Raw genomic sequence first — 57,671 nt, forward strand, 5'->3', positions numbered from 1 at the left:
CCACCATGGTGGCGGAAGCGGAAACACCCCTGTCCATCGCCACAGGGACTGAAATAGTAGCGTCTATCGCGAAGCGCGTTGGTTCCGCTCTGGCCATCATAGAGACTGCGAGTCATGGCCATGTGCCTGGTCTGCCGCAGTCCTTCGGCAACCTGCTCAGCCGCCAGGTGAAGCTCCACGGAAGAATTATCCACCAGCCGCGGCACAGCAATCGCCCCCAACATGCCAAGGATCAGCATTACCAGCAGAACCTCCAGCAGGCTAAAACCATGCCAGCGGTTGCGGCGCTTCCTGGGGGAAGCGGCATCCTCCTCCTGAGCCTGCTGAAGTTTGCGTCGCATGCGATGACCAGTGATCAGCATAATAATAATGGCCACAAAAATCAGCAGCACCGGAACCAGGGACTCTATCGCCTGCTGCGGCGTGAACGACCCCTCCACCGCATCCCGGTCTGCCTGCTGCTCCTGCTGCTGCATCTGATGCCTGAACATCAGAATGGCACCGGCATCATCCAGCACATCGTTCTCCCGGGTCGTCCCTTCACCTTCTGATAGTTTTCCCATAACGCTCCCGACCCCGATCAGAAATACGTCATTTCTTCTGTTTCTGCCGACGAAAGCGGGTCGCCCAGCCCTCAACGACTTTCTGTTCGTTGCGGCTGATCACAAGGCTTTCCGCCGGCACATCCCGCGTCACCGTTGTGCCAGCTGCCACCATGGCATTGCGCCCGACCCGAACCGGTGCCACCAGCTGCGTATCACTGCCCACAAAGACGCCATCCTCAAGAACCGTCACGTGCTTGTCAAAACCATCGTAATTACAGGTAATGGTTCCGCAGCCAATATTCACATCACAGCCAACGGTTGCGTCTCCGATATAGGTAAGGTGCGAGGCCTTTGACCTGGCTCCCACAGTAGCCTTCTTGATCTCAACAAAATTCCCGATCTTCACCTCTTCGGCCAGAACCGACTGGGGACGCAGGTGAGCATAGGGACCGAGCGATGAGTGAGCGCCCACCGAAGCCTCTTCCAGGTAGCAGCCATCTTTCAGGGTGCAGCCATCCCCAAGGGAAGAGGCAATCAGGGTGCACCCCTGACGAATCAGACAATTCCTGCCAACACGTGTGCCCTTTTCCAGGTAGACATTGGGGTAAATAACCGTATCGACACCCACCTGCACATCGGTTTCAATATAGGTACTGCGCGGATCGAGAATACTGACTCCCTCGTCCATGAGGCGACGGCAGGTGCGTTCATACAGCAACTGTCCCGCCTGGGCCAGCTCTGCGCGAGAGTTGACCCCCAGGGTTTTGGTGAAATCTCCGGTCACCAGCGCTTCCACCGGAAGCCCACGGGCCACCGCGATGGAAACGATATCGGGCAGATAGTACTCTCCCTGGGCATTATCACTGCCCACAGCAGGCAAGGCCTCCGCCAGGAAAGAGCGCTGAACCGCGTAAATACCACTGTTGACCTCATTGATGGCCCTTTGCCCGACAGTGGCATCCCTGGCCTCGACAATGGCGATTACGCGCCCCTGGCCATCGCGCACAATGCGCCCGTAACTGCCGGGCTGATCTATCTGTGACGAAAGGATGGAAACCACGCTGCCCTGCTGGCGATGCTGCTCAAAAAACTCCCGCAACAACTCCTGATCCACCAGCGGAGTATCGCCGCACAGGATAAGGACATCACGGCACTCCCCACGCAAAGCGGGCAGTGCCGCTTCCACCGCCTTGGCGGTTCCGTTGAGCACCTCCTGCCGCGCAAAGGTAAGGTCAGTACCATCCGCCCCCAGGCGCTCTGGCAGCAGCTCACCGCCATGGCCATACACCACGACAATCTGCGCGGCTCCGGCACCCCTGGCCGCGTCGATGACATGGGCCACCATGGCCTTTCCTGCAACCGGATGCAACACCTTGGGAAGCTCGGATTTCATACGTGTGCCCTTGCCGGCAGCCAGGATAATGGCAGACAACACATGGTCCTCCTGAAAAGAAAATTCATACCGATTTCGCCTGTCCAGACCGCCGCGCACCTTGTGAAAAAAATCGCGGAAACAGTGGACATTTGCAGGTACTTATATATAATTTGAGGCCTCATTGCAATGAACAGCATCGGCAATGGGAGAGACTTTCACCACAGAAGGGAAGCGCATGAAAATTGCGGTCATTGGAAGCGGTTACGTCGGCCTGGTGGCAGCCACCTGCTTTGCCGAAACCGGAAATCACGTCATCTGCGTTGATATTGACGAACAGAAGATTGAAAACCTGAAAAAAGGCATCATCCCCATATACGAGCCGGGCCTTGAGCCCATGATCCAGAAAAATGTCGAAGACAGGCGTCTGTTCTTCACCACCAACCTCCCCGAAGCGGTTGCCGAATCCCTGGTACTCTTTATCGCCGTGGGAACTCCCTCAGGCGAAGACGGCAGCGCCGACCTGCAGTATGTCCTGGCTGTCGCCCGCTCCATCGGCCTGTGCATGGACAGCTATAAAATCATCGTGGACAAATCCACGGTTCCCGTTGGCACCGCAGAAAAAGTTCAGGCCGCCATAGCCCAGGCCCTGCAGGAACGCGGAGTCGATATTGAATTTGATGTCGTCTCCAACCCCGAATTCCTCAAGGAAGGGGCCGCCATCGACGATTTCATGAAACCAGACCGGGTCGTCATCGGCGCGGAGAACGTGCGCACCCTGGAGATCATGAAGGAACTCTACTCCCCTTTCATGATGCGCCAGTCCCGCATCATCACCATGGACGTGCGCTCGGCGGAGATGACCAAGTACGCCGCCAACGCCATGCTGGCCACCCGCATCTCCTTTATGAATGAAATCGCCAACCTGTGTGACCTGGTAGGTGCCGACGTGTCGTCGGTACGCGAAGGCATCGGCTCCGACAGCCGCATCGGGCACAGCTTTCTCTATCCGGGCGTCGGATACGGCGGCAGCTGCTTTCCCAAGGACGTCAAGGCCATCATGCGCACCGCCCGCGAACACGGCATGAAACTGCAGGTGCTCGACGCCGTGGAAGAGGTGAACAAGAGACAAAAGGAAGTGCTGGTGGATAAAGTCCTGAACCACTACAACACCAGCGCGGTGGCCGGAGCACTGAAGGGCAGGCACTTTGCCGTATGGGGCCTCTCCTTCAAGGCCAATACCGATGATATGCGTGAATCCAGCAGCATCGTTATCATCCGCGAACTGCTGCGCCTTGGTGCAACCATCTGCGCCTATGATCCGGAAGCCATGGACGAGGCCCGTAAAATCTTCGGCGATGCCATTCACTACGCCGCAGGCCAGTATGAAACTCTGGAAAATGCTGACGGACTGCTGATCATCACCGAGTGGAACGAGTTCCGCCGTCCCGACTTTGAACGCATAAAGCAATCCCTTAAAGAACCCTTTATCGCCGACGGACGCAACCTGTATTCGCCGGAAAAGATGCAGCAGATGGGCTTCACCTATCGCTGCATTGGCCGCGATCGCACGCCGTCCGGAAAGTAACACTTTCCATTGACAAACAATCGCGAAAGCATGAAGCTGAATTTGAAACAGAAAACATCAAACCGTCTGGCGAGGTCATATGCAGATTGAATTCATTAATGTCAAAGCACAGTATCAGGCGTATCAACAGGAGATTGACGCCGCCATGGCAGCCGTCACCTCCTCAGGCCAGTTCATCTTCGGCCCGGTGATCAGTCAACTGGAAAAGGACATGGCCACCTATACCGGCGCCCGCCACTGCGCCACCTGCGCCAGCGGCACCGATGCCATACTGCTGGCCCTGATGGCCATTGGCGTTGGCCCCGGCGATGAGGTAATCACGACCCCCTTCACGTTTGTGGCCACCGTGGAAACCGTAGCATTCCTTGGCGCCAGGCCCATCTTTGTCGATATCGACTCCGTCACCTACAACATTGACCCGGCAGCCATCGAAGCGAAGATAACTCCTCGCACCAAGGCGATCCTCCCGGTCAGCCTCTACGGGCAGCCTGCAGACATGGACGAAATCAACGCCATCGCCGAAAAGCACGGTCTGCAGGTCATTGAAGATGCCGCCCAGAGCTTCGGCGCCAGCTATAAGGGGAAAAAGAGTGGGCACCTCAGCCATATCGGCGTCACCAGCTTTTTCCCCTCCAAACCCCTGGGATGCTTCGGCGACGGGGGAGCTCTGTTCTGCGACGACGACGAACTGCAGGAGAAGCTCCTCTCCCTGCGCAACCACGGACAGGGGGAGCGCTACGCTTATAAATACATCGGCATCAACAGTCGCCTGGATGCCCTGCAAGCAGCGGTACTCAGCGTGAAGCTGCGTTACCTTGACCAGGAAATGCAGCGCCGCGAAACCCTGCGCCAACGCTATGACAACGGCCTCTCAGGACTCAATGACATCGTGGTGCCCCAGGTGAAGACCGATCGCACAACTGCCTGCGCGCAGTACTCCATCCGCTGCGACAATCGCCAGAAGCTCATCGACCATCTGACGAGCCGCAAAATCCCCACCGCCGTGCACTACCCCATCCCCCTGCATTTGCAGGAAGCCTACGCCTACCTGGGCTATCGCCAGGGAGATTTCCCGGTCAGCGAAGCCACCGGACAGCAGATCATGAGCCTGCCCTTCAGCGCCTTCCTGCAGGAGGACGAACAGGACTACATTATCGAAGCGGTGAGACATTATGCCAAACAGTAAGAAACTGCGCGTTGCCATCATCGGACTCGGTGTCATGGGGAAAAACCACCTGCGCGTGCTGAGTGACCTGCCCCAGGTGGAAGTATGCGGACTGTGTGACACGGCCCTGCAGGAGCACGAAGGTCAACCCGTCCATAAGGACCTCGACCAGATGCTGGCCAATGTCGAACTGGACGCCGCCATCATCGCCGTTCCCACCTACCTGCACCATGAAGTGGCCCTCAAGTGCATTGACAGGGGGCTGCACCTGTTCATCGAAAAACCGGTGGCCTCCACCGTCGAAGATGCCCGCGCCCTGGAGAAAGCCATCCCGCCCCATATCAAGGCCGTCGTCGGCCATGTGGAGCGTTCCAACCCCGTCGTCAAAGCGCTGAAGAAAGAGCTGGAGGGCAAGGAAATCTACAGTATCGCCATCACCCGCGTTGGTCCCTTTCCACCGCGCATCGCCGATGTGGGCATCCTCACCGACCTGGCCGTTCACGATGTTGACCTCATTCGCTTTATTACGCAGCGGGAGATCCGCAAGCGACATATCTTCTCCTCCAAGAAAATCCACGACCACCACGAGGACAACGCCATACTCTCCTTCGAGCTGGAGGGCGACATGGTTGCCAGCATCATCACCAACTGGCTGACCCCCTACAAAAAGCGCAAAATTGAAGTCGCCACCTCCGAAGGCTACTTTGAAGCTGACCTTATCCACCAGCAGATGAAGGAATTTTCCTCCTATCGCACCAACCACTCCTATCTGGTGCGCGACTGCATCGTCTTCAAGGGTGAACCCCTGCGCCATGAGCTGCAGGACTTCTGCGACTACTGCCTCCACGACCGCTGGTCGCCACACCTGGCAACAGTCAGCGACAGCATCAGGACCCTGGAGCTGGTCGCCCGCTAAAAACCAGAAAAATACACCTCTCGAGTCCTTTCGGGTGAGATCCTGCATCTCACCCGTTTCTTTTTGCCCTTGGTAAACAATCAACAGAAAGCGGTTGAAAAAAGCCCCAAAACATGCCAGATTGTTTCGTCTCGATTGTCGACAATCCAGTCCAGCATTGTAGGCTTTGACGGTAGAGAGAGAAAGGTAACAGCATGGAACGCATTTATCTGGACAACAACGCAACCACCATAGTCGATCCGAAAGTCTTTCAGGTAATGGAACCCTACTTTGTGCAGATGTATGGCAACCCGAACTCCCTGCACTCCTTTGGCTCGGAAGTAAAACCTGCTCTGGCCCAGGCAATGGAACAGCTGTATGCCGGCATCAATGCCTCTGACGAAGACGACATTATCGTCAACAGCTGCGCCACCGAAGGCAACAACACCGTCATCATGAGCGCGTACTACGACCTCATTCGCAATGGCGACAAAAACCATATCATCACCTCATCGGTGGAACACCCCGCCGTGGGTGAAACCTGCCGCTTTCTGGAGAGCCTCGGCGTGGAGGTCACCTACCTGCCGGTCAATCAGGAGGGAATCGTCAGCGTTGAAGACGTCAAGGCCGCTATCACTCCGCGCACTGCTCTGGCATCCATCATGTGGGCCAATAACGAAACGGGAATGATCTTCCCCATCAAGGAGATCGCCTACGCCTGCAGAAACCGCGGCGTGCTCTTTCACACCGACGCGGTTCAGGCCATCGGCAAGCTGCAGGTCAATGTACAGGACGTCCCCGTCGACTACCTGACCTTCAGCGCCCACAAGTTCCACGGCCCCAAAGGGGTAGGTGGCCTCTACATCCGTGAAGGCGCACCCATGGTTCCTCTGCTCCATGGCGGTGAGCACATGGGCGGCCTGCGCTCAGGAACCGTCAATGTGGCAGGCATGGTCGGCATGGGCATGGCCATGGAACTGGCCGTGGAAAACCTCGGATACGAAATCCGCGAAGTCCGCCGCCTGCGGGACAAACTGGAAGACGCCCTGCTGGCCCTGCCCGATATCATCGTCGTGGGCAGTCGCTCTCAGCGCACCCCCAACACCATCCTGGCCAGTATACGCGGAGTAGAAGGTGAAGCCCTGATCTGGGATCTCAACCGCCACGGCATCGCGGTTTCCACGGGCAGCGCCTGTGCTTCAGAGTCCCTGGAAGCCAATCCCATCATCTCCGCCATTGGCGCCGACAAGGATCTGGCTCACACGGGTGTCCGCTTCAGCCTCAGCCGCTTTACCACGGAGCAGGAGATAGACAAGGTCATCGCCCTCCTGCCCAAGGTCATCGGACGCCTGCGCGACATCTCGTCAACCTACGCAACCCCCGGCCCGGCCTGCCAGATGCCGGAGCCGCAATAGCAAAAAGACTTCCTACAGAATAAAAGGTGGAACAGACATGGCCAAAAAAGACTTACTCGGTGGATCTCTGTGGAGTGAATACTCCCAGGAAGTCAACCGCCGCATGGCAGATCCAAAGCATCGTGGCGATATCACAGAGGTTCAGGCACTGAAAATGGGCGGCAAGCTCATCGTCGCCGACTATGGCGCGGAATCCTGTGGTGATGCCGTACGCCTCTACTGGGTCATTGACCCGGCCACACACCGCATCCTCGACTGCCGTTTTAAAAGCTTTGGCTGCGGAACGGCCATCGCCTCCAGTGATGTCATGGCGGAACTGTGTATCGGCAAGACCGTTGACGAAGCCATTAAAATTACCAACATTGATGTGGAAATGGCCCTGCGCGACGACCCTGAAATTCCGGCAGTTCCTCCCCAGAAAATGCACTGCAGCGTCATGGCCTACGACGTCATCAAGCGCGCAGCCGCTATCTACAAACAGGTGGATGAAGCCAGCCTGGAAGAAGAGGTTATCGTGTGCGAGTGCGCCCGCGTCTCCCTGGGCACCATTGAAGAAGTCATCCGCATCAATAACCTCAAAACCGTAGAGGCGATCACCGACTACACCAAAGCCGGAGCCTTCTGCAAATCCTGCATCCAGCCGGGTGGTCATGAGAAGCGCGAGCACTACCTGGTGGATATACTCAAGCGGGTACGCGCGGAAATGGACGCCGAGCAGATCAAGGAGCAGGCCTCAGCCACTGACTTCAAGGCCATGTCGCTGGTCGGCAAAATCAAGGCCATCGACGAAGCACTGACCGCCCATGTCAAGCCTATGCTGGCACGGGATGGCGGCAGCGTCGAACTGGTGGACATCAAGGAAGGTGATAACGAGATCCTCGTTTTCATTCAGTATTCAGGTGCCTGCGCTGGCTGTGCCAGCAGCAACACCGGTACCTTGCAGGCAATTCTGGGGATACTGCGTGAAAAACTGGATGAGCGCATCATGGTAGTTCCCGTTTAGGCAAAAAGGACACAGACCAACGTACAGAGCACGAGGATAGAATCAATATGGGACTGATCAGAGCATTGCGGCATATGAAAGAGGATATCGACTCGGTTTTCAGTCGGGACCCTGCTGCCCGCAACAGCATTGAGGTCATTCTGTGCTACCCCGGGCTGCATGCCATCTGGATGCACCGGGTTTCGCACTGGTTCTGGCAGCGCCGGCTCTTCCTGACCGCCCGCCTGCACTCCCACCTGGCACGCTTTCTCACCGGCATTGAAATTCACCCCGGTGCCCGCATCGGGCGCCGGTTCTTTATCGACCACGGTATGGGAGTGGTCATTGGCGAAACAGCGGAAATCGGCGATGACGTCACTCTCTATCATCAGGTCACCCTGGGGGGCACCAGCTGGGCGAAAGAAAAGCGCCACCCGACCCTGGAGGATGGGGTGGTTATCGGTTCTGGCGCAAAAATCCTGGGACCTTTCACCGTGGGAGCGGGAGCAAAAATCGGCTCAAACAGCGTTGTGGTCCGCGCGGTCAGCCCGGGTAGCACCGTCGTGGGCATTCCCGGCAAGGAAATCCCCGGCCAGAAAGCAAAAGATGAGCCACGCGGCGATTCGAGCCGCGACAGCGAAACCTTCCAGAAGCAGGTGCGAATATCCCTGCAGCATGACGATATGCCAGATCCCGTCGCCAAGGTCTTCAACTGCCTGATTGACCGCATCAACACCCTGGAAGCGGAAATCAAAGAACTGCGCAAGACCACCCGCAAGCAGGAAGATAAAGACTATACTGCCGGCTGATTCGCCTATGGGAGCGCGTCTGTGATCATTCCCGTCTTTCTTCCCATGCAGGGATGTTCCAGCAGCTGCGTCTTCTGTGATCAGCATGCGATAACCGCGACACCAGCTCCGAGCCCCATCGACGTGGAAACACTGGTGAAAAGCCGCAACCCTGACGGCCAACCGGCCCAGCTCGCCTTCTACGGCGGCTCTTTTACCGCCCTGCCCCGGACGCGCCTCAAGGAGTATGTCGATACTGCCAGGCGCCTGCGCTCTGAAGGGCTTATCACGGGATTTCGCTGCTCCACCCGCCCCGACGCCATACATCACGAAGTGCTGGATATCCTGCAGCAGGGCGGCTGTGAAGCCATTGAGCTGGGAGTACAGTCAACGGATATCCGGGTACAGCAGCAGTCCGGCCGTATCCCCACCGACATGGATCAGCTGCACAGAGTTGTTGCAGCACTCCACCAGCGCAGCTGGCAGAGCGTCATTCAGCTTATGCCCGGCTTGCCGGGGGAGGATCAGGCCAGCTTTCTGCGGACCATCACTGACACCATCGCACTCTCCCCCCATGGGGTACGCCTCTATCCCACCCTGGTGCTTCGCGGCACCACCCTGCACACGATGTATGAAAGTGGCCACTACACGCCCCTTGACCTGGAACAGGCCATCCAGATGTGCTCCCGGGCCGTGTCCCGCTTCCGGGAACGCGGTATTCATATCGTGCGCATGGGGCTGCAGGACGGAGACTCCCTGCGCGAGACCATTGTGGCGGGGCCCTGGCACCCGGCCTTTGGAGAGCTGGTGGAATCGCGGCTCTGCCTGCAGGCGCTCCTTCCCTACAGGGAATCAGCGGTCGCGCTGCGCGCGCACCCGCGCCTGCGCAGCAAAATTGCCGGGCACAAGCGGCAGAACCTCACTGCACTGCAGTGGCAGGCACTCCCATTTGAGATGGATGAACAGCTTGGGATAAAAGAAGTAAGCTTACTCCTCGACAGCGGACAGTGGATCAGCCTGCCCCTGAACTGGTGAGAGCTGGCCTGGCAGTCTTATCTCAAAACAGGCGCCATCGCCTTCATTGAAGGCCCGTATGCTGCCGTGCATCTTCTCCACGATCAGTCGACTCATCCACAGGCCGATTCCGGAGCCCTTCTCACCTTTGGAAGAGATAAATGCTTCAAAAAGCTTCTCCGGCAAAAGCTCTTCAGGAATTCCTCCTCCATTATCACATACGGCAACCGCGACCCGAGGTCCGTCCAGTGAAACCCTCACCAGAATCTCCGGCTGCGCCACATGACGCTCATCAAAGGCGTCGCAGGCATTGTTAATCAGATTGAGCACCACCTGCTTGAACTCACCTGGGTAACCTATGGCCAACTGTGAAGCGCTGTTCTCCACGCGCACAGTGATATTCTGATTCATCAGACGCAGCTTGAGCAGATTCTGGACCTGGACAACCGAAGCCACCACATCAAAAGCGACAGCCTGGCGCGAAGGGATGAAAAACGTGCGGAAATCCTCGATGGTCTGCCCCATGAAGGCAATCTGCTGCAATATGGTTGCGATGGAGTCGCTGAGCTCTCCGTGACTGAGCTCATCGTGTTCGTACATGTCCACAACACCCTGGGCTATAACCGATATCGTGCTGAGAGGCTGATTCCACTGGTGAGCGATGGCGCCAATCATGCTTCCCAGCTCCGCCATCTTGGCCTGCTGTATGACAATGGCACACTGCTGCTCGCGCTCCTGCTGCAGGCGGTAGACCTCCGTCATGTCCCGCCAGACCACCAGCAGCTCACGGCACTCACCCCTGGTGATCGGCGTCAGAACAACCTCCAGAATAACTTCTGCGCCCAGTTTGTGCAGGTGCACCCATTCAAAACGCGTCATCTCCTGGCAGAAAGCCTGCTGCAGAATCCCGAACATCTTCTGCCCACTGGACTCACTCAGCAAAGGCTGCTGATCTGGCGAGATCTCAGCCGGCGAACGGCCGATAATTTCCTCCGGTGTATAGCCAAGGATATGCGCCCCCATGGGATTGCATTCCACAAAGATCCCCTGCTCGCTGAGAATAAGAATACCCTCAGGGCTCTTCTCAAAGAGCACCTGAAAGTTCGTCTCGCTTTGCGTGCGGCTGCGCACTTCCGCTTCGACACGCTTACTCAGCTGCTGATTAAACTCCAGCAGAATTTTCTCCGCTTCTTTGCGCGCCGAGACATCCGTGATAAAACCCTCAAGGGCGACGAGATTCCCCTGGGAATCGTAGACACCACGCCCCTGCTCCCAGACCCACCTTTCCTGCTTATCGGCAGTGGTGATGCGGTATTCGTGACGGAAAACTCCACGTTCCTTCAGGACATCACTCCACTTGCGACTGATGGCATCACGCTCCCCGGGGTGAATTATATCGTTAAAGGAAATCACCCTGTTCAGCACCAGGTCGCCTGCGGCATACCCCGTCAGCTCCTGGCACCCTTCACTGACAAACTCCATGGTCCAGTGCTCATCGTTACGACAGCGATAGGCGATCCCCGGCAGGTTCGACATCAGCGAGCTGAGCTGTCGACGACTTTCGGCCAGCGCCTCTTCTGCCCTTTTGCGTTCGCAGATAACACTATTGAACTGGTCGTTGAGAATAGCAAACTCATCGTCGCCGGTGATAATGCGGCGGGGCACAAAGGCGTCGCAGGTAGCCTCCTGGAAGTAGCGCGCCAGGTTGCTGGTTCTGCGGGAAAGGGCGCGCAAAAAGCGCAGCAGCACAATAAGTGACAGCACAAGCACCAGCAGCCCGACGGCAATGCCCGCGTTACGCAGCGGGTAAATTGGCTCGTAGAAGCTGTGGTGGGGCGTAAAGAGCACCAGCCGCCAGCCTGTTTCCGGAATATCCATGGAAGAGAGGAAGACCACCGTCCCACCGGGAGCCGTCAGGTAATCATTCTGCGCAAAAGGGAGATGCTCGGCCCACAGGTGTTCATACCGGGGCACCGGAGTGGAAGCCGTAATGGCTTGCTGGTGGCGATCAAAAAGCACCAGCTCTGCCCCTGCCGGCAATTCAACATTCTTCAGGATACGCTGCAGCTGCCCCAGGGAAACGTCTATGGCCATAACCCCAAGGTGGCTGCTGTTCTCAAGGTCACTGACCGCGATCACTGCCGATATCTGTGGAGTGCTGGTGATAATCTCCTGATACAGATCTGTCCATCCCACCTCGCCGGGGTCTTCCATGGCCTTTTTGTACCAGGGACGCTCATACATGTTAAAGTCGCGAGGTAACGGCGTATCGTCGGGCAGGAAGGTCACCTCACCAGTGGCACTATTACCAAAGTAGACAAAGAACACATCGTCGGTAAAATCAAGCAGGGCCTGCCAGCGATTCAGGAGCTCCGGGGGAAAGTTTCCGCTGTGTATCGCGCCATGAAGTGCGCTATCATTGGAAAGGGTATCCAGATAGTGCAGGCGCGTGGCAACCCAGGGAGTGATGGACGAGGAAACCACCGTTGACAGGATATCCTGGGTCGCATTCAACTGCTGCCGCAGCATATGCTCCTTCATAAAGGAGTGGGAAAACAGTGCCAGCCCGACCGTCGTCAGAAACACCAGCAAGATCAGCAGCAGCAGTGTGCGTATACGGGAAAAAGGCGAACTGTATCTGATTACCGACAGATCCGAAGCCATCAACGTTCCCTCCACCCGAAGATACGGTCACAATTAAAAATATGCACCTGAAATGTACACTCACGCCACACTCTTGACAAGACAAACTGAAAACCACTCACGCACCCTGGCCACCTTACTGTGTACAGCTGCACAATCCGCAACGAGGACATATGCGAAGCTACCTGGATCTGATACGAAAACACCCTGGACTCCTGGCGTTTGGTTTCTTTGGCACCTTTTTTTCCGGATTCGGTCAGACCTATTTTATTTCACTTTTCAACACCGATATCCGCGATGCTTTCTCCCTGAGCCACGGTGAATTCAGCATGATATATTCACTGGCAACCCTGGCCAGCGGCGTCAGTTTGATCTGGCTTGGCCAACTTGTCGACCGCATCAGACTGCAAACCTTTGTCATCGCCGTCTGCCTCGGTCTGGCTTTCGCGTGCGCTCTGCTGGCAAGCGCCTCCACGTGGATCATTCTGCTTCTGTCCATATTTCTGCTGCGCCTCCACGGCCAGGGGTTGATCTCCCACGCCGCCATCACTACCATGGCTCGCTGCTTTCACACTGCTCGCGGCAAAGCCCTGAGTATTGCCGCCATGGGATTTGCTGCAGCAGAAGGTATTTTCCCTGCCGTGGCAGTAATGGTCGTCGCCATTACCGGCTGGCGCACCGGCTGGGGCATTTTCGCCGCGATCCTCGTCTTCGTCGCTTTGCCCTGGCTGCTCTGGCTCCTTCGCGGTTCCTCCTGCGCACTCATCCAGGAAGCACTTCCTGACGGCACAAGCCGTGACGGCACCCCTTCCTGGAGCACCCGCCAAGTGATACGCGACCCCCTTTTCTTCCTGATAATCCCGGCCGCAACCGCGACTCCAGCCATTGTCACCGGCATCTTCTTTCATCAGCTATTTATCGCCGAGCAGAAAGCATGGTCCCTGAGTCTTATCGCCAGCGGCTTCAGCCTGTTTGCCATAATCCACATTCTCAGCATTTTTTTCATGGGACCTCTTGTGGACCGCCTTGGCGCCCGTACCCTTCTGCCTTGTATTCTTCTCCCCATGGCGCTGGGGGTCACCTTGCTGGCGTTCCTCTGCCACCCCTTTATTCTCTTCTTCTATATGGCCCTGGTTGCCATCACTCTGGGCAGCGCCCATCCGGTCATCAATTCACTGTGGGCTGAAGCTTACGGGACACGTTTTCTCGGCTCCATCCGGGCACTGAACCAGGGCATCATGGTTGTCTCCACCGCCATAGCCCCTGTACTCATGGGGCTTGCCATCGACGCGAACATATCACTGCAAACCATCGCCCTGGCCATTACTCTTTATATTCTGGTGTGCACAGGGCTGGCCACCACCGGGGCCATACACCTCAAGCGAAGGGAGGATAACCGTGAAAAGCTGTACTGAGTACCAGCAATCCCTGCCGACCCCTCTGGGAACCCTGTATATCAGAGCGACCACAGACGCCATTTTCAGCGTCAGCTTTGATGACAACACCTCAGCACAGGAAGGTACAAGTAACCACCTGACCCGCGCCTGCAGCATCCAGCTGCAGGAGTACTTCGACAGCCAGCGCAGGTTTTTTGATCTTCCCCTCGCCCCCCATGGCAGCGCATACAGCCGTACAGTATGGCAACTCCTGCGGGCAGAGATCCTCTGGGGCCAGCAGATTACCTATGGGGAACTGGCCCGGCGGGCAGGCCGCCCCGGCAGTGCCAGAGCAACAGGACGGGTTGTGGGAGCAAACCCCATTGGCATTATCATTCCCTGCCATCGGGTGGTTGCGGCACATGGAGGACTGGGTGGCTTCGGCTGGGGTATCGAGCGAAAAGTGTGGCTGCTGAACCACGAAAAAAAGCAGGGGCTCTAACCCCTGCTTTCCGATGAGCGGACAAGTTGCGTGATGGGCTTATTGGCATGGGCACCAACGATCTGCGCGATTTCCATATGATTATGGGGGCTGCTGACCAGATCCAGGTAGGTGGAACCAATCAGTTCCGTCTTATACAGTCTGAAGAGTTCGCCGTCATCCTTGACAACCACATTCCAGGTGCGCGAATCGGCAAAAACCACCACGTACTGGCCCACTGGCTCAGAACGCTTCATGGGAGCCAGAAACGCCAGCGCCACCAGTGCCACCGTGACAACCATCGGGATGACGATTTTCTTTCTCATTGGTAACCTCCTCCTGCATTCGCAGGAAAAAAAGGTCCGGGATTGTGCAGATCCCGGACGATGAGTGAGGAGTAAAAACCACCTGAAATGGCGATAAAATCAGGTAAGAGTATTATGGAAAAATGGGCCGGGAAAATCAACCCAAAAATCCCGCAACACCTTATTTTGAACCATATTGACACATTTATTTTACCCGGCGAGACCCTTCCCTCCATGGCAGTTTTGTAACTTTCTTGACCGGTCATGATAATGGTTTTACTATGTATCTGAAACCGCCACGCCATTCACTCAACACCCACAACTCCCTGGAGTGGTTTCCATGCAAGCCGTTTCCAACGACAAATCCGCTATCTTTGAAACCCGCAACCTGGTGAAAACCTACCCCATGGGCGAGGTCACCATCCACGCTCTGCGGGGAGTGGACTTACAGCTCTATGCCGGCGAGCTGGTGGTTCTGCTGGGTGCTTCGGGGTCGGGCAAATCCACCCTGCTCAATATCCTTGGCGGGCTGGACAGCGCCAGCGACGGCGAAGTGCGCTACCGTGACCAACTGCTCAGCAGTGCCAGCGACCAGGTGCTGACCCGCTTTCGCCGGGAGCATGTCGGTTTTGTCTTTCAGTTTTACAACCTTATTCCCAGCCTCACCGCCCGTGAAAATGTCGCCATCGCCACGGAGATCAGTCCCAGCCCCATGACTCCCGAAGAGGCCCTGCAGCTGGTGGAACTGGGGGATCGCATGGATCACTTCCCCGCCCAGCTCTCGGGAGGGGAGCAGCAGCGGGTGGCCATTGCCCGGGCCATTGCCAAGAGGCCTGCCGTTCTGCTGTGCGACGAGCCAACCGGTGCCCTGGATTCCCGCACCGGCGTGCTGGTGCTGGAAGCCATAGAGCATATCAACCGCGAACTGGGCACCACCACCGTCATCATCACCCACAACGAAGTCATCGGCCACATGGCTGATCGCGTCATTCGCCTCAGTGACGGACAGATTGCCGATACCCAGGAAAACACGCACCGCCTTCCTCCCCGGGAGCTGCACTGGTGAGCGCCCTGCACCGCAAGCTGCTGCGCGATCTGCTGACCATGAAAGGTCAGGTTGCCGCCATCGCCGTGGTGATTGCCGCCGGCGTCATGGTGCTCATCCTCTCGGTGATGACCCTTGACGCCATCACCCTTTCCCGTGACCGCTTTTATCAGGAGCAGCATTTTGCCCACATATTCAGCGAGGTCAAGCGCGCGCCAGAGGGTGTGGCCGAGCGACTGCGCCTGATCCCCGGGGTCAGTCAGGTGCAGACCCGTGTGCTGGCACCGGTACGTCTGGAAGTGGATGGCTTTTCCGATCCGGTGCGCGGATTGATCCTCGCATTGCCCGATGGCCATCAGCCGGATCTCAACCGCGTCTATCTCCGGGAAGGGAGCCTCCCCCAGCCAGGCTATGCCGACCAGGTGCTGATCACCGAAACCTTTTCCCAGGCCCATCAGCTCCACACGGGAGACCAGATCAGGGCCATCATCAATGGGCGTCTGGAAACCCTGACCATCAGCGGCGTGGGCCTCTCGCCAGAGTTTATCTATCTCCTGGGGCCCAATGACCTCATGCCCGACTACCACCGCTATGGCGTGCTGTGGATGAATCGTCGCGCTCTGGCCAACGCCCTCGACATGGATGGCGCCTTCAACAGCGTCCTGCTCAGCCTGCAGTCCGGCGCTGATATGGACACGGTGATCGACGCCGTCGACCTCATCCTGGCGCCCTACGGCAGCATTGGCGCCTATGGCCGCCATGATCAGATTTCCCACCGTTTTCTGCATGAAGAGCTGAACCAGCTGCGAGGCATGGCCATGGTACTGCCGGCCATCTTCCTGGGCGTGGCAGCCTTCCTGCTGCACGTGCTCATGGGCCGCATTGTCCACACCCAGCGCCAGCAGATTGCCGTCCTCAAGGCATTTGGCTACCGCAACCGGGAGATCGCTCTGCACTACATTCTGCTCACCAGCCTGATCGCCGTGCTGGGCAGCCTGCTGGGCATCGCCCTCGGAATATGGGCGGGCCAGGGTATGGCGGGTATCTACGCCGAATACTACCGCTTCCCCGTCATGAGCTTTCGACTGCAGCCTTCCACCCTGGCACTGGGATTGGCTGTTGCCTGCGGAGCAGCGATCCTGGGAGCTTCGCGGGCGGTGCAGAGCGCCGTCTCCCAAGCACCGGCCGAAGCCATGCGCCCGCCTGCGCCGGAACGCTTCCAGCGAGGCTGGCTTGAACAGCTGGCGCTGGGACGTTTTCTGGGGCAGACCAGCCGCATCATCGTGCGCACCCTCTCACGCCATCGGGTCAAAGCCTTTCTCACCGTGACCGGCATCAGTTTTTCCGGTGCGCTCCTGCTCATGGGCAGCTACCAATTCGGCTCCGTCAGTTTTCTGCTCGACCTGCAGTACCGCAAGGTTCTTCATATGGATCTGAACCTGGGATTCTCGGAACAGATGCCCCAGAGAGCAGCCGCGGAGCTGCGCGCTCTGCCGGGCGTCTCTTTTGTGGAAACCTATCGCAATGTGCCCGTGCGCCTGATTCATGGACGCAAGGACTATCGCACCGCCATCCAGGGCATGGAGGCGCAGCCCCAGATGCATCGCCTGCTGGACGCGCGCTACCAGCCCATAACCCTCCCCCCTGAAGGCCTGCTGCTCAGCAGCTATATTGCCGGCTATCTGGACGTGCGCGAAGGTGACATGGTGGAACTGGAAATCATGGAAGGCCACCGGCGAACCATCAGCGTCGCCCTGGCGGGCACCGTGGACGACCTGATCGGCGTGGGGGCCTATATGGAACGGCGCGCCCTCAACCGCCTGCTGCGGGAGGGGCCTGTGATCTCCGGTGCCTGGCTCATGACAGACCGCAGCCTCGAAGAGGAGCTTTTCCCACGCCTGTGGCAAATCCCCGCCGTAGCCAGCATCGGGCAGATATCCAATGCTGAGCGCATTATCCGCACCTACATGGAGGACACCATGCTGGTCTTCATGGGTATTCTGCTGGTCATGGCTGGTTCCATTGCCTTTGCTGTTGTGTATAATAATGCCCGCATCGCCTTTGCCGAGCGGTACCGGGAGCTGGCAACCCTGCGGGTGCTGGGCTTTACCCAGGCAGAAGTCGCCTGGGTTCTGATCGGCGAAGCAGCGCTGCTGACGTTTCTGGCCATTCCACTGGGCTGGCTGATCGGCACCGGCTTCGCCCTCATGGTCAACGAGGCCTTCAGCAGTGAACTGTTCCGACTGCCCCTGGTGGTCAGCCACCAGGTCTATGCCTTTGCCGCCCTCGGCGTCCTGCTGGCGTCGTCCTTATCCATCCTGCTGATCCTGCGTCGCCTGAAGGATCTGGACATGGCTGCCGCCCTGAAAACCGAATAAGGAAACCACCATGAGTCGAAAAAAGAAAATAACCACTGCCATCTTTCTCCTGGCCCTCGGTGGGCTGCTCTTCCTGGCCCTCATGCCTTCGCCGGTTTCAGTCTCGACCAGTGCCGCCCGCCACGGCTATTTTGCGGAATATGTGGAAGATGAGGGCTATACCCGTCTGCGCGACACCTATACCATTTCCGCGCCCATCAGCGGCCTGCTGCGCCGCTTAGAGCTGGAACCGGGCGACCAGGTCACCGCCGGTGACGCCGTGTTCACCATTGAGCCCGCCCCGGCACCGGCGCTGGATGTGCGCACCCGCGATCAGGCCCGCGAAAACCTTCTGGCCGCCCGTGCCCGCCTGGAAATGGCCCGGGCCGAACACCACAGCCGTGATGTGGAAGCCCGTTTTGCCGAAAGTGAGTACCTGCGGCAGCAGCAGCTATTCCAGCGCGACATCATCGCCGATAATGTTCTGGAGAAAGCCCTCAGCGACCGGCAGCGCAGCCGCGCTGCTGAACAGGCAGCAGCCGCCGCCGTTGAGGTGGCCCGTTATGAAATGGAGAATGCCCGCGCCGTGCTGGAGGTCACCGAAGGCACCCGGGTCAGCGCAGAAGATACCCTTCTGAGCATCCAGGCGCCGGTCAGTGGCGTTGTGCTGCGCCGCGACCGCTGCTGCGAAGGAGTGATTCAGGCCGGTGAGCCGGTGCTGGAAATCGGCAACCTGGACCAGCTGGAAGTTCAGGTGGATGTACTCTCCATGGATGCGGTGCGCATTGCGAAGGGTATGCGGGTTCTCCTGGAGCGCTGGGGAGGCGGCGAAGACCTGGAGGGGCGGGTGCGCCGTGTTGAACCGGCGGGATTCAAGCGCGTTTCAGCCCTGGGAGTAGACGAACAGCGCGTGCCGGTGCAGGTGGAAATCATCTCACCCCGCCTCCAGTGGCAGAATCTTGGAGATGGCTTCCGCATTGAAGCGCGCTTTGTGTTGTGGGAAGAGGAGGAAGTCCTTCAGATTCCCACCAGCGCCCTCTTTCGTCAGGCCGATGGCTGGAAGGTCTTTACGGTGGAAAACAGGCGGGCGCGACTGCGCGCAGTGGATATCGGCCGTCGCAGCGGCCTGAGCACGCAGATACTCTCCGGTCTGGCTGCCGGCGAGCTGGTTATCACGCACCCTGGCGACCAGGTAGCCGACGGGGTGCGGGTAAATGCCCAGAATTAGCCGCCAACAAAAACACCCCTGAGAGCTTACGGAAATACCTCAAAACCCGCAGGCAATTGAAAATGTTCAGATGCAAGGCGCTCGCGAAGCGGGGAATGCAGCGTACTCCCTGTACGTCGCAGTGACGAGCGATGCCCGGCAACGCAGCAGATGGTTTTTTTCAGAAGCCTGCTCAGGGCAGTGACATGCCACCCAGCAGATACTTGATGTACTCGTCGGTGAAGGTAAAGGCGACGCCCACAAAAGGACTCTTGCGGTGGTCGTTCAGGGGATCATCATAGCCGGCAGTGAAGAAGAAGTTCTCTGACAGGTAGAGATCGCCGTAAAACTTCAGGTGTGTCTCCATGTCGTCCTGGCGGGGCGAAAAGTCAAACGCTTCAGCCGAAACCCGCAGGCGACGATCAAACCAGGGGGGCACATAGGAAACACCAGCGCCAAAAGTAGTCTCCATCAGGCCCAGGCGGAACTCCAGGTTCTCCCGGGGCACAAAGCCGAACATCGCATTGAACTCGAAGGAGTAGTCGTTCTTGTCCTCCAGCGTGGTGGTATCGCTGGTCACGGTTCCCGTGGTATTGTCGGTCACGACCGTGCGTTTGATGGTGCGGGAATCGCGCCCGAAGGGCGTAGCCACCAGGCCGATATCGTAGAAGCGGTTCGTGCCCTCGGGGGTCAACCGCACGTTGAAGATGCCGCGATTTTCCGACTGCTCGGTCAGGAACTCCGAACGCACGGTGATATCAGTACGCAGGCCGCCGATCATCCCCGTCAACTCCTCTATGCCACGGCTGGCTGCCAGCAGGCTTTCGTGGAGCTCATCGGTATTCACCAGCTTTCCAAGGGTTCCATCGCCAGAGTTGATCTTTTCCGTAATTTCACTGAGGTGGCGCGACGTGGTGCTCAGGTCGCCGCTGAGCTGCCCGAAATTGTGAGTGGTGGTGCGGATATCGGCGCGATTTTCCGCCAGGATACCGTGCAGTTCGCCAAAGGCCCCATCGGCACTGTCAAAGGCACTGCGGGCACTGCTCATCACTTCAGGTGTCTGCTGACGCAGGCTGCGGGTCAGCACTTCCATGTTCTCGATCAGCGCGTTGATATTGTGCTCGTTGCGGGTGGTGATCTCCCGCAGGGTTTCGGAGATATGGGCCACATTGTCCAGGGTGCGGTTCAGGTTCTCCTGATTGGCCGCCACAATCTGGCTCAGGTTGAAGCTCAGCTCACGCAGGTAGAAGATCATCTCGTTGATGTTTTCATTGGTCTGAGGACTGCCGATGGAGGTTCGCAGGTTTTCGGTGATCTGCGAGACATCAGCCGCCACCTTGCCCAGGGTGGCCATGAGATCCTCGGTGCCCTCGCGACTGTTGAAGTGCTGGCTGCGCTGCCCATCGCCCAGAAAGGCTCTGGCACCGGGCACATGGTCAATACTCAGGTACTTTTCCCCCAGAACCCCCTCGGTGAGAATACGGGCTGGCGCGTTCTCGGCCACCGGATACTTTCGCTCCACGGAAGCGCTGACGATCACCTTTCCATTTTCCAGCAGGATGCTGTCCACGGAACCGATGGAGACCCCCGACATCTTGACCCGGGCTCCGCGATTCAGGCCTGCCACATCCTCAAAGGCAAACTCAACGGCGTAGTAGTTGTCGCCGTCAAGGCGCAGATCTCCAAGCTGTACGCTGGCGTATGTCAGCAGGGCAAAGGCCACGATGACCAGCAGCCCCACCTTGGCTTCGGCAGTAATATTCATAGCTCTCCCTTGACATCATAGGCAATGAAGGACTGTATCGTCTCGTTGTCAGATTCCAGAATCTCCTGGGGAGTTCCTGCGGCCAGGATATCGCCATAGTGAAGCATGATGATCCGGTCAGCCATTTTCAGAGCGCCCTTGATATCATGGGAGATGACAATGGACGTCGTCCCCAGTTTGGCATTGGTATCCAGAATCAGGCGATTGATAGAACGGGTCATAATGGGGTCAAGGCCCGTCGTGGGCTCATCGTAGAGGATGTACTGGGGATCAATGGCAATGGCGCGGGCCAGGCCCACCCGTTTGCGCATCCCTCCCGAAAGCTCGGAAGGCAGGCGATCCTCAACCTCCCCCAGGCCGACCATGTCCAGTTTCTCCCGCACACGGGCGCGGATTTCCGCCTTGCTCCAGCGGGTGTGCTCGCGCATGGGAAAGGCGATGTTCTCCTCCACGGTCATGGAGTCAAAGAGGGCCGACTCCTGAAAGAGCATGCCGAACTGCCGCCGGAAGTTCAGCAACTCACGGCTGTTCATGCGACCAAGTACCTGACCGTCAAACTCAATGGTGCCGCTGTCGGGTTCCATGAGCTTGATCAGGTGTTTCAGCAGCACCGACTTGCCGGAACCGGAACCGCCGATGATGACCGTGATCCTGCCCTTTTCGATGTCAAGATTCAGGCCACGCAGAACATGGTTCTTGCCAAAACTTTTATGGAGATCGCGGATACGTATCACCTGAGCTGCAACTCCTGTCTTTCTCCTGTTGACCCAGTATAGCACAGCGCTTTGCGGGCGCGAGACTTTTTCAGCATCCCGTCAGAACATCAGCGCCGTCAGAATATAGTCCACGGCCAGAATCAGCGTGGAAGTCAGCACCACAGAAGTGGTGGTGGCCTGGCCCACCCCGGCAGCGCCCTTGCTGGCGTTCATGCCGATACCACAGCACACAGAGCCCATGACCAGGCCAAAGGCCGCCGACTTGATCAGGCCGTTGACGATGTCGCCCATATCCACAAAGATAATGATCTGATCCACAAAGACCACCGGGTTGATCCCCAGCAGTTTTACCCCCACGAAGTAGCAGCCGCCGATAGCGACGGCGTTGGCCACCATGGTCAGCACCGGCAGCATGACAAAGCTCGCCAGAATACGGGGTGTGGCCAGATACTGGTGCGGATCCACCGCCATCGTGCGCAGGGCATCGATCTGTTCCGTCACCTTCATGGTGCCAAGCTCTGCCGCCATGGCACTGCCCGCGCGGGCCGTCACCATCAGGGCCGTCAGCACTGGCCCCAGCTCACGGAAAATCGCCAGGGCGGAGACCGCTCCCACCAGATATTCAGCGTGAAACTGACTGAAGCCGATATAGAGCTGCAGGGCCAGAACCATGCCGGTAAAGGTTCCCGTCAGCAGCACCACGAAAATGGAGTTGACACCGATGGATTCAAACTGTTTGAAGATAACGCGCAGACGCAGGGGAGGGCGGAAGAGCCACAGTGCCGAATGCAGGAAGGTGAAGAAGATCATCCCCGAAACCTGCATAGCATGGTACATTCCCTGTCCCAGGGAGTTGAGAATACGCGTCATGACCTAGGCTCCCGTATAAATCCGCTTCACCCTCGGAGAAATCCCGCAGAAAACCTCATAGTCGATGGTTCCCATGAGTTCGGCCAGCTCGGAGGCGTATATGCACTGCCCACGCTGTTCACCGAAGAGCACCACCTCATCCCCGCGGGCGGGCTGAATGTGGGTCACATCCACCATACTCATATCCATGCACACCCGCCCCACCTGGGGGGCATACTGTCCATTTACCAGGACGCGGGCCTTGTTGCTGAGCAGGCGGGAATAGCCATCAGCATACCCGGCAGCCACTGTCGCCACAAGCATTTCCCGGTCGGCGACAAAACTGTGGCCGTAGGAGATGCCCTCACCGGGGAAAACCCGCTTCACCTGGAGGATCTTCGTTTTGAAGGTCATGGCTGGCCGCAAGTCAACCGTCTTGTCGGCAAAGGGGTTTCCCCCGTAGAGCATAATGCCCGGACGAGCCAGGGAACCGAGATTATCCAGGGTGAAAATCCCCGCGCTGTTGGAAAGGTGTCCCAGCATTCCCTCCTGAAAATATGGTTCCAGACTGCGGTAGAAGAGATTCTCCTGGGCGCCGATGGTGGGGGAACCCGGTTCATCGGCACAGGCCATGTGGGTCATGATGCCGCGCACGGCAAAACCCGCCTCGGTCAGGGTGCGATAGACCCAGGGCAGCCGATCGGGACGAAAGCCCAGGCGATTCATGCCGGTATCTATTTTGATGTGCACGGGAACGCTGATGCCCTCGCGCACCATCTCTTCAATGTTCTCTTCACAGTACACCACCGTGGTCAGATTGAACTCGCGCAGGGCCGCAAACTCGTTGGGGAATGAGCCGCTCATGATCAGGATATCCCCATGGATACCCGCCTTGCGCAGCTTTATGCCCTCGTGGACCCTCGCCACCGCGAAATGGGTACAGCCCTCGCTTTGCAGGCACAGTGCCACGGGAACATCGCCGTGGCCATAGGCGTCGGCTTTGACCACTCCGACAATTCGGGTATGTCCAGCCCGCTGCTGCAGCAGGCGGAAATTATGACGGATATGGGGCAGATGAATTTCACAGGATATGGTTTTCACAGTCTCTTCCGTTCGGAGAAATGAATGGCAAATGGGCAGATTAGCAGCATGGACAATATTTTTCAAAAGGATTTTACGCGTTGCCCCTGCTGGCAGTTCCCGGAGTTTTCCGCACGCTGTCCGTGCATCGGAGCGAGAATTCTGATATTCTTTCCTGAAATACGTCGTCGCAATCCTGCCGTTCCCCCTGAACCACTGGAGGAAACATCCATGAACCTCAGACGTCGCGATTTCATGAAAACCCTGGCGGCCACTGCCCTGGCCACCATTGCCCACCCCCCTGCCCTGGCGCTGGCCAACCGCACCTCCGTCAGCCTGAGCGCCCCCGACCGTGCCCTCCGGGGCTCTGCCATCACCATCACGCTGCACGTCACCCACCGGGGCAACAACTTTACCCACTTCACCAACTGGGTGCTCCTGAAAGCCGATGACCAGGAAATAGCCCGCTGGGAATTCTCGGCCTTCAACCGGCCTCCCAGTGAAAACTTCACCCTGGAAACAACCCTGGAAGTGCAGCAGACCGTACAGCTCGTGGCAGAAGGCAACTGCAACCTCCACGGCAGCGACGGCAAAGCCTTTCACACCATCACCGTTACCGACTCCTGAACGACTCTTCCTGAGGAGATCTGCATGACCATAGCCGGTATTTCCATTATTCTGCTGCTGGGAATTCTCATCTTGGCGCTGCTGGCCTTTCAACTGCTCAGTGGAACGCGCCGCATCAAGGTTCCCTTCGGACTTCACCGCCAGGTTGGCTTCGTTATCATGGCGCTGGCAATGATCCACGGTTTCCTGGCAATCATGGCGAACCTGTAACCAGCTGCGCAAACGCACCCCTGGTGACGCTGCCCCGCGCCTGCGCATCCATTTCCCCTGGGCGCAGCATCAAAAACTGCGCTTGTGCTTGAGGCGTAGCACAACTTGCCCTATAATGCCCCGTTTTCAATTCTACCCATTTCCTGCGGGGAAAGAGGCACAACACCATGGAACCTTTCGATTTTATCGTCCTTGGCGGCGGTGGCGCCGGCCTGACTGCGGCCCTGACCCTGGCCGAGGAAGGCTGCCGGGTACTGGTTCTCAATAAATCATTCCACAAAGAGACAAATACCAACTACGCCCAGGGTGGCGTCGCCGTAGTGCTGGACCCCAGCGACAGTTTCAAACTTCACCTGGAGGACACCCTCAACGCAGGAGCCCACCTCAACAACCGCTCAGCCGTTGAGTACCTGGTACGCTCCGGACCTGGCCTCATCCAGAAACTCATCGACTGGGGCGCCTGCTTTGATCGCGACGAAGCCACCGGGGGCCTGCTGCTGACCCGCGAGGCGGCCCACAGCCTGAACCGCATCATCCATGCCAACGGTGACGCCACCGGCCATGAAATCCAGCGCGCCATGACCGCCCGCGCGGCCGCCATGGATGAAATAACCCTCTGGGAAAACGCCCGTGCCATGGAGCTGCTGCACCACGACAATCACGTCTACGGGGTGCGATTCATCAAGGATGGCAAAGGCTATCAGGCCACGGCCAAGGGCGTCATCCTGGCCACAGGTGGACTGGGCAGAATTTACGGACTGACCACCAATCCTGACGTGGCAGCGGGCGACGGCATCATCCTGGCCCTGCAGGCCGGTGCCCATGTGGCCGATATGGAGTTCGTGCAGTTCCACCCCACCGCCCTCAATATCGACGGCTGCCCACCCTTCCTGCTCTCGGAATCCATGCGTGGCGAAGGTGGCATCCTGCTCAACCACGCGGGAGAACGCTTCATGGAACGCTACAACCCCATGCTGGAGCTGGCACCCCGCGATGTGGTAAGCCGCTCCATCCATTTCGAAATGGAAAAGACCGGGCAGAAAGTCTCCCTCCAGGTGAGCCACCTGGGTGAGGAATTTGTCCAGAAACGCTTTCCCACCATATACGAAACCTGCCTGCAGTATGGCGTGGACATCTCCCGCGAGCCCGTCCCCGTCTCCCCTGCCGCCCACTACGCCATGGGAGGGGTGCTGACCGACATCACCGCCCGCACCCACGTTTCCGGCCTCTACGCCGCAGGCGAAGTTGCCTGCGCTGGCGTTCACGGCGCCAACCGCCTGGCCTCCAACTCCATCCTCGAAGGGCTCGTCTTCGGTCAGCGCGCCGCCATCAGCGCCCTTGAGGACAGCTACAGCCTCCAAAACCCCCTCCGGGATTTCCAGGAAGACCACAGCCCCATCAGCGACACCTTTGGCAGCATCCCCGCAGACCTGCAGAAGACCATGTGGAAGAAAGCAGGCATCATCCGCTCCCGTGAACTGCTGGAAGAGGGCATGCGAACCATCGCCGCCATGGACACCCCCTATGCAATGCTCGGCGCAGCCATCATGAATGGGGCCCTGCGCCGGCGCAAGAACATCGGCGCCCACTATCGCATTGACTCCCTGGAGAGCGCCTCCGACAGCATGCAGTATCAGGCGGACCTGAAGACGCTGAAACGCTTTATGGATCGTTATCGCTGAAAACCTGCACCGGATTTGGCACCGCGGGAAAAATAGTGTTGACACCTGTTTTAATTCTGGTATAACACCATCCGTTCGAGCGGGAATAGCTCAGCTGGTAGAGCACGACCTTGCCAAGGTCGGGGTCGCGGGTTCGAGTCCCGTTTCCCGCTCCATTTTTATTTTGGCGGCATGGCCAAGTGGTAAGGCAGAGGACTGCAAATCCTTTACCCCCAGTTCGAATCTGGGTGCCGCCTCCACTCTTTTTCCGTTTCACACCCACGTAATACTCCATGCACCTGCCCGGGTGGCGAAACTGGTAGACGCACAAGACTTAAAATCTTGGGAACTTTATGTTCGTGCCGGTTCGATTCCGGCCCTGGGCACCAGATATAACGCATAGCAACCCTGCAAGCCCCTTGCAGGGTTTTTTACATGGAACGGACACCATCAGCCCGAAACCCCGCACACGATTTTCCCCCTTGTATTTTCAGCCCCGAATCCGTATAACTCTTTGATTGGCCGCTGGGAGCAGGCTTTTTTCCGGCGCGCAGGTGAACCATTTAAGTAACGGAGGAATAGATTATGGCAATGACGGTGTACTACGACAAAGACTGTGACCTGAATATCATCAAGGGCAAGCAGGTAGCCATCATAGGTTTTGGCTCCCAGGGCCACGCTCACGCGGAAAACCTGCGCGACTCCGGTGTCAGCGTAACCATCGGCCTGGGCCGCAAGGGCCCCTCCTGGAAGAAAGCCGAAGCCAAGGGTTTTGAAGTGGCGCTGGTTGCCGATGCCACCAAGAAGGCTGACCTGGTGATGGTGCTTATCCCCGACGAGCTGCAGGCTGGTGTCTTCGCCAATGAAATCGCCCCGAACCTCAAGCCCGGCTCTGCCCTGGCTTTTGCCCACGGCTTCAACGTGCACTTCGGCCAGATCGACGCCCCTGAAGGCGTGGACGTGATCATGATCGCCCCCAAAGGCCCCGGCCACACCGTGCGCAGCGAATTTGCTGCTGGCGGCGGCGTGCCCTGCCTGATCGCCATCGACCGCGATGCCACCGGCAAGGCCAAGGAGCTTTCCCTTTCCTACGCCAGCGCTGTTGGCGGTGGCCGCAGTGGTATTATTGAAACCACCTTCAAAGACGAAACAGAAACAGACCTCTTCGGCGAGCAGGCGGTTCTGTGCGGCGGCACAGTGGCCCTGGTTCAGGCTGGTTTCGAGACGCTGGTGGAAGCCGGTTACCCCGAAGAGATGGCCTACTTCGAGTGTCTGCACGAGCTGAAGCTCATCGTCGACCTGCTCTATCAGGGTGGCATCGCCGATATGCGCTACTCCGTTTCCAACACCGCTGAGTACGGCGACATGGTTACCGGCAGACGCATCATCACCGACGAAACCAAAAAAGCCATGAAGGAAGTCCTCAAGGACATTCAGGAAGGTCGCTTTGCCAAGGACTTCATCCTGGAGCGTCAGGCTGGCTACCCCCGCATGCACGCCGAGCGTCGCATTCTGGCTGATTCCCAGATCGAGGAGACCGGAACCCGTCTGCGTTCCATGATGCCCTGGATTCAGAAGAATAAGATCATCGACAAGGACAAGAACTAGTCCTTTGCAGGCTGCTGAAACGTCAAAGCCCCCGCAGATATCTTCTGCGGGGGCTTTTTTGCTGTGAGTTACAGTTTTTTTGCATCCAGCGTCTTGGGCAGCCGTGGCTCTTCGTCCATGGGCTCGATATAGAGCTGCCAGCCGTTGGCCAGGGTGAAGGTTCCACCGAAACCACCTTCGGGGGCGATATCCACCACGCTTTCTTCCAGATCCTTTTTGGGAACGTAGACGGAGTAGGTGTCGTTGGATTTGCTGAGGATAATTTTCATGTCACATTCCTTTACCGGTTACTTTACGTGTGTTGGAAATTACTTTCGGCAGCCGAAGAATTCCTGCCACCCGCTTCGCTTGACGAAACAGCCGACGAAAAAGGCAGTCAGAGAAAAGACAATATCTCTCGCCCGTTCGCTGCGCTCACTTAAGACGCTAAGAGCGCCAAGGAAATACAAAAGAATGGATTTAGCTACCCATCATCTCTGCGTTCTCTGCGGCTGGGCAAGAGGAAATTGCCTTTCATGCATTCAAAAACCCTGAATGATTCAAGGCAGACAAACTCCAGAAACTTGCCACAGAGACCGCAGAGAGCAGCTGTTTTCCTTCGTGTACTTCGTGGCTTCGTGTGAGGCTCTGCCTTTCGTCTGGTGTTCCTGTCCTGCCTTTGTCTGTGGCAAAAAAATCTTCAGTACCCACGCCCTGAGAGAAATTTTCTCTCCGTGGCAGCTCTTTGTGTCTTGGAGGCCTTTGTGTGAGATGTTGCCTTTCTTTGCGTGCTATCCTTTCCTGTTGCAACAAAGCCCGCGCCTTTGGGGGTGCGGGCTTTGTGCGTTGGAAAGCAGGGGTCGGGGTCAGCGTACCAGGTCGAAACTGGGGGTATCGATGGTGGCCCGGTCCGTTTCGTCCAGGATGGTGTTGACGATCCAGGTGAGAAGGTTGATTCCCCCCTGATAACCAAGAATACTGTATCGGTGGAGGTGGTGCCGGTCAAACAGGGGGAAACCAACTCGTATTAATGGGGTTTTGGTGTCGCGCCACAGGAACTTGCCGTAGGAGCTGCCGATGAGGTAATCCACGGGCTCGGTGAACATCAGGGAGCGCAGGTGCCACATGTCCTTTTTCGGGTAGATGGTACAGGCTTCGCCCTGGGGGAACTCTTTGAAGAGGGCTTCGCTGTCCTTCTCCCACTTCTTGACCGAGTTGGTGACGAGCACGTGCTTGGCTTCGCCGCCCAGCTCCAGCACGAAGCGAGTCAGGCCATAGGCCAGGTCGGGGTCGGCATTGATGGCGAAGGTTTTGCCAAAGATCCAGTAGTAGGAGTCGGCAATGGCGTCGATGAAGCGCCCACGCTCCAGGCTCAGCTCTTCGGGTATTTCTTTGCCGGTCAGTTCGGCAATGGCCATGATCAGTTCGTCGGAGCCCTTGATGCCGATGGGGTTGACCACCCGCACTTCCTGCTCCCACTCACCCTTGATGAGCTGGGTGGTTTTTGGCAGGGCGTACTTCTGCAGAATAAGGGTACCACGGGCATTGGGAGCGTTTTTCAGGTCCTCTATGCTGGTGCCGCCGCGGTACATGTGGTACTCGCCATCGGTGGGAGAATCCAGCACTTCGGTGGGATCGCTGAGGATCACGCACTCGGCTCCGAAGAGCTTGAAGATGCGCTTGATTTCGCTGTAATTGCCCAGGTAGGTGTCAAAGCCCAGGATCACGTTGATGGCTTCGCTCTTGGTCTCACGCTTCTCACCCATGGAGGAGAGAATGGCCAGCATCATGGCGTCGTAGCCAGTGATGTGGGAACCCACAAAGGATGGCGTGTGGGCAGCAGGTACGGGCAGCTCCTGGGGAATGTCGCCCTGGTCTTTGGCGTTTTTGGTGAAAGAGCTGAGGTCGTCACCAATGACTTCGGCCATGCAGGTGGTGCACAGGGCGACCATCTCCGGCTTGTAGAGGGCATAGGCGTTTTTCAGGCCCTGGTACATGTTGTTGTGACCGCCAAATACCGCCGCGTCTTCCGTCATGGAGTCGGATACCGCTGGAAAGGGCTCCTTGAAGTGACGGGAGAAGTGGGAGCGGAAGTAAGCGGCACAGCCCTGGGATCCGTGCACATAGGGCAGGGTATTGGCAAAGCCGATCCCGGCGTAGAGCGCACCCAGCGGCTGGCAGGCCTTGAGGGGGTTGATGGCGAGGGCTTCGCGGGCGAAGTTCTTTTCCTGGTATTCCTTGGTCTTGGTGTATTCCAGTACCCGGTTCACTTCTTCAGGCGAATGAGCGTTTTCATAGGCCTTCTTGCGGGCGAACATGTCCTGGTACTGCTCGCTCTGGAACAGGTCCACATGGTCCATGCAGGCGGATTTCTGGGGGCTCATGGTGTTATCCTTTCAGGGGGTTCGTTGTCATGGTGAAACTGCGGCACTCATCTGGCAGAATCAGCTCTTCCAGGGTGCCTTGATATGCTTCCACACCTGCCCATTGATGGCCATGTCCATGTCGCGGGCGAAGATGGCAAAGCCCTCGATGCCATGGTAGGGGCCGGAATAATCCCAGGAGTGCATCTGGCGGAAGGGAACTCCGGCCTTCTGGCACTGGTATTTTTCCTTGACCCCGGAGCCGAAGAGGTCGGGCTTGAGTTTGGAGAGGAATTTTTCCATCTCGAACTCACTCATGTCGTCCACCACGATGGTCGTGTCATCCAGATACTCCATGGTGCGCTGGTAGTCGTCGCCATGGCCGAATTCATAGCCAGTCAGCATCACTTCCACTCCCAGATCCTTGAAGCAGGGGATGGTGTGGCGGGGGCGCAGGCCACCCACATAGAGCATCACTTTTTTGCCTTCCAGGCGGGACTTGTACTTGTCCACCACGCTCTGCAGCAGGGGCTTGTACTTGTTTTCGATCAGCTCTTCGGTGCGCTTCTGGATGCTCTCGTCAAAGTAGGACGCGATCTTGCGCATGCTCTTGAAAATCTGGGTGGGACCGAAGAAGTTGAACTCGGTCCAGGGCACACTGTGCTTCTCTTCCAGATAACGGGCGATGTAGTTCATGGAGCGGTAGCAGTGCAGCAGCACCAGCTTGGCCTTGGCCGTGTTGGCCAGTTCCGCCACCGTGCTGTCGCCGGTGCTCTGGGAGATCACGTTCAGGCCCATCTCCTCCAGAATGCGGCGAGAGCTCCAGGCATCACCACCGATGTTGTAATCCGCCATCAGGGCCACATCGTAGGGTCCGGCCTCCTGCACACTGGCGGGAACATCTTTTTCGTAGATCCAGTCGCGCAGAGCATCGTTGGCAATGTGGTGGCCAAGGGACTGACTCACGCCACGGAAACCTTCGCAGCGTACGGGAACAACGGGCTTGCCGATTTCCTCAGCCTTTTTGCGAGAGACCGCCTCAATGTCATCACCGATCAGGCCAATGGGGCACTCGGACTGAATGCTGATGCCACGGCTGAGGGGGAACATCTCTTCCAGCTCATCCACGAGCTTCTCCAGCTTCTTGTCACCGCCGAAGACGATATCGCGCTCCTGGAAATCCGAGGTGATCTGCATGGCACCGAAGGAGTCAACGCCCGTGATGCCGGTATAGTAGTTGCGGCGGGTGGCCCAGGAGTACTGACCACAACCCACCGGGCCGTGACTGATGGTCAGCATGTCCTTCACCGGCCCCCACACCACGCCCTTGGAGCCAGCGTAGGCGCAGCCGCGAATGGTCATGACACCGGGAATACTCTTACGGTTGGAGCTGACGCCGCACTTTTCATCTGCGCCCGGCTCCACCACCGTCATATGCTTCTTGCGACTTTTCAGGGCCTTTTCCGGATATTCCTGCAGAATCTCCTCGATCAGCGCCTGGGATTGTTCTTTATCTACAACTGACATTTCGTCCTCCTCAGGCAGTAGCTGTTTTCGCTTTTCCCACAACTTGCACATCGTCAGGTTGCATGATGCCGAATTCCATCAGCAGCTCTTCCAGCTCTTCCATGCTGACGGGAGTGGGGATGACGAAGTTCGTGTTGTCAACAATCTTTTTGGCCAGGGTACGGTACTCGTCGGCCTGCTTGCAGGCAGGATCGTATTCCACAACGGTCATGCGGCGCAGTTCCGCGTGCTGGACCACGTTGTCGCGGGGTACGAAGTGAATCATCGTCGTGGACAGACGCTGGGCGAGAGCACTCAGCAACTCAGCTTCGCGGTCAGTCTTGCGCTCGTTACAGATCAGACCCGCCAGGCGAACCCCGCCGGAGTTGGCGTACTTCAGAATACCGCGGGAGATGTTGTTGGCCGCGTACATGGCCATCATCTCGCCGGAAGCGACAATGTAGATTTCCTGAGCTTTGCCTTCGCGGATGGGCATGGCGAAACCACCACACACTACGTCACCCAGAACGTCGTAGGAAACGAAATCCAGGTCCTCTTCGTAGGCGCCTTCCTCTTCCAGGAAGTTGATGGCCGTGATAACACCGCGACCAGCACAGCCAACACCAGGCTCAGGACCACCCGCCTCAACACAGCGGATGCCAAGATAGCCCGTCTTGAGCACATCATCCAGTTCCAGATCCTCAACCGAGCCAGCCTCCGCAGCCATTTCCATAACGGTTGACTGAGCCTTGGCATGCAGAATCAGACGGGTGGAGTCGGCCTTAGGGTCACAGCCAACAATCATTACCTTCTGCCCCATCTCCGCCATGGCCGCGATGGTGTTCTGAGAAGTCGTAGATTTGCCAATGCCACCTTTACCGTAAAATGCGATTTGTCGTAAGCGAGCCATAACAGCCTCCTCTTTACTGGGTATTTGTTGCGGTGGCTTTGCATCGGGGAAAGTCACCTGCAGCCCTCTAAAGCAAAGGCGATGCCAACACTGCAAACTCTTATGCAAAAATAGATAACGCAAAAGCGCAAAGCTGACATGTCACAAACCTAACACGACAGATTGTCAGGTTGTGTGCTGCGTACCCCCTAAAGGGGATACTTGACATTTATCCCCTATTAAGGATAGATTGTATTTATCCCTCAAGCGGGATAGGAGGAGTTATGTCACCGTATTTTGCCCCAACGCCCGAATACCTGGGCAAAACGCTTCAGGCCCTGCGCAAAGCCAAAGGGCTTACCCAGGCGGAGCTTGCCAAACTGGCAGGCGTCAAGCAAACCACTGTTTCCAATGCGGAGAACAATACTCGCGGCATGCGCATCGAAACCCTTTATAGCCTGCTGGCTGCTCTCGATCTTTACCTGAACCTGCAGTCACGAAACGCTGTGGAGCCCACAAAGGAAGAGTGGTAATGGGACGGCGCAAGCTCACGGCAACCATGGCCATCTTTATGAACGGGGAGCGGGTAGGTTCCTTGCACCGACTCTCATCGGGAAAGCTGGAAATGCTGTATGACGAGCAATGGTGCCAACGCACACAGAATCGCTCCATTTCTCTTTCCCTGCCTGCCGTAAACAGAAGGCACTCCGGCGCAGCAGTAGAGCACTATTTCGACAACCTGCTGCCAGACAGACTGCCCATCCGCACCCGCATTCAGGTGCAGTTTGGCCTTGGTCGCAACGATTGCTTCGAACTGTTGTGGCATATTGGCCGGGATTGCATAGGAGCTGTCCAGCTTTTGCCGGAAGACGCGCTTCCCCCGGATGTACGGAAAATCGAAGCTGTACCCATTGCCGATGAAGACATTCGCTCTTTGCTGCAAAACTATCAGAGCCAACCACTGGGAATGAGCAGTGACGGGGATTTCCGGATATCCATTGCCGGTGCCCAGGAAAAGACCGCCCTGTTGTGGTATCAGGGACGCTGGCACCGGCCTTATGGGGCCACACCCACCACCCACATCATTAAGCTGCCAATCGGAAAGCTTGAGCATCACGGGATCGACCTCTCCAAAAGTGTGGAAAATGAATGGCTGTGCCATTTGCTGCTGAAAGCCTTCGGTTTGCCTGTAGCCAATATGCAGATGAATGATTTTGGTGGAACCAGCGTATTGGTGGTAGAGCGCTTTGATCGCCGATGGTCTCAGGATGGGAAAAACTGGATCATACGCCTTCCCCAGGAAGACATGTGCCAGGCGCTTGGTGTGTCGGCGGCATTGAAATATGAAAGTCACGGCGGCCCTGGCATAGAGCCGATCATGCATCTTCTCACCGGTTCTGCCAACAGCAAGGAAGATCGCAGCACCTTCATGAAAGCGCTCTTTGTTTTTTGGCTTTTGGGAGCCATAGATGGGCATGCCAAGAACTTCAGCCTCTTTTTGCGACCAGGTGGCACCTACCGCCTGACGCCACTGTATGACGTCATTTCCGCCTACCCTCTGATGGCAAGCCGCCAACTCCCAGAGCAAAAAGTGAAGATGGCTATGGCCGTCAGAGGCCGCTCACGCCACTATGAATGGAACAGGATTCAGCTGCGCCACTGGCTGAACACTGCCCGTCACTGCCAATTCAGCGAGGAAACCATGGCCGAGATTATGGCAGAAACCCTGGCCAGAATTGACGGTGCAATCAGTGAGGTAGAAAGACAGCTTCCCTCTGATTTCCCAGCGGACATCGCACCACCGATTTTCGAAATGCTGGCGAAGATGCAGCAGAAGCACAGAGTCGATCAGCTGTAGGCATGGCAGGAACACCTGATAAGAAAGGCGATGTCTCACAGCCTGTCCCGCACGGTCTTTCTGGATTTGGCTGTATCTGCGTAAATCAGCGTAATCAGCGGATAGGTTTCTCAAGGCACAAACCACCCCGTCAGTTCGTGCCACCCCTCCAAAAGAGGGAAAATATCCCTCACACGAAGGCACGAAATTCACGAAGAAAGACAGGGTCAAGCCAACAGGCCCCGCATCCCAACTCCGCACTGGCCACTCGCTACTCGCTACACTCTACTGACTACTGGCTACTGACTAATCGCTCCTCACTCCCATTCTCCACCCCCCATCCCCCATTCTCTAACCCCATCCCCCAGAAAACAAATCACTGTCCCGCGCGGACCAAACGCACCCGGTAGTCATTGTTCTTACCGTAGTAGTAGACGTAGCCACTGCCGAAGAACACATACCACGCGTAATCGGCATATTCGGCACTGGGCGAGAACGACCAGAAAGAGTTTGAAGGCGTGTTGGGAAAGTGCTCCACATCAATGGCGGGATTGAAGCGGCCATAATGGATGATGGAGCGCAGTTCAGCCAGGCTGGGCAAGCGCCATTCATCGTAGCCGCACAGGCCCTGCGCGTTGACAGCCTGGGCAAAGGACTGGGTGTTGCACGCAGCGATGGTGCCGTTGCAGCCGCTGCCGCCTTCGATTCCGGCATTGCCACCATTGGTAGCGCTGTCCGTATTATACCAGGTATAAGTGTGATCCATGTGGCGCAGGTGGCTACTATCGTTGACCTTGACCTCCCAGATCAGGCCGGTGACGTTGTCGCGGGTGCAGGCCCAGTCATCAGGACCGCTGCCAAGCACCGCATCGGCGGGAAGCTCGTGGCCGCTGTTGGACATCTTGGTGTAATCGAATCCGGCGGCTCCGGCACCAACTTTGGTGAGGGCTCCAGTGCGGGCGGCAGCATCACGGCCATAGTCGGCATCCTGGCCAGGATAGTCAGTCGGCGGCGCTTCCAGAATGTTGGTGCTGCCATCGACCCACCAATCAATGCCGGTGTCATTCAGGCGAGTGGTGGTGCACTGCACAGTAATGTCGGTAATGTTCTGGCCATCGATGGTGCCATCGGAATGGCCACTTAACTGGCAGAGCTGATTGACGGGATGGGCAGCAATAGTTACCTGGTAGGCATCGCCATCCAGCAGAAGCTGATCAAAGGTCACAAAGTTCCCGGTTGCGGTGGAATCCAGCTCCAAATCATGTTCACCATTAAGCTGCAGGCGCAGGATGGTGTTTTCGGCAATGCCGGCTGGTTCGATACCTACAGAGTACCCCAGGACATAGAGGGCTATAAAATTCGTATTGGTGGTAATTGCACTCAGGCTCGACGGCTCCCAACCAACAAAAATATGGCCGCTTCGTGCAGGTTCAGCTGGTGGTACAGCAGCACTACCGTGTTCCACCTGCTCTACTTTCAACTCAGTTTCATCGTGGTCAACGAAGGTGACGGTCCAGGTGTTGATGGCGTACTGGGCAGTGATGGTCGTATCAGAAGTGATACTACTAAAGTCAGACGGGCTCCAACCGGTAAAGGTGTAGCCATCGCGCTCTGGATCTGATGGTGCAGCTGCAGCGCTGCCGTGTTCCACCTGCTCTACTTTCAACTCAGTTTCATCGTGGTCAACGAAGGTGACGGTCCAGGTGTTGATGGCGTACTGGGCAGTGATGGTGGTGTCAGCGGTGATTTCACTGAAGTCAGACGGGCTCCAACCGGTAAAAGTGTAGCCATCGCGCTCTGGATCTGATGGTGCAGCTGCAGCGCTGCCGTGTTCCACCTGCTCGCTTTTCAGCTCAGTGCCATCGTGGTCAACGAAGGTGACGGTGTGAATAATCGGCTGGGTGTCACCACCGCCGCCATTATTCCCTGAACTTCCACCACACCCTAAAACCATGAGTATGGCGAGAGTAACCGCAGTGACAAGTATTCCTCTTTTCAGCATTGTTCCTCCTGTACTGGTTTCTGAAAACGATACAACCCACCGCAGGCAAAGGTAAACCTCCATTGCGGTGGGCCAGATAAAGATATCTGTGTAAACGTTGTTATATTGACATAAATATTGCGGTGGGGTGGGGTGGGTGGGCAACAATGAGCACAGGTGACTCCATGGGTACTCTGGCAATAACGAAGAGCGGGGAAAAGTGTTGCCCCATAGCAATGCATGGTTAATGCATGCCTGCGGTAATTTTCCTTTTCCAAAGGGGCTCCGCTATTAACGTATTTAAATTTGCCAGACTAGTAACAGATGATGAATATGTCAACAAAAAGTAACAGCACTGCAAAATAACACGCTCCTGCATACTCCAGGTCAACACGAACAGTGAAAGGAGGGGGTTGGGAATGATGGTACTGTGCAACCTGTCCCGCACGGTCTTTCTGGATTTGGCTGTATCTGCGAAAATCAGCGTAATCCCGGACAGGTTTCTCAAGGCACAAACCACCCCGTCAGTTCGTGCCACCCCTCCAAAAGAGGGAAATTATCCCTCACACGAAGACACGAAATTCACGAAGAAAGACAGCTGCTCTCAGTGGCCTCTGTGGCAAGTTTCCCGGAGTTTGTCTGCCTCGAATCATTCAGGGTTTTTGACTGCATAAAAGGCAATTTCCTCTCGCCAAGCTGCAGAGAACGCAGAGACGATGGCTGGCCAAATCAATTCCCTTGTATTTCCTTGGCGCTCCCGGCGTCCCCGGTGAGCGCAGCGAACGGGCGAGAGATATCGCCTCACAAATCGCATCATAAATACATTTGAATTTCAAATAAACCATTGACATAAAACACGTAAAGAACCATAAATCTTCTCAAGAATCTTCTCAACGAGGTCAACATGCCTACCCGGAATCAACAGGCAAGGGAGCGACTGAATCACGTACTGTCCAGGGAGGCAGGTATCAGCGCCGCTGAGCTTGCCAGCACGCTGAACATCAGCCTGGCCACTCTCCATCGCCTCCTCAATGAACGGCTATCATCCATCCTGATAACCGGCAAGGCCAGGCGTACGCGCTACGCCCTGCGTCGTCCCCTGCGGGGAACCCTGACCGATATCCCCGTGTATCAGATTGACGAACAGGGCCGGATAAGCCCTTTGTCTACGCTGATTCCTGTTTATCCAGGCGGTTGCTGGATGCCCATGGAGGGCAGTCACTGGCCAGTGGACGATGAACAGCGCCAAGGCTGGTGGGATGGCCTCCCCTATCCGCTCTATCACCTCCAGCCCCAGGGATTCATGGGGCGCAGCTTTGCCCGCGCCGTTCACCAGGCTCTGGAAGTACCGGACAACCCACTCCTGTGGACCGATGATCAGCTCTTGCATGTGCTGATGCAAAAGGGCAGTGACCTCAGCGGCAACCTCATCGTGGGTGATCCCGCCTGCGAACGCTGGCAGCAGGGCAAGCTGAATCCGGTTTCGCCCATCAAGCCAGCAGAGCTGGAAGAGCAGTACGTCAGCCTGGCTGAGCTAGCCCTCAGTTCTGGCGATGCTGGCTCCAGCGCCGCCGGTGAATTCCCAAAATTCACCGCCATGCGCGAACTGACGGGCAGCGCCACTCCCCATGTTATCGTGAAGTTTTCCGGTGCCGAGAATTCGGCAGCCGTTACGCGCTGGCGCGACCTGCTGGTATGCGAGCATCTGGCCCTGCAGCATATCCAGGAATTACCCGATCAGATCGCCGCCCCAAGTCGCATCCTGCGCCATAACAATCGGACGTTTCTTGAAGTGGAACGCTTCGACCGCCATGGACCGTTTGGCCGCAGCCCCCTGATCAGCCTGGAAATTGTCAATGCTGCCCTGCTTGGCAAAGCTCCCGCCGACTGGACACAGCAGGCCGACGAGCTGTGCCGGTCCGGGCTGATAAGCAACGCACAGAGGGATTCCATCCACCTCCAGTGGTGGTATGGCAAGCTGATTGCCAACAGCGACATGCACCTGGGCAACCTGAGCTTCCGCCCACAACAGGGAACGCTGCAGCTGGCCCCAAGCTACGACATGCTCCCCATGCTCTACGCACCCCTGGCAGGCGGCGAAGTGCCTCCGCGCCAGTTTGAACCCCCACTGCCACTGCCACGCCAGCAGCAAACCTGGCTGACCGCCTGCCATGCCGCCATAGGGTTCTGGCTGGAGGCAGCGGAGGACTCACGCATAACCGACGACTTCCGCCAGACAGCCAGGGCGAACGGCCACCGGTTGATGGAATTGAGAGAGAAAATCTGACTCGCAACTTGTTTTTCGGAGCATTGCAATGATACGAACCTGCATCCACAAGGACATGGACGCCGTACTGGATATCTGGCTTGCGGCCTCCATCAAGGCCCACAATTTCGTTGACCCTGCATTCTGGCAATCCCAGGTGGAAAACATGCGCCACACCTACCTGCCCGCCTCGGAAGTGGCCGTCTATGAGCGAAACTCCCAGGTGGTCGGATTCTACGCCTTGCATGGCAACACCCTGGCCGCCATCTTTGTGAAACCGGAGCTGCAGGGCCAGGGAATCGGCAAAGCACTATTGGCCCACGCCAAAAGCCAGCGAACAGAGCTGGTACTGAACGTCTACAAGGAGAATGAAGCCAGCTGCCGATTCTATCTGGCCCAAGGCTTCCAGGTGATCAGCGAGCAAAAGGATGAACATACCGGCCACCCGGAATACACCATGCGCTACACTTCGCAGCAGGTGGCCCAGTGCTGAACAATCGCTGAAGAGACAGACAACAACCCCCAAAGGAGGCCCGTGATGACCACGACCCAGCAGAAAATAGTCCCCCACCTGTGGTTCGACAAGGAAGCCAAAGAGGCAGCGGAATTTTACTGCTCCATCTTTCCCGATGCCAGCATCATCAGTTCCACCACCTTGCACGGCACTCCATCGGGCGATGTGGAAACGGTCTCCTTCGAGATTTCCGGCTACGCCTTCGCCGCCATCAGTGCCGGACCCCACTTCCGCTTCAACCCGTCCATCTCCTTCCTCCTGAACTTCGACCCATCGCAGAATCCCCAGGCGAGCCAGCAGCTGGACACCCTGTGGAACGCCCTCTCGGATGGGGGAACCGCGCTCATGCCCCTCGGCTCGTACCCCTTCAGTCAGCGCTACGGCTGGATACAGGACAGATACGGCCTCTCCTGGCAGCTGATGCTGACCGACCCGGAAGGCGAAGAGCGCCCCTTCATCACTCCCATGCTGCTCTTTACCGGCGATATGTGCGGCAAAGCCGAAGAAGCCAGCGACTTCTACCTCTCCATCTTTCACCACACCAGGCGGGGAATCGTTGCCCGCCACCCCGCAGGCGCGGAACCCGACCAGGCAGGCACCATCATGTTTACCGACTTCATGCTGGAGAACCAGTGGTTCTGCGCCATGGACAGCGCACACGAACACGCCTTTACCTTCAACGAAGCCATATCGCTTCTGGTGTACTGCGACACCCAGCAGGAGATCGACGCCCACTGGGAAAAACTCTCCGCCGTACCCGAAGCCGAACAGTGCGGCTGGCTCAAAGACCGCTACGGCCTGTCATGGCAGATCGTACCCCGCGCGCTGGATGTCATGCTGCAAAACCCCGCAAAGCGGGATCAGATTACCCAGGCATTCCTTGCCATGAAAAAATTGGATGTGGATGAATTAAGAAGGGTGTATGGGGAGGGGGCGACATGATGGCAACTTTCGAACCATTGAAAATGCCAGAAAAGGATTTTGACATTTTTAAACCAAGTAAACCACACGACTTAAATGCATGCCTTAATTTCATGCACGATATGAGCTACGGCTATATTGAAGGCTACAGATATGCTGCCGAAGTGTTATTCGAGCAAGTGCAGAATTGCGGTGAGCTTGATACTCTGATATATCCGATAATGTTTCTAATCAGGCAACATTTTGAATTACGATTAAAGCAAATACTCAAAACTCTTTATATTATAGGCGAACGTAAATCTGAGCCTGAATTTACTCATAATTTAAGCAGACTTTGGCGGCAATGCGAACCAAATTTAACAAAATACACTTCGCGCGAAGATAGAGCTTGGTTTAAACAAATTAACATACTTATGGAGCAAATAACCTCCGTTGACCCGGGTGCGGATGCCTTTAGATTTATGACATCAAAAAGTGGTGAAAAAAATTTAAGCGGAATCAGCCACATTAATCTTGTTCACTTGTTTAGTGTAGTCACTCCTGTAATGGATTGGCTGGAAGGTATCGATTCTTTTCTTGCTGAAATAAAATCTTTGAACTCTGAGCTAATGTAAAACCTGCAATTTGATGGGATTTTTCTTTCGAATGTACCGGCATATTTGTCTACAAAATCAAATAGTTCGTATTCCTCCCCCGTTGCCACTCCCCATAGATACTCCGCAAAACATGCGGAGATTAGCGACTCTATTCTCCGCACGGTATAATGACGTGTAGTGTACGCTTGCGAGCAACACCGCAGATGAAGGCCTTTCCCCAGCCGTCTACAGTTCCTCGGTCCTGAATTCACTATAGCCTTCATAGAAATAGCTCACATCAATGCCCTTCATAAACAGGGTGCGGTCATCAATCTGATCGGTCAGCGCTTGTTGCAGCAAAACCTTGATTTCCACATCTTTTACCGGGCTGCGCTGCATGGCACAGAGGTAGTCGTCCTTATCGACCCGGTTCCAATCCACCACTTGCCGGATGGCTTTTTTCAGCATCAGGTCTAGCCAGATGCGGGTGGCGCGGCCATTACCTTCGCGGAAAGGGTGGGCAATGTTCATCTCCACGTATTTCTCGATGATCTGGTCAAAAGTGCCCTGTGGCATAGCGTCAATGTTTTTCAGCGCGGCCTCCAGGTACATCAGCGGTACAAAGCGGAAATCGCCTTTGGCGATGTTCACCTCGCGGATTTTCCCGGCAAAGTGGTAAATATCGCCAAACAGATAGACATGAAGAGAGGCCAACCCGGCAAAGGTGCCGACTTCCACCTTGTTGATATCGCCCGAATCGAACAGTTGCCTGGCCTTTTGCTTGCTGATTTTCTCTTCCGCCTTGGCCAGCTCAATTTGATCGGTGATGCTGAGTTTAATATCCAGAGTCATATTTTGCCTGCCTTTGTTGAAAGGGAACTCTTTACGGATCATGATACAGGAATCAGGTTGAAATATTATAACTGAAGTTTCGCACCCCCGAAACGGCAGGTTGTCGGCGCCGACCCACATGCCATGCTGAAATGGAGGAAATGGTTCTGCACAGACTGCGTCGCTTGACATTGTCCTCACCCTGTTTATGAGTTTCTTTTGCCACTTTTGGGTCGCCAAAAGTGGCTGGGAAGCGACCCCCAGTGCTGTCCTTTTCAGCCGTCCGCTCGCCTGGAACTGGGGACCGCAAACAACCGCCCTCCGTGGCTTTTGGTTTGCGGTTGCCGCCCTCGTGGCGTCAACCCTGCGGGTCCATAGCGTTATGCAGGCAATTGAAAAGCTCTCAGGTGCAAGGCGCACGCAAGGTGAGAAGTGAGGCGTACTTCCTGTACGTCGCAATGACGAGCACTGGTGAGCAACGCCGCAGATGAGGGCTTTTCAGCAGCCTGACAGTCAGCGCGTCCTGGCTGGGCCAGCACACGGGGGAGAGACAGAAGCAAGCCGTTCCCCCCTGAGCCCGTCCGGTGAGTGCGACGCCTGGCTGGCAAGACCTGAACAGGACACTCACAGGAAGTGAGTGGTCCGGCAGCACTGCAGGGAGGCAGTGTCTGCCGGATCTCCAGAACAGGCGAGCAACGAGCCGGAAAAACGGGCGTTCGGGGGGCGCGTTTTTGCGTCCTTTTTGCGCGGTCAAAAAGGACAATATCCGGAAACAAAAAGTGGAATACAAGATAAGTCAAGCATTCAAAATCAATACAGTTTCAGCGCGATAAATGTCAGAATAATAACACCTTAACCTAAGACAACAAGATGCGAAACTTGAGTTATAACCCATTTGGCGAGTTAAAAGCTGCACAGGTAGCTCGTACTCCGCCCTCCGCTACCACTCTTCCGCAATAGCCCCTTGTCCATTAAATCAAGAATATCCCGATGCGCCGTATCCTGAGAACATTTTGCCATTTTTGCCCACTTGCTGGTGGTGAGTTTGCCTTCAAATCCGGGTTCAAGCAGCCGCTGCAGCATGGCTTGCTGGCGTTGATTGAGGGGGATGTGGGCGTTATTGGCCCAGAATTTCTGGCGCTGCAGGATATGTTGCAGGGTGTGCTCTGCGGCGATGATGGCAGCTTCCAGGCAATCCAGAAACCAGCGAATCCAGGGGGTAATGTCCATGGAGCCTTTCTGGGTAGCTTCCAGGATGTCATAGTACTCCTTGCGCTGAATGAGTATCTGGCTGGAAAGGCTGTAAAAGCGCTGAGGTGTGTTTTCGCAGTGGGCGAGGGCCATGTCGCCTATGGCGCGGGCAATGCGGCCATTGCCATCGGCGTAGGGGTGGATGGTCACAAACCACAGGTGGGCGATGGCCGCCCGTATAAGGGGTTCCTGGTCACCATGGGAGGCGTGCCACGCCAGGAATCGCTCCATTTCACCGGGAACCACCGAAGCCGGTGGCGCTTCGTAATGAACCCTCTCTCGCCCATAGTATCCCGAAACCACCTGCATGGGGCCATTTTCATCGGTGCGCCAGGCACCTGTCGGAATGGTTACAAGCCCGCTGCGGCCAGTGGGGAAAAGAGCCCCATGCCACGCGTGAAGTCGCTCATTTGTCAGGGGCAGATGGTAATTTTGGGTGGCATCCAGCATCATTTCCACCACGCCATCCACGTGGTGGCTGGAGGGGACGAGTCCTCCATGGTCGATTCCCAGCCGCCTGGCAACGGAGGAGCGAACCTGTTGAGGGTTGAGGATTTCCCCTTCAATTTCGCTGGTATGGACTACGTCCTGGGTAAGCGTTTCCATCCAGGCGCTTTCCCGCAGGTCAAACCCGATATGCGCCATTTTCCCCAGCAGAATCCCCTGCTGGTAGCGCACCCGCGAAAGGGTTTCTGTCAGCGTATCCAGATGGTAGTGCCACGTGGGCCAGTCTTCCCTTTGCCAGATATACATGGTTCACCGTAATGTGGTGGAGATGAGCGGCATTGCATCCATTGCCTGATTTGTGGCTTTTTCAACAGATCATCGACCATATTCTCCGCAAAAAATGCGGAGAATGCAAGCCTATTCTCCGCACTGCACAGGCTGCTCCTGAAAATACTTCATTATAACGCTGAACATGCTACCCTCTGACAAAATCCCCTGTCTGGAGTTTTGCATTGCACACTCTGCAGCAGCCGGTTACCTGCGAGCTGAATATCAAGAACTCCCGTTTCCTGGGTCGGGTCGAGCCGGTGCTGAGCCTGGAGGACGGGCTGCAGCGTCTGGCCGCGCTTCGGCAACAGCATCCGGGGGCGGCCCATGTGTGCCACTGCCTGCTGGTTGGTGGCCAGGTGCGCATGTCCGATGATGGTGAGCCGGGGGGAACGGCGGCCAGCCCCATGCTGAATGTGCTGCAGCACAAGGAGCTGGACTCTGTGCTGGCAACGGTGGTGCGCTATTTCGGCGGGGTCAAGCTGGGCGCTGGCGGGCTGGTGCGTGCGTACACCCAGGCGGTAAGCGATGCTCTGAAGGGTGCGGTGCTGGAGCGGGTAAGGGTTCTGGCGTCTGCTACCATTGAGCTGGATTTTGCCCACGAGTCCCTGACGCGGCGCATGGGGGAGGCCCAGGGCATTCAAATGCAGTTTTCCTATGGCCAGAGGGTGGCAGTGCGCCTTGAGGGGGAGCAGCAGGAGCTGGAGCATTTTCTGGCGGCGCTGCAGGAACACACCTGCGGGGCGGTTACGGTCAAATAGGATGGCCTGCCTCCGCTGGCGGCTCGCGTGCCGGGTCCGCATGAGCATTTCCAGCACACCCGGCTTACGGTTTTTGCGCTGAATCAGCACTCCCGCCCCAGTCAATGGGCTGCTGCCCCTGTTGCTGCAGAATCGCGTTGATGCGGCTGAAGTGGCCACATCCCAGAAAGCCGCGATAGGCCGAGAGGGGCGATGGATGAGGCGCTGTGAGTATGTGATGCCTGTCCTGGTCGATGCTGGCCTGAAGCTGCTGGGCTGGCTGTCCCCACAGCACAAAGATCACTCCCTGCTTCTGCGTGCTCAGGGCGCGCAGCACGCCTTCACTAAAACGCTCCCAACCTTTATTGCGATGGGAGTTGGCCTTGCCGGCTTCCACGGTCAGAACCCGGTTCAGCAGCAGCACCCCCTGCCGCGCCCACCACTGCAGATCGCCGTCAACGGGGGGTTCGGACCCGGTATCGGCCTGAATTTCCTTGTAGATATTGCGCAGGGATGGCGGCAGCGCCACACCGGAACTGACGGAGAAGGCGAGTCCATTTGCCTGACCGGGACCATGGTACGGATCCTGGCCGACGATGACGACTTTCACCTGATCCCAGGGAGTCAGCCTGAAGGCGCGGAAGATGTCTTCCCGTGGGGGATACATGGGAATATTCTGCTGACAGCGCCGGGCCAGATACTGGGACAATCGCTGGCATTGCGGTTCCTGAAGCAAAGGGGCGAGATGCGCCTTCCAGCTGTCAGGGAGGGTGAAATCAAAGGACATGGGCACTCCATTTTCGCGGAAAAGCCCCTTCGCCACTGCAGGGAGAAGGGGCTTGTGGGAAGTGGGTCGATCAGGCGCGCAGGAACTCCACCAGCGCCCGGTTGAACTCATCGGGATGCTCCATATTCACCATATGCCCTCCGGGCAGCCTGGCTTCACTGGCGTTTGGCAATTTGGCCAGCATGGTTGCGGCAGCTTCCGCTGGCATGGCCTTATCCTTTTCAGCCCACATAACCAGGCTTGGCACCGTAATTTTTGACAGCGACTTCACGCGGTCGGCACGCTCGGCCATGGCAGCCAGGGCATTGGCAGCGCCTTCCACCGAGGCTCCACACATCATGGCGTAGACATCATCGCGCAGCTTTCGGCTTCCGTCCCCCATGACCTTTTCAATGAAGACGTCAGCCACTGCGGCAATGCCTTCTTCACGGGCCTTGTCAGCAAGGTCGTAACGACCCTTACGCCCTTCCTCACTGTCGCCTTCAGCGCGGGTGACGATCAGGGCCAGCCTGGAGGCGCACTGGGGATACCGTTCCGCCAGAGAGAGAGCCACATAGCCCCCCATGGACATTCCGCCAACGCACAAGGGTTCAATACCCATGGTCTGGGTCAGTGAGTAGATTTCATCGGCCATCTGATCAATGGAAAGGGCTCGTTGGTAACGGGAGAGGCCAAAACCGGGAAGATCGGGAATCAGCACAGAAAAGCCTGCCTTGATCAGGGGTTGAATCTGGGGTTTCCACATGGCACTCTGCAGGGGAAAACCGTGGATCAGGACAATGGTCTGGGAGCTCTCACCGTGAAAGTCATAGTGCATGGTGCCAAGGGAGCTGACGAATTCCATTCTTACCTCCTGGGTTCAGGTTCGGTGTCACAGGGAGCGACATGGCAGCATATCGCGAGGAAGTATTTCGGTCAGGGAGCGACCTGCTCCAGCATCTGGGAAAACTTGTCATCGGGGATTCTGCCCATGTACTGGGCTTTGACAACGCCATCCCCGCCGATCAGGTAGGTGAAGGGAACAATGCGCACATCCTCATAGAGCATGGCTATGGAAGGATTGGCAAGGCCAACGGGGAAAAATATCCCCTTGTCCTTGATATATGCCTTCACATCCTCCTCCCAGCGATCCATGGCAATGCCGATGACCTGGATTCCGCTCTGTTCAAAGGCATAGCGATTGTCCACGATGCGCTGCATCTCCCGCTGGCAGGGTTGACAGAGGGTATAGAAGAACACCAGATAAACCGGCGTGCCTCGGTACTTCCCCAGGCTGATCTCCTCTGCGCTGATAAGGTCGCGAGTCCGTATTTCATAGGCTTCCTGACCAACCAGCGCCATGGCTGGCGTTGCCAGAAAGAAAAACAGTATACATATCAGCACAAGTCGAGCCATAGGTTCCCCCGTATAATTTGCATTCCGCTGAAAGAGCAGGTCATTGAAACACCCCGGTGCAAGAGAGGGAAAATCCGCTCCCCGGGCTTGGGCGTGACAAGCAACGCACAGATGTGGGTGTTCCGTCACCTCTCAGAATACCCCGCATCATACCCGTCATATCTTTCCGATGCAACCGACCTGTTTGAGTTGCCCTGTGGCAGATTTTCCATTATGATTGCGCAATTTTGCTCCAAGACATGAATACAAGGAGACATACCGTCAATGACTTCACAACCGACCCAATCCAAGACCATGCTGCTTTCCGGCAATGAAGCCATTGCCCTGGCAGCCCGTGATGCCGGTGTTGCGCTGGCCGCTGGCTACCCGGGTACTCCAAGTACCGAAATCATCGAAAATATCGCCAAAAATGGCGGCCTCTACTGCGAATGGGCCCCCAACGAAAAGGTCGCCCTGGAAGTGTGCATCGGCGCCTCCTTCGCCGGAGCCCGCACCCTGTGTACCACCAAGCACGTGGGCCTGAACGTGGCCGCCGACCCCCTCTTCACCGCCGCCTACACCGGCGTGCGCGGTGGACTGGTGATCATCTGCGCCGACGACCCCGGCATGCACTCCAGCCAGAACGAACAGGACAGCCGCCACTACGCCCGTGCGGCCAAGATCCTCATGCTGGAGCCCTCCGATCCCAACGAAGCCTACCACTACACCCGCGCGGCCTTTGAGCTGAGTGAACAGTTCGACATTCCCGTGCTGGTACGCACCACCACCCGCATCAACCACGGCAAGGGCGTGGTGAAGCTCAGCTCCCCCGCCGATCTGGGTGAACGCACCTACTCCACAGAATACAATCCCCTGAAATATGTCATGATCCCCGCCTACGCCCGCATGCGCCACGAAGTGCTGGAAGCCTCCCTGCTGCGCATGGCCGAGCACGGCAACACCAGCGAGCTGAACCAGTGGAAGCGGGGCGAAAAAAAAATCGGCATCATCACCTCCGGCGTCAGCCACTCCTACGTACAGGAAGTGGTACCCGCCGAGTGGAGCATCCTGAAGCTGGGCATGACCCACCCACTGCCCGAAAAACTCATCGAGGACTTCTGCCGCAGTGTAGACGAAGTCATCGTGGTCGAAGAACTGGAACCCTACCTGGAGCACACCGTCAAGCGCCTGGGCTTCGCCTGCAAGGGCAAGGAACTCTTCGGCATTACCGGAGAACTGAACCCCGACCGCGTCGCCCGTGGACTCGGACTGGCCACTGGCACCTCCGACGTCCCCGCCCATAAACTGCCACCCCGCCCCCCCGTACTCTGCCCCGGCTGCCCCCACCGTGGCAGCTTCACCGTCATGAAGCGCCTGGGCCTCTTTGTCAGTGGCGACATCGGCTGCTACACCCTGGGCGTGAACAAACCCCTGGACTCCATCCACACCTGCGTCTGCATGGGAGCCAGCATCGGCGTAGCCCACGGCATGGACCGCGTGCTGCCAGAGGAAGAGCGACGCAAAGTCGTTGCCGTCATTGGCGACTCCACCTTCCTGCACACCGGCATCAACGGCCTGATCAACATGGTCTACAACCGCTCCACATCCACCGTCTTTATCCTGGATAACCGCATCACCGCCATGACCGGCCAGCAGGGCAACCCCGGCTACGGCAACACCCTCATGGGCGAACCCACCAGCAACGTGGACATGGAAGGCCTCTGTCGTGCCATCGGCATCAAACACGTCTACAAAGCCGACGCCTTCGACACCCCCGCCCTCTTCACCCTGGCCAACCGCGAAGTCAACCGCGACGAGCTCAGCGTCATCATCGTGGAGCGCGAGTGCGTCCTGGCCTTCAAGGACATCATCAAGCCCGCCCTGCATGTGGATATAAAAGAGTGCATCGGCTGCGGCGCCTGCCTGAACGTAGGCTGCCCTGCCCTGGTATGGAACGCCAGCCTGAAAGTCGTCACCATCGACACCACCATGTGCACCGGCTGTGAAATCTGCATGTACGAATGCCCGACCGACGCCATCAAAAAACCCGAAAACAAGTGAGGAACCCATGTCAGAAAAAGTCGTAAATATACTGCTGGCCGGTGTGGGCGGACAAGGCATCCTGCTCACCAGTGAGATTCTCAGCGAAGTGGCCCTGCGCAAGGGACTGGACGTCAAAAAAAGCGAAGTCCACGGCATGGCCCAGCGCGGCGGCTCCGTAGTCAGCCACGTGCGCATCGGCAAGGAAGTGCACTCTCCTTTGATCCGCGAAGGCGAAGCCGACTTCCTGCTCTCCTTCGAGAAGATGGAAACCCTGCGCTGGCAGAGCCTGGTATCGAAGAAGACCGTCTGCGTCGTCAACGACACCGAAATCTTCCCCACCAACGTCAACGTGGGCCTGGACAAATACCCCCAGGGGCTGGACGCTTTTCTGGATGAAAACTTCAACGCCTGCTTCCGCCTGGACGCCTCAGGACTGGCCGTGAAAGCCGGAACCGCCAAAGCCGCTAATATCGTGCTGGTGGGAGCCCTGGCACGCATGCTGCCCGACTACGACAAATCCCTGTGGATTGAAGTCATCAAGGAAAAAGTACCCAAGGCAACCATCGGCATCAACACCGAAGCCTTCGAACTTGGCTATCAGGCCATGGTGCTGTAACAGACACAAAGCCGGGGTGCAGATTGCACCCCGGCTTTTTTTTTTTATACTTTTCATATCAGTTAGCGTCAAAATCATGCCATGATTCAAATTACGCACTTTTTGACCGCGCAAAAAGGTCGCAAAAACGCGCCCCCCGAACGCCCGTTTATCCGGCTCATTGCTTGCCTGTTCTGGAGATCCGGCAGCAGGCTGCTCAAAGAGGCCAATCTGCTGCGTTGCAGGGCATCGCTCGTCACTGCGACGTACAGGAAGTACGCCTCCTTTCTCGCTTTGCCCGCGCCTTGCACCTGTGCCTCTTTGCGTTGCCTGACCCCTGCCTCCCTGCAGTGCTGCCGGACCACTCACTTCCTGTGAGTGTCCCGTTCGGGTCTTGCCAGCCAGGCGTCGCACTCACCGGACGGGCTCAAGGGGGAACGGCCTGCTTCTGTCTCTCCCCCGTGTGCTGGCCCAGCCAGGATGCGCTGACTGTCAGGCTGCTGAAAAACCTCACCTGCGGCGTTGCTCGCCTTGCACCTGAGAACTTTTCAATTGCCTGTGTGTTTTGAGGTACTGAAAGACACTTTCTTTAAAATTATCTTTTCAGAAAAGACAATCTCCTCTCGCAAAGCCGCTGAGAACGCAAAGAAGATGGGCAGCCAAATCAGTTAAACTTGTATTTTTCTCTGCGTCTTCGCTACTTGAGTGAGCGCAGCGAACGGGCGTGAGATCCTGCCTTTCCATTCGCGTTTATTCGCGTCTATTCGCGGTAACTTCCGCGTCTTCCGTGATTTCCGTGGTTAAGCTCTTCCGGTTTCCCCTCCCCACAGTCTTTGCGTGAAATATCCCCATTCGTGCATATTCGTGTTCATTCGCGGTGGAAACTGCTTTTCCCTTTGCCTTTCTTTGCGCCTTTGTGGGCTTTGTGTGAAAATCTCTTCGTTTTTGAGCAGTCGCGTGTCATTGCACCTGAGCATTTTTCAATTGCCTACGTGTTTTGAGGTATTGAAAGACACTTTCCCTAAAATTGTCTTTCCAGAAAAGACAATCTCCTCTCGCAAAGCCGCTGAGAACGCAAAGAAGATGGGCAGCCAAATCAGTTAAACTTGTATTTTTCTCTGCGTCTTCGCGACTTGAGTGAGCGCAGCGAACGGGCGTGAGATCCTGCCTTTCCATTCGCGTTTATTCGCGGTAACTTCCGTGTCTTCCGTGTCTTCCGTGATTTCCGTGGTTAAGCTCTTCCGGTTTCCCCTCCCCACAGTCTTTGCGTGAAATTTCCCCATTCGTGCATATTCGTGTTCATTCGCGGTGGAAACTGCTTTTCCCTTTGCCTTTCTTTGCGCCTTTGTGGGCTTTGTGTGAAAATCTCTTCGTTTTTGAGCAGTCGCGTGTCATTGCACCTGAGCATTTTTCAATTGCCTGTGTGTTTTGAGGTATTGAAAGACACTTTCTTTAAAATTATCTTTCCAGAAAAGACAATCTCCTCTCGCAAAGCCGCTGAGAACGCAAAGAAGATGGGCAGCCAAATCAGTTAACCTTGTATTTTCCTCTGCGTCTTCGCTACTTGAGTGAGCGCAGCGAACGGGCGTGAGATCCTGCCTTTCCATTCGCGTCTATTCGCGGTAACTTCCGTGTCTTCCGTGTCTTCCGTGATTTCCGTGATTTCCGTGGTTAAGCTCTTCCGGTTTCCCCTCCCCACAGTCTTTGCGTGAAATTTCCCCATTCGTGCATATTCGTGTTCATTCGCGGTGGAAACTGCTTTTCCCTTTGCCTTTCTTTGCGCCTTTGTGGGCTTTGTGTGAAAATCTCTTCGTTTTTGAGCTGTCGCTCGTTGCTGCTTTTCCTTGGCGACTTCGCGGCTTGGCGAGAAACCTGCCTTGACAGGCTGCTGAAAAGCCTTCGCCGGTATCCTGCCGGCAGCTCCGGCCAACCTCTTTTCCCCACCGGAGACCTTAGCTGCCCTTCCAGGTAGTCTTCCGAAATCTGCCCTGCGATCCTCCACCCCTCAACATCGCCCTTGAAAAGAGCAACCTCAGAATATCTCCCAAAGCGCACACATGGCCAGCAGGGCAAAGTTACGAGCGCGTTACCCGAACAGGTAGTTGATTTTTCTGGGAAAATAATTAGAGTTATGAATGTTGCAGTAAATATCTCCTCCCGGTAACCAGGAACAGCAAGGAGTAACGCCATGGACGGCATACAGAAAGCTTCCGCCGGTATCCTGTCGGCAATTCTGCCCAACCTCTTTTCCACTCCCAAAACCCCTGCCACCATGAGCCTGAACGCCAGCCTGCGCACGGGCAACGCCGTGGAACGCATCGGCGCAGATAGTGCCTCCTTCAGCCAGCAGGCCCTGCGCCAGGCAAAGCGCATGAACCTCATGGAACAGAGCATAATACAGGCCCACTTCCATGCCAAAGCGCAGAACAATCCCCTGAACATCGACCCGGAAATCCTGGCGGAAGCCAGGGAACACATGGAAACCCTGCAGCAGGTGGAATTGAAGCGTCTGGCTCGCAATCTGGATATTGATGAGGGCATGCTGGCAGTCCTGACCCCCGAAGACTTGATGGAATACTACGACCACTTTCTCTACGAACCCGATCCCGACAGCGACCGGCAGCGCCTCTTCACAAGCATTCAAGGGGGAGTGCGGGCATTCAGCACCACCACGGAACAGCGCTTCGCCACACCCCAGGAATTCTGGGACTATAAGTTCCTGACCGACGAAGAGGGAAACTTCATCAGGAACGCCAGTGAAAACTACATGCGCAATAGCCTGTCTCTGTCTTCCTATGCTGTGGAGAACTTACTGGAAGGTGAACTCAGATTGGGCTCCCAGGAGCACAAGACCATGGACCAGGTGAACCCGGCCATCCTGCACCGCATGAACAACGCCCTGGAGTCCGGCGACAGCCAGCAGATAGGCAATGCCTTCGGGATGGCTCTCAAGGCCGCCCCCTGGGAGTTCTTCGACCCCAGCGGCTACCACGATGTGCGGGAGGCCATGATTGCCAAAATGTCACAGATTGGTTTTTTTGGCGGAAATGAACACAAGTGGAAAGTTTTCAGCGATGAGCACTTTCTGGCAGATAATATCGAATTGCTCTATGACGAGATGCGCTATTTCGAGCTGTACGAGCGGGAGTATCAGCCGATCTGACAAAATTCTGCTTGCTGCACTCAAATACCGCGCAGCCAGCAGGAAAGCAGAAATTGAGCGCAATTTACAGCCAGAGGAGGGCAATAGCCTCCTGAGAGCTGAACGCTCCGGAGACAATCCCCATGAGCCTCCACGAACTTTCCAGAAGTGACCTGCTGCTGGCCTGCACGGCCATCCAACAGGCCCTGAACATAGAAGACCAGGACAGCATGCACTCACTGCTGAGTACTCTGGGAAACTGCCTGGATTTTACCTGCGCCATCATCTGCCTGGTGGAATTCCAGGAAGAGCAACCCCTGTTTCAGGCGCTGGTTCAGCATCAGTGCCCTGAGCCATGGCTGGAAACCTATGTCGTCAGAAAACTCTGGCGTACCGACCCCGTCTTTCAGCAGGTCAGACGCTCTCCTGAGCCTCTGCGCTGGAGCCAGACACAAAACCGGCACTCACCGAATCCCGCACTCCGGGAAGCCAGCCGCCACGGACTGACCGACGGCATCAGTATCGGCTACGGAGCAGGCAATCGCACACTCATCAGCCTGGCTGGCTCCAGACAACAGATCCACGCAATTTCCTCCCTGGCATGCCGGGTGCTCCCCCTGCTGGCCCCGCTGATCCACAGCGCCAGTGTCCGCATTGCCCACCGCCAGGACATACCAGACACAAACCTCAGTGAGCGCGAATGCGAACTCCTGTTCTGGACAGCCGAGGGAAAATCCACAGAAGAAATCTCCATGATCCTCGCCATCTCTCGCGACACCGTCAAATACCACCTGAAGCGCATCTATCAGAAACTCAATGCCGTGAATCGCCACCACGCCATAGCCAAGGCCCTCCGCGCCGGACTCATCCAGTAGCAACTCTTTACGGTTCCTGACCACTCATGGTGCAGGCACGAGGAAAAGCCCGTCTCACACAGGCCACCAAGGCAACAGAATCAGCCACAGAGAAAGACAATATCTCGCCCGTTCGCTACGCTCACTTGAGACGCAAAGCACGCGGAGCGGAAGACTCTTCTTGCATTCTTTCCCATTACTTCCCTTGCGCCCTCACAAGAGATAAATACCTTTCCCGCTTCCATTTGGCCCGCGAACCCTGACTATTCACGTCCTAAGGACACACCTCTCCAAAGCAGCCCTTCAAACTTAACCCGACAAATGTACCCGTTCGGGTAGTTGAAGTTGAAATAATTTCAACTAAACTACATCAATACTGACTAACCACAGAAAAATAAAAGAAAGGAGGAGGGAAAGAAATTCTTTCCGGTAGGCCGAAATCTATTCACCATAAACCACTGGAGGAAGAGTTATGCAAAAGTTCCCCTGGATTTTCACCCTGTTGACCATCATGTTCCTTGCCGCAACCGCCCATGGCGGCGAGATGAAGCCACCACCCATCGAACCCATCAGAATCGAGGATCCCGCCCTGATCGAGGCATTGGAGCGAGCGCAGCAGGAAAATCTGAGACAGAATGACGGCGATGCGTCCATCTCATCTGTCCAAGGATATTGGAGCAGATCTTCGTCAGGAACTACCGTCTATACAGCCAAACAGCAGTATTTTGTTGGCCCCCTTATGCCCCTGACCTATGTGCCTCCTCAAGCTATGGTAAGCCATGCCGACTATCATTATAGCTCTACCCTGAACGACTGGGATTGGTACTTTGAGGCTTACCTGGCATTCCAACACTATTGGGATGGGCTATGGTACATGATACCATTGCCAGCACATCAGGGGACACTTCAAAACCTGAGTGTCTATGATTTCATGGCGGGCAATGGCGCACTTTTTGTGTATATGGTTAATGCCCTCGTGGAAGGCGCACCGCTGTACAATCCGCCGGTGGTAAATAATAATTCCGTCACTGTTTACTACACCTTCTGGCCGGAAAACATTAACTGAGCAGAATAATTTTCGCGCTTCATTCGTCGAGCCTGCCGGAAACAAACGGCAGGCTCGACTATGTAAAATCAAAAATAAGAGAAAAATCACTGCAGGCTAAGTTGCTCACTCAAATAACATTACAGCAAAACGAGCAATCATTCACACATCAACCCCAACCATCAACATGTACTCCATCGATCAATATGGCAGGTGAATTGCAAGGTTTCCGTCAGTGCGAAAAGTGAAACCTGCCAACCAACCCAGCATTCGGAGGACGCACCATGTCAATCATCAGCGGCATCAATATCTACTCCCCCCTTCACGGCTACTCGTCAGCAAGACAGGCATACTCTCCGCCGACAATCCAAGCCCAGCGGGCGCAGTGTCAGGACGATGTTCAACTGAGTCTGGAAGCATTGGAACGCTATGACGCGGAAAAAATTAAAGGATCTCATCCTGCTGTGATTGACCTTGATGATGGAGGAACACTCATCCATATAGAGACAAAGATTCGGCAAAACCTGGAAATGACAACGGAAAAGATATCTGGTGTTCTGAACGACGAGGAAATCGACCCATTTTTCTTGGTGATGAGAGACAATCATGTTCAAGTTATCGGCAACGAGAAAGCTTCAGGACTACTTGAGAATATACTCAACGATAATGAACTTGTTTTCCGTGACCAGACGCAAGCTGACCTGATTAACGAGACCATACGATATACGAAGCTCCTCCTACAGCTTGCCCACGACTCATCAACCAGTGCCAACAGCGACCTCACCTACGACTCCCTGAAATCCATGGGCTTCCCCGACCCGGAAAATAACCCCGATCCCGAATTTGCGGACATGGCCCTGAAGTTTTCCGGCAATCGTCTGAGCCTTGCCCTGCTGGACCGCGAGGAGCGGGAGACACTGGCAAACGGCGGTTCGCTGGCATAACCCAGGCAAAGGAGGAGGACCCACTCATGTCAATCATCAGCGGCATCAATATCTACTCCCCCCTTCACGGCTACTCGTCAGCAAGACAGGCATACTCTCCGCCGGAAATCCAGGCCCAGCGGGCGCAGTGTCAGGACGATGTTCAACTGAGTCTGGAAGCATTGGAACGCTATGACGCGGAAAAAGCAGCGAAAAAATTGCCTGTTGTCATCGATACTCTTTGTGGAAAACAAGCAGTAAGCATCAACGGAAAAATTGAACAAAACCTGGAACTGATTGCCGAAAGAATACAGGAAATTCTTGGAGATGGTGAGCGCGATCCGTTCTACCTGGTGATGAGCGGTGACACTACCCGAGTATTGGGCGATGAGAAAGCCGCCGTGAAACTCCATGATATGCTCGACAGTGATGAACCAGTCTTCCGTGATCATACCATCCGCAGCCTTATTGGCGAGACGATGGTCTTGGTAAAAGGACTGTTATTTATTGCACATACCCACGACAGTGAGAATCACAATGAACAATTAACCAGGAATAATATTTTTACCTTCCTGAAATCTGTGGGCTTCCCCGACCCGGAAAATAACCCCGATCCCGAATTTGCGGACATGGCCCTGAAGTTTTCCGGCAGTCGTCTGAGCTTCGCCCTGCTGGACCGCGAGGAGCGGAAGACACTGGCCAACGGCGGTTCGCTGGCATAACCAAGGCAAAGGAGGAGGACGCACTCATGGCGATCATCAGCGGCATCAATATCTACTCCCCCCTTCACGGCTACTCGTCAGCAAGGCAGGCATACTCTCCGCCGACAATCCAGGCCCAGCGGGCGCAGTGTCAGGACGATGTTCAACTGAGTCTGGAAGCATTGGAACGCTATGACGCGGAAATCGCGGCAAAGAAAATGCCTGCGCGCATTGATATGCCTTGTGGCAATCAGATCATAAACATCGCTGGCACGATTGAACAAAACCTGGAACTGATTGCCGAAAGAATACAGGAAATCCTTGGAGATGGTGAGCGCGATCCGTTCTACCTGGTGATGAGCGGTGACACTGCCCGAGTATTGGGCGATGAGAAAGCCGCCGTGAAACTCCATGATATGCTCGATAGTGATGAACCAGTCTTCCGTGATCAGACCATTCGCGGCCTTATTGGCGAGACGATGGGATACGCAAAGCTCCTACTGGGCATTGCACACAGTTACGAACACCCTGACCCTGCCCAGGAAGAGAGGTCAATAACAGCTATTTTCGATTTCCTGAAATCCATGGGCTTCCCCGACCCGGAAAATAACCCCGATCCCGAATTCGCGGACATGGCCCTGAAGTTTTCCGGCAACCGTCTGAGCCTTGCCTTGCTGGACCGCGAGGAGCGGGAGACGCTGGCAAACGGCGGTTCACTGGCATAACCCAGACAAAGGAGGAGGACCCACTCATGGCGATCATCAACGGTATCAATATCTACTCCCCCCTTCACGGCTACTCGTCAGCAAGACAGGCATACTCTCCGCCGGAAATCCAGGCCCAGCGGGCGCAGTGTCAGGACGATGTTCAACTGAGTCTGGAAGCATTGGAACGCTATGATGCGGAAATCGCGGCAAAGAAAATGCCTGCGCGCATTGATATGCCTTGTGGCAATCAGATCATAAACATCGCTGGCACGATTGAACAAAACCTGGAACTGATTGCCGAAAGAATGCAGGAGATCCTTGGAGATGGTGAGCGCGATCCGCTCTACCTGGTGATGAGCGGTGACACTGCCCGAGTATTGGGAGATGAGAAAGCAGCCGTGAATCTCTTTGATATGCTCGACAGTGATGAACCAGTCTTCCGTGATCAGACCATTCGCGGCCTTATTGGCGAGACGATGGACTTGGTAAAAGGACTGTTATTTATTGCACATACCCACGACAGTGAGAATCACAATGAACAATTAACCAGGAATAATATCTTTACTTTCCTGAAATCCATGGGCTTCCCCGACCCGGAAAATAACCCCGATCCCGAATTCGCGGACATGGCCCTGAAGTTTTCCGGCAACCGTCTGAGCTTCGCCCTGCTGGACCGCGAGGAGCGGGAGACGCTGGCAAACGGCGGTTCACTGGCATAACCCAGGCAAAGGAGGAGGACGCACTCATGGCGATCATCAGCGGCATCAATATCTACTCCCCCCTTCACGGCTACTCGTCAGCAAGACAGGCATACTCTCCGCCGGAAATCCAGGCCCAGCGGGCGCAGTGTCAGGACGATGTTCAACTGAGTCTGGAAGCATTGGAACGCTATGACGCGGAAATCGCGGCAAAGAAAATGCCTGCGCGCATTGATATGCCTTGTGGCAATCAGATCATAAACATCGCTGGCACGATTGAACAAAACCTGGAACTGATTGCCGAAAGAATACAGGAAATCCTTGGAGATGGTGAGCGCGATCCGTTCTACCTGGTGATGAGCGGTGACACTGCCCGAGTATTGGGCGATGAAAAAGCCGCCGTGAATCTCTTTGATATGCTCGATAGTGATGAACCAGTCTTCCGTGATCATACCATCCGCAGCCTTATTGGCGAGACGATGGTCTTGGTAAAAGGACTGTTATTTATTGCACATACCCACGACAGTGAGAATCACAATGAACAATTAACCAGGAATAATATCTTTACTTTCCTGAAATCCATGGGCTTCCCCGACCCGGAAAATAACCCCGATCCCGAATTTGCGGACATGGCCCTGAAGTTTTCCGGCAACCGTCTGAGTCTTGATCTGCTGGACCGCG

At 56.3% G+C, this 57,671-nt stretch carries 51 protein-coding genes and 3 tRNA genes (2 of these 54 cut by a window edge); 36 read left to right on the forward strand and 18 right to left on the reverse strand.

The window, feature by feature from the left end; translation table 11 throughout:
- Both ACZ46I_RS00280 and glmU read right to left on the reverse strand, forming a co-directional pair.
- Positions 1-563, reverse strand: the 5' portion of a protein-coding gene (locus ACZ46I_RS00280; protein ID WP_464281059.1) for a pilus assembly FimT family protein. 304 nt of this gene lie to the left of the window's left edge; 563 of the gene's 867 nt are visible here — the first part of the coding sequence; its start codon is at positions 561-563; its stop codon lies beyond the left edge, outside the window.
- A gap of 28 nt (positions 564-591) precedes the next feature.
- Positions 592-1,980 carry a bifunctional UDP-N-acetylglucosamine diphosphorylase/glucosamine-1-phosphate N-acetyltransferase GlmU gene (glmU, locus tag ACZ46I_RS00285; protein WP_464281060.1) on the reverse strand — a complete coding sequence of 463 codons (1,389 nt, stop codon included), beginning with the start codon at positions 1,978-1,980 and terminating at the stop codon, positions 592-594.
- Positions 1,981-2,155: 175 nt separating this feature from the next.
- On the opposite strand from glmU, the gene ACZ46I_RS00290 reads away from it, so the two are divergent.
- The 7 genes from ACZ46I_RS00290 to ACZ46I_RS00320 all read left to right on the forward strand — a co-directional run bounded on the left by ACZ46I_RS00290 (position 2,156) and on the right by ACZ46I_RS00320 (position 9,785).
- Positions 2,156-3,505 (forward strand): UDP-glucose dehydrogenase family protein, encoded by a 1,350-nt coding sequence (locus ACZ46I_RS00290; protein ID WP_013505348.1) that lies wholly within the window; start codon positions 2,156-2,158, stop codon positions 3,503-3,505.
- Between the two features lie 79 nt (positions 3,506-3,584).
- Positions 3,585-4,691 (forward strand): DegT/DnrJ/EryC1/StrS family aminotransferase, encoded by a 1,107-nt coding sequence (locus tag ACZ46I_RS00295; protein ID WP_464281061.1) that lies wholly within the window; start codon positions 3,585-3,587, stop codon positions 4,689-4,691.
- The gene (locus ACZ46I_RS00300) at positions 4,678-5,586 is read left to right on the forward strand and encodes a Gfo/Idh/MocA family protein (RefSeq protein ID WP_464281062.1); all 909 of its coding nucleotides are present in this window, start codon (positions 4,678-4,680) and stop codon (positions 5,584-5,586) included. Before ACZ46I_RS00295 ends, ACZ46I_RS00300 begins: the two co-directional genes overlap by 14 nt.
- 194 nt (positions 5,587-5,780) lie before the next feature.
- Positions 5,781-6,980 carry a NifS family cysteine desulfurase gene (locus ACZ46I_RS00305; protein ID WP_464281063.1) on the forward strand — a complete coding sequence of 400 codons (1,200 nt, stop codon included), beginning with the start codon at positions 5,781-5,783 and terminating at the stop codon, positions 6,978-6,980.
- Between the two features lie 37 nt (positions 6,981-7,017).
- Positions 7,018-7,983 (forward strand): iron-sulfur cluster assembly scaffold protein, encoded by a 966-nt coding sequence (locus ACZ46I_RS00310; RefSeq protein ID WP_226508678.1) that lies wholly within the window; start codon positions 7,018-7,020, stop codon positions 7,981-7,983.
- A 47-nt stretch (positions 7,984-8,030) separates the two neighbouring features.
- Positions 8,031-8,771, forward strand: a complete 741-nt coding sequence (cysE, locus tag ACZ46I_RS00315; RefSeq protein ID WP_013505343.1) for a serine O-acetyltransferase — start codon at positions 8,031-8,033, stop codon at positions 8,769-8,771.
- Positions 8,772-8,792: 21 nt separating this feature from the next.
- Positions 8,793-9,785, forward strand: a complete 993-nt coding sequence (locus tag ACZ46I_RS00320) for a radical SAM protein (RefSeq protein ID WP_464281064.1) — start codon at positions 8,793-8,795, stop codon at positions 9,783-9,785.
- On the opposite strand, the gene ACZ46I_RS00325 is transcribed toward ACZ46I_RS00320, so the two are convergent.
- Positions 9,738-12,428, reverse strand: coding sequence for a PAS domain S-box protein (locus ACZ46I_RS00325; RefSeq protein ID WP_464281065.1), 2,691 nt, complete (start codon positions 12,426-12,428; stop codon positions 9,738-9,740). The two genes, ACZ46I_RS00320 and ACZ46I_RS00325, sit on opposite strands and share 48 nt — an antisense overlap.
- Before the next feature lie 152 nt (positions 12,429-12,580).
- On the opposite strand from ACZ46I_RS00325, the gene ACZ46I_RS00330 reads away from it, so the two are divergent.
- Together ACZ46I_RS00330 and ACZ46I_RS00335 are read left to right on the forward strand one after the other, a co-directional pair.
- The gene (locus ACZ46I_RS00330) at positions 12,581-13,822 is read left to right on the forward strand and encodes an MFS transporter (protein ID WP_464281066.1); all 1,242 of its coding nucleotides are present in this window, start codon (positions 12,581-12,583) and stop codon (positions 13,820-13,822) included.
- Positions 13,806-14,285: a methylated-DNA--[protein]-cysteine S-methyltransferase gene (locus tag ACZ46I_RS00335; protein ID WP_464281067.1), complete on the forward strand. Its 480-nt coding sequence runs from the start codon at positions 13,806-13,808 to the stop codon at positions 14,283-14,285. Before ACZ46I_RS00330 ends, ACZ46I_RS00335 begins: the two co-directional genes overlap by 17 nt.
- Here ACZ46I_RS00335 and ACZ46I_RS00340 read toward each other — a convergent pair.
- On the reverse strand, positions 14,282-14,590 hold the full coding sequence (locus ACZ46I_RS00340; protein WP_013505338.1) for a hypothetical protein: 309 nt from the start codon (positions 14,588-14,590) through the stop codon (positions 14,282-14,284). The two genes, ACZ46I_RS00335 and ACZ46I_RS00340, sit on opposite strands and share 4 nt — an antisense overlap.
- 319 nt (positions 14,591-14,909) lie before the next feature.
- Between ACZ46I_RS00340 and ACZ46I_RS00345 the strand changes: the two genes are divergently transcribed.
- From ACZ46I_RS00345 to ACZ46I_RS00355, 3 genes are read left to right on the forward strand one after another with little or no spacing between them, the layout of a single operon-like run.
- Entirely contained in the window at positions 14,910-15,635 is a 726-nt protein-coding gene (locus ACZ46I_RS00345) for an ABC transporter ATP-binding protein (RefSeq protein ID WP_013505337.1), read from the forward strand.
- A complete protein-coding gene (locus ACZ46I_RS00350) occupies positions 15,632-17,992 on the forward strand; it encodes an ABC transporter permease (protein WP_464281068.1) in 2,361 nt (786 codons plus the stop codon). Before ACZ46I_RS00345 ends, ACZ46I_RS00350 begins: the two co-directional genes overlap by 4 nt.
- A 10-nt stretch (positions 17,993-18,002) precedes the next feature.
- Positions 18,003-19,199, forward strand: a complete 1,197-nt coding sequence (locus ACZ46I_RS00355; protein ID WP_464281069.1) for an efflux RND transporter periplasmic adaptor subunit — start codon at positions 18,003-18,005, stop codon at positions 19,197-19,199.
- A 172-nt stretch (positions 19,200-19,371) separates the two neighbouring features.
- Here ACZ46I_RS00355 and ACZ46I_RS00360 read toward each other — a convergent pair whose 3' ends face one another.
- The 4 genes from ACZ46I_RS00360 to alr form a co-directional block, all read right to left on the reverse strand.
- Positions 19,372-20,943 (reverse strand): MlaD family protein, encoded by a 1,572-nt coding sequence (locus ACZ46I_RS00360; RefSeq protein ID WP_464281070.1) that lies wholly within the window; start codon positions 20,941-20,943, stop codon positions 19,372-19,374.
- The gene (locus ACZ46I_RS00365; protein WP_013505333.1) at positions 20,940-21,677 is read right to left on the reverse strand and encodes an ABC transporter ATP-binding protein; all 738 of its coding nucleotides are present in this window, start codon (positions 21,675-21,677) and stop codon (positions 20,940-20,942) included. Before ACZ46I_RS00365 ends, ACZ46I_RS00360 begins: the two co-directional genes overlap by 4 nt.
- Before the next feature lie 81 nt (positions 21,678-21,758).
- Positions 21,759-22,529 carry an MlaE family ABC transporter permease gene (locus ACZ46I_RS00370; protein ID WP_464281071.1) on the reverse strand — a complete coding sequence of 257 codons (771 nt, stop codon included), beginning with the start codon at positions 22,527-22,529 and terminating at the stop codon, positions 21,759-21,761.
- A 3-nt stretch (positions 22,530-22,532) separates the two neighbouring features.
- On the reverse strand, positions 22,533-23,609 hold the full coding sequence (alr, locus tag ACZ46I_RS00375; RefSeq protein WP_464281072.1) for an alanine racemase: 1,077 nt from the start codon (positions 23,607-23,609) through the stop codon (positions 22,533-22,535).
- A gap of 210 nt (positions 23,610-23,819) precedes the next feature.
- On the opposite strand from alr, the gene ACZ46I_RS00380 reads away from it, so the two are divergent.
- From ACZ46I_RS00380 to ilvC, 7 genes are all read left to right on the forward strand, one after another.
- The gene (locus ACZ46I_RS00380) at positions 23,820-24,215 is read left to right on the forward strand and encodes a desulfoferrodoxin family protein (RefSeq protein WP_464281073.1); all 396 of its coding nucleotides are present in this window, start codon (positions 23,820-23,822) and stop codon (positions 24,213-24,215) included.
- A gap of 24 nt (positions 24,216-24,239) precedes the next feature.
- Complete coding sequence (locus ACZ46I_RS00385) at positions 24,240-24,425, forward strand: hypothetical protein (protein WP_013505329.1); 186 nt, start codon at positions 24,240-24,242, stop codon at positions 24,423-24,425.
- Positions 24,426-24,592: 167 nt separating this feature from the next.
- Positions 24,593-26,107: an L-aspartate oxidase gene (nadB, locus tag ACZ46I_RS00390; protein ID WP_464281074.1), complete on the forward strand. Its 1,515-nt coding sequence runs from the start codon at positions 24,593-24,595 to the stop codon at positions 26,105-26,107.
- Positions 26,108-26,186: 79 nt separating this feature from the next.
- A tRNA-Gly gene (locus ACZ46I_RS00395) sits at positions 26,187-26,262 on the forward strand.
- Positions 26,263-26,272: 10 nt separating this feature from the next.
- Positions 26,273-26,346, forward strand: a tRNA-Cys gene (locus ACZ46I_RS00400).
- Between the two features lie 41 nt (positions 26,347-26,387).
- Positions 26,388-26,475 (forward strand) — tRNA-Leu (locus tag ACZ46I_RS00405).
- Between the two features lie 196 nt (positions 26,476-26,671).
- Positions 26,672-27,694, forward strand: coding sequence for a ketol-acid reductoisomerase (gene ilvC / locus ACZ46I_RS00410; protein ID WP_013505327.1), 1,023 nt, complete (start codon positions 26,672-26,674; stop codon positions 27,692-27,694).
- Positions 27,695-27,762: 68 nt separating this feature from the next.
- On the opposite strand, the gene nifT is transcribed toward ilvC, so the two are convergent.
- From nifT to nifH, 4 genes are all read right to left on the reverse strand, one after another.
- A complete protein-coding gene (gene nifT / locus ACZ46I_RS00415; RefSeq protein ID WP_013505326.1) occupies positions 27,763-27,963 on the reverse strand; it encodes a putative nitrogen fixation protein NifT in 201 nt (66 codons plus the stop codon).
- Between the two features lie 576 nt (positions 27,964-28,539).
- The gene (nifK, locus tag ACZ46I_RS00420; protein WP_464281075.1) at positions 28,540-30,057 is read right to left on the reverse strand and encodes a nitrogenase molybdenum-iron protein subunit beta; all 1,518 of its coding nucleotides are present in this window, start codon (positions 30,055-30,057) and stop codon (positions 28,540-28,542) included.
- Positions 30,058-30,117: 60 nt separating this feature from the next.
- Positions 30,118-31,563, reverse strand: a complete 1,446-nt coding sequence (gene nifD, locus ACZ46I_RS00425) for a nitrogenase molybdenum-iron protein alpha chain (RefSeq protein WP_013505324.1) — start codon at positions 31,561-31,563, stop codon at positions 30,118-30,120.
- A gap of 10 nt (positions 31,564-31,573) precedes the next feature.
- Entirely contained in the window at positions 31,574-32,452 is an 879-nt protein-coding gene (gene nifH / locus ACZ46I_RS00430) for a nitrogenase iron protein (protein ID WP_464281076.1), read from the reverse strand.
- Between the two features lie 263 nt (positions 32,453-32,715).
- Here nifH and ACZ46I_RS00435 point away from each other — a divergent pair, with 263 nt between their 5' ends.
- Both ACZ46I_RS00435 and ACZ46I_RS00440 read left to right on the forward strand, forming a co-directional pair.
- A complete protein-coding gene (locus tag ACZ46I_RS00435; RefSeq protein WP_464281077.1) occupies positions 32,716-32,964 on the forward strand; it encodes a helix-turn-helix domain-containing protein in 249 nt (82 codons plus the stop codon).
- A complete protein-coding gene (locus ACZ46I_RS00440; protein WP_464281078.1) occupies positions 32,964-34,289 on the forward strand; it encodes a type II toxin-antitoxin system HipA family toxin in 1,326 nt (441 codons plus the stop codon). The genes ACZ46I_RS00435 and ACZ46I_RS00440 overlap by 1 nt, the downstream gene beginning before the upstream one ends.
- Positions 34,290-34,644: 355 nt before the next feature.
- Here ACZ46I_RS00440 and ACZ46I_RS00445 read toward each other — a convergent pair whose 3' ends face one another.
- Positions 34,645-36,270 carry an Lcl domain-containing protein gene (locus ACZ46I_RS00445; RefSeq protein ID WP_464281079.1) on the reverse strand — a complete coding sequence of 542 codons (1,626 nt, stop codon included), beginning with the start codon at positions 36,268-36,270 and terminating at the stop codon, positions 34,645-34,647.
- A gap of 883 nt (positions 36,271-37,153) precedes the next feature.
- On the opposite strand from ACZ46I_RS00445, the gene yjjJ reads away from it, so the two are divergent.
- From yjjJ to ACZ46I_RS00465, 4 genes are read left to right on the forward strand one after another with little or no spacing between them, the layout of a single operon-like run.
- Complete coding sequence (gene yjjJ / locus ACZ46I_RS00450; protein WP_464281080.1) at positions 37,154-38,536, forward strand: type II toxin-antitoxin system HipA family toxin YjjJ; 1,383 nt, start codon at positions 37,154-37,156, stop codon at positions 38,534-38,536.
- 28 nt (positions 38,537-38,564) lie between these two features.
- Entirely contained in the window at positions 38,565-39,008 is a 444-nt protein-coding gene (locus tag ACZ46I_RS00455; protein ID WP_464281081.1) for an N-acetyltransferase, read from the forward strand.
- 45 nt (positions 39,009-39,053) lie between these two features.
- Entirely contained in the window at positions 39,054-39,971 is a 918-nt protein-coding gene (locus ACZ46I_RS00460) for a VOC family protein (RefSeq protein WP_464281082.1), read from the forward strand.
- The gene (locus ACZ46I_RS00465) at positions 39,968-40,564 is read left to right on the forward strand and encodes a hypothetical protein (protein ID WP_464281083.1); all 597 of its coding nucleotides are present in this window, start codon (positions 39,968-39,970) and stop codon (positions 40,562-40,564) included. The genes ACZ46I_RS00460 and ACZ46I_RS00465 overlap by 4 nt, the downstream gene beginning before the upstream one ends.
- 207 nt (positions 40,565-40,771) lie before the next feature.
- Here ACZ46I_RS00465 and fic read toward each other — a convergent pair whose 3' ends face one another.
- Both fic and ACZ46I_RS00475 read right to left on the reverse strand, forming a co-directional pair.
- A complete protein-coding gene (fic, locus tag ACZ46I_RS00470; protein WP_464281084.1) occupies positions 40,772-41,377 on the reverse strand; it encodes a protein adenylyltransferase Fic in 606 nt (201 codons plus the stop codon).
- 882 nt (positions 41,378-42,259) lie between these two features.
- Positions 42,260-43,360, reverse strand: coding sequence for a Fic family protein (locus ACZ46I_RS00475; protein WP_464281085.1), 1,101 nt, complete (start codon positions 43,358-43,360; stop codon positions 42,260-42,262).
- Positions 43,361-43,566: 206 nt separating this feature from the next.
- Here ACZ46I_RS00475 and ACZ46I_RS00480 point away from each other — a divergent pair, with 206 nt between their 5' ends.
- The gene (locus ACZ46I_RS00480; RefSeq protein ID WP_464281086.1) at positions 43,567-44,142 is read left to right on the forward strand and encodes an IMPACT family protein; all 576 of its coding nucleotides are present in this window, start codon (positions 43,567-43,569) and stop codon (positions 44,140-44,142) included.
- A 64-nt stretch (positions 44,143-44,206) separates the two neighbouring features.
- Here ACZ46I_RS00480 and ung read toward each other — a convergent pair whose 3' ends face one another.
- The 3 genes from ung to ACZ46I_RS00495 form a co-directional block, all read right to left on the reverse strand.
- Positions 44,207-44,908 (reverse strand): uracil-DNA glycosylase, encoded by a 702-nt coding sequence (ung, locus tag ACZ46I_RS00485; protein ID WP_464281087.1) that lies wholly within the window; start codon positions 44,906-44,908, stop codon positions 44,207-44,209.
- Between the two features lie 70 nt (positions 44,909-44,978).
- Positions 44,979-45,752 (reverse strand): alpha/beta fold hydrolase, encoded by a 774-nt coding sequence (locus ACZ46I_RS00490; protein ID WP_013505314.1) that lies wholly within the window; start codon positions 45,750-45,752, stop codon positions 44,979-44,981.
- A 71-nt stretch (positions 45,753-45,823) separates the two neighbouring features.
- Positions 45,824-46,303, reverse strand: a complete 480-nt coding sequence (locus tag ACZ46I_RS00495; RefSeq protein ID WP_013505313.1) for a peroxiredoxin family protein — start codon at positions 46,301-46,303, stop codon at positions 45,824-45,826.
- A 264-nt stretch (positions 46,304-46,567) separates the two neighbouring features.
- Here ACZ46I_RS00495 and iorA point away from each other — a divergent pair, with 264 nt between their 5' ends.
- The 10 genes from iorA to ACZ46I_RS00545 form a co-directional block, all read left to right on the forward strand.
- Positions 46,568-48,343: an indolepyruvate ferredoxin oxidoreductase subunit alpha gene (gene iorA / locus ACZ46I_RS00500; protein WP_013505312.1), complete on the forward strand. Its 1,776-nt coding sequence runs from the start codon at positions 46,568-46,570 to the stop codon at positions 48,341-48,343.
- Positions 48,344-48,350: 7 nt separating this feature from the next.
- Positions 48,351-48,941 carry an indolepyruvate oxidoreductase subunit beta gene (locus tag ACZ46I_RS00505; protein ID WP_013505311.1) on the forward strand — a complete coding sequence of 197 codons (591 nt, stop codon included), beginning with the start codon at positions 48,351-48,353 and terminating at the stop codon, positions 48,939-48,941.
- 2,167 nt (positions 48,942-51,108) lie between these two features.
- A complete protein-coding gene (locus ACZ46I_RS00510) occupies positions 51,109-52,083 on the forward strand; it encodes a hypothetical protein (protein WP_464281866.1) in 975 nt (324 codons plus the stop codon).
- Between the two features lie 122 nt (positions 52,084-52,205).
- On the forward strand, positions 52,206-52,937 hold the full coding sequence (locus ACZ46I_RS00515) for a LuxR C-terminal-related transcriptional regulator (protein ID WP_464281088.1): 732 nt from the start codon (positions 52,206-52,208) through the stop codon (positions 52,935-52,937).
- Positions 52,938-53,388: 451 nt separating this feature from the next.
- A complete protein-coding gene (locus ACZ46I_RS00520; RefSeq protein WP_464281089.1) occupies positions 53,389-53,982 on the forward strand; it encodes a hypothetical protein in 594 nt (197 codons plus the stop codon).
- Between the two features lie 263 nt (positions 53,983-54,245).
- A complete protein-coding gene (locus ACZ46I_RS00525) occupies positions 54,246-54,905 on the forward strand; it encodes a hypothetical protein (RefSeq protein ID WP_464281090.1) in 660 nt (219 codons plus the stop codon).
- Positions 54,906-54,931: 26 nt separating this feature from the next.
- Positions 54,932-55,606, forward strand: a complete 675-nt coding sequence (locus tag ACZ46I_RS00530) for a flagellar biosynthesis anti-sigma factor FlgM (protein ID WP_464281091.1) — start codon at positions 54,932-54,934, stop codon at positions 55,604-55,606.
- A gap of 26 nt (positions 55,607-55,632) precedes the next feature.
- Complete coding sequence (locus ACZ46I_RS00535; protein WP_464281092.1) at positions 55,633-56,310, forward strand: hypothetical protein; 678 nt, start codon at positions 55,633-55,635, stop codon at positions 56,308-56,310.
- Positions 56,311-56,336: 26 nt separating this feature from the next.
- Positions 56,337-57,011, forward strand: a complete 675-nt coding sequence (locus tag ACZ46I_RS00540) for a hypothetical protein (RefSeq protein ID WP_464281093.1) — start codon at positions 56,337-56,339, stop codon at positions 57,009-57,011.
- Positions 57,012-57,037: 26 nt separating this feature from the next.
- Positions 57,038-57,671, forward strand: partial view of a hypothetical protein gene (locus ACZ46I_RS00545; RefSeq protein ID WP_464281094.1) — the 5' portion only. It continues 41 nt past the right edge of the window; the window shows 634 of its 675 coding nt (coding positions 1-634); the start codon lies at positions 57,038-57,040; the stop codon falls past the right edge of the window.

This window comes from Desulfurispirillum alkaliphilum, assembly GCF_055378285.1.

Excerpts from the sequence above, each read along its gene's own strand:
- ACZ46I_RS00535 (WP_464281092.1), top strand. The coding sequence starts at position 55,633 with ATGGCGATCATCAGCGGCATCAATATCTACTCCCCCCTTCACGGCTAC.
- ACZ46I_RS00520 (WP_464281089.1), top strand. The coding sequence starts at position 53,389 with ATGCAAAAGTTCCCCTGGATTTTCACCCTGTTGACCATCATGTTCCTT.
- ACZ46I_RS00295 (WP_464281061.1), top strand. The coding sequence starts at position 3,585 with ATGCAGATTGAATTCATTAATGTCAAAGCACAGTATCAGGCGTATCAA.
- ACZ46I_RS00290 (WP_013505348.1), top strand. The coding sequence starts at position 2,156 with ATGAAAATTGCGGTCATTGGAAGCGGTTACGTCGGCCTGGTGGCAGCC.
- ACZ46I_RS00525 (WP_464281090.1), top strand. The coding sequence starts at position 54,246 with ATGTCAATCATCAGCGGCATCAATATCTACTCCCCCCTTCACGGCTAC.
- ACZ46I_RS00465 (WP_464281083.1), top strand. The coding sequence starts at position 39,968 with ATGATGGCAACTTTCGAACCATTGAAAATGCCAGAAAAGGATTTTGAC.
- ACZ46I_RS00475 (WP_464281085.1), bottom strand. The coding sequence starts at position 43,360 with ATGTATATCTGGCAAAGGGAAGACTGGCCCACGTGGCACTACCATCTG.
- ACZ46I_RS00300 (WP_464281062.1), top strand. The coding sequence starts at position 4,678 with ATGCCAAACAGTAAGAAACTGCGCGTTGCCATCATCGGACTCGGTGTC.
- nadB (WP_464281074.1), top strand. The coding sequence starts at position 24,593 with ATGGAACCTTTCGATTTTATCGTCCTTGGCGGCGGTGGCGCCGGCCTG.
- ACZ46I_RS00455 (WP_464281081.1), top strand. The coding sequence starts at position 38,565 with ATGATACGAACCTGCATCCACAAGGACATGGACGCCGTACTGGATATC.
- ung (WP_464281087.1), bottom strand. The coding sequence starts at position 44,908 with ATGTCCTTTGATTTCACCCTCCCTGACAGCTGGAAGGCGCATCTCGCC.
- nifT (WP_013505326.1), bottom strand. The coding sequence starts at position 27,963 with ATGAAAATTATCCTCAGCAAATCCAACGACACCTACTCCGTCTACGTT.
- ACZ46I_RS00530 (WP_464281091.1), top strand. The coding sequence starts at position 54,932 with ATGTCAATCATCAGCGGCATCAATATCTACTCCCCCCTTCACGGCTAC.
- ACZ46I_RS00340 (WP_013505338.1), bottom strand. The coding sequence starts at position 14,590 with ATGAGAAAGAAAATCGTCATCCCGATGGTTGTCACGGTGGCACTGGTG.
- iorA (WP_013505312.1), top strand. The coding sequence starts at position 46,568 with ATGACTTCACAACCGACCCAATCCAAGACCATGCTGCTTTCCGGCAAT.
- ACZ46I_RS00505 (WP_013505311.1), top strand. The coding sequence starts at position 48,351 with ATGTCAGAAAAAGTCGTAAATATACTGCTGGCCGGTGTGGGCGGACAA.
- ACZ46I_RS00310 (WP_226508678.1), top strand. The coding sequence starts at position 7,018 with ATGGCCAAAAAAGACTTACTCGGTGGATCTCTGTGGAGTGAATACTCC.
- cysE (WP_013505343.1), top strand. The coding sequence starts at position 8,031 with ATGGGACTGATCAGAGCATTGCGGCATATGAAAGAGGATATCGACTCG.
- ACZ46I_RS00490 (WP_013505314.1), bottom strand. The coding sequence starts at position 45,752 with ATGGAATTCGTCAGCTCCCTTGGCACCATGCACTATGACTTTCACGGT.
- ACZ46I_RS00325 (WP_464281065.1), bottom strand. The coding sequence starts at position 12,428 with ATGGCTTCGGATCTGTCGGTAATCAGATACAGTTCGCCTTTTTCCCGT.
- nifK (WP_464281075.1), bottom strand. The coding sequence starts at position 30,057 with ATGAGCCCCCAGAAATCCGCCTGCATGGACCATGTGGACCTGTTCCAG.
- ACZ46I_RS00515 (WP_464281088.1), top strand. The coding sequence starts at position 52,206 with ATGAGCCTCCACGAACTTTCCAGAAGTGACCTGCTGCTGGCCTGCACG.
- ACZ46I_RS00380 (WP_464281073.1), top strand. The coding sequence starts at position 23,820 with ATGAACCTCAGACGTCGCGATTTCATGAAAACCCTGGCGGCCACTGCC.
- ACZ46I_RS00440 (WP_464281078.1), top strand. The coding sequence starts at position 32,964 with ATGGGACGGCGCAAGCTCACGGCAACCATGGCCATCTTTATGAACGGG.
- ACZ46I_RS00540 (WP_464281093.1), top strand. The coding sequence starts at position 56,337 with ATGGCGATCATCAACGGTATCAATATCTACTCCCCCCTTCACGGCTAC.
- ACZ46I_RS00495 (WP_013505313.1), bottom strand. The coding sequence starts at position 46,303 with ATGGCTCGACTTGTGCTGATATGTATACTGTTTTTCTTTCTGGCAACG.
- ACZ46I_RS00435 (WP_464281077.1), top strand. The coding sequence starts at position 32,716 with ATGTCACCGTATTTTGCCCCAACGCCCGAATACCTGGGCAAAACGCTT.
- ACZ46I_RS00355 (WP_464281069.1), top strand. The coding sequence starts at position 18,003 with ATGAGTCGAAAAAAGAAAATAACCACTGCCATCTTTCTCCTGGCCCTC.
- ACZ46I_RS00385 (WP_013505329.1), top strand. The coding sequence starts at position 24,240 with ATGACCATAGCCGGTATTTCCATTATTCTGCTGCTGGGAATTCTCATC.
- ACZ46I_RS00305 (WP_464281063.1), top strand. The coding sequence starts at position 5,781 with ATGGAACGCATTTATCTGGACAACAACGCAACCACCATAGTCGATCCG.
- ACZ46I_RS00370 (WP_464281071.1), bottom strand. The coding sequence starts at position 22,529 with ATGACGCGTATTCTCAACTCCCTGGGACAGGGAATGTACCATGCTATG.
- fic (WP_464281084.1), bottom strand. The coding sequence starts at position 41,377 with ATGACTCTGGATATTAAACTCAGCATCACCGATCAAATTGAGCTGGCC.
- ACZ46I_RS00345 (WP_013505337.1), top strand. The coding sequence starts at position 14,910 with ATGCAAGCCGTTTCCAACGACAAATCCGCTATCTTTGAAACCCGCAAC.
- nifD (WP_013505324.1), bottom strand. The coding sequence starts at position 31,563 with ATGTCAGTTGTAGATAAAGAACAATCCCAGGCGCTGATCGAGGAGATT.
- yjjJ (WP_464281080.1), top strand. The coding sequence starts at position 37,154 with ATGCCTACCCGGAATCAACAGGCAAGGGAGCGACTGAATCACGTACTG.
- ACZ46I_RS00445 (WP_464281079.1), bottom strand. The coding sequence starts at position 36,270 with ATGCTGAAAAGAGGAATACTTGTCACTGCGGTTACTCTCGCCATACTC.
- ACZ46I_RS00330 (WP_464281066.1), top strand. The coding sequence starts at position 12,581 with ATGCGAAGCTACCTGGATCTGATACGAAAACACCCTGGACTCCTGGCG.
- ACZ46I_RS00460 (WP_464281082.1), top strand. The coding sequence starts at position 39,054 with ATGACCACGACCCAGCAGAAAATAGTCCCCCACCTGTGGTTCGACAAG.
- ACZ46I_RS00510 (WP_464281866.1), top strand. The coding sequence starts at position 51,109 with ATGGACGGCATACAGAAAGCTTCCGCCGGTATCCTGTCGGCAATTCTG.
- ACZ46I_RS00360 (WP_464281070.1), bottom strand. The coding sequence starts at position 20,943 with ATGAATATTACTGCCGAAGCCAAGGTGGGGCTGCTGGTCATCGTGGCC.
- ilvC (WP_013505327.1), top strand. The coding sequence starts at position 26,672 with ATGGCAATGACGGTGTACTACGACAAAGACTGTGACCTGAATATCATC.
- nifH (WP_464281076.1), bottom strand. The coding sequence starts at position 32,452 with ATGGCTCGCTTACGACAAATCGCATTTTACGGTAAAGGTGGCATTGGC.